Source organism: Microbacterium wangchenii, assembly GCF_004564355.1.
GTDB classification, from domain to species: Bacteria; Actinomycetota; Actinomycetes; order Actinomycetales; family Microbacteriaceae; genus Microbacterium; species Microbacterium wangchenii.
This window is the reverse complement of sequence record NZ_CP038266.1, coordinates 1,300,040-1,355,662: the sequence shown is the minus strand read 5'-3', so window position 1 is coordinate 1,355,662 and position 55,623 is coordinate 1,300,040. Positions and strand designations below refer to the sequence as shown.

Below are 55,623 nucleotides of genomic sequence, written 5' to 3'. Positions count from 1 at the left end.
GGGAGTTCTCCGCCGGACGCGCCAGCCCCAGCTCGCGCGCGACGAGCTCGGGATCCAGCCCCAGCGAGGATCCGGCGAGCGCGCCGCCGCCGTAGGGCGACACCGACGCTCGCACCGACCAGTCGCGGAGGCGCTCGAGCCCCCGCAGGAGGGTCCACCCGTACGCCTGCAGATGATGGGCCAGCAGCACCGGCTGGGCGTGCTGGAGGTGGGTGCGGCCGGGCATCACCGCATCCGCGTGCGCGTCGGCCTGTGCCACGATCGCGTCGATGAGGCGCAGGACCTCGCGCGCGATCGTGCGACCGTGATCGAGCAGGTAGAGCCGGACGAGCGTGGCGATCTGGTCGTTGCGGCTGCGGCCGGCGCGGAGCTTCCCGCCGAGGGCGGGACCGACCTCGGCGATGAGCGCGTTCTCCAGCGCACCGTGGACGTCCTCGTCCTCAGGCGCGGCACGCAGGGTCCCCTCGCTGACACGGGCGGCAAGGGCGTCCAGGCCCGCGTGCATCGCCCTGGCCTCATCGGACGTCAGGTACCCGGCCGCCTCGAGAGCGCGCGCGTGCGCGTGGGATCCGGCGATGTCGTAGAGCGCGAGGTCCCAGTCGAAGTGGGTGGAGCGGCTCAGCGCCGCCAGCTCCGGCGACGGTCCGCCCGCGAACCGTGCGCCCCACAGTGCGCCCTCGTTCGTACCCGAACCCGTCTGATCGCTCATCCCTCCAGCCTACCGACGCCGGCCGGCCGGGCCGGCTCGCGCACGGCCCACGTGCTCAGGCGCGCGATGCCCGCTTCGAGGGGTCCGCGGCCGATCAGCAGCGCCCACGCGGTGCACGCGACGACCAGCGCCAGCGTCAGAGGCCAGAAGGGCTGCAGCGCGCGGAACCCGGACAGATCGCTCGGAGTGCCCAGAACGGATGCGGCCACCACGGCCCACGCCGCCAGCTGGGCGACGTACGCCGTCAGCGGCATCGACCCCACCGCCCGCAGCGGGACCACGACCCAGCGCACGGGCGTGGCGCACACCAGCAGGCACAGTCCGATCACCGCGATGGCGAACCCGCCCGAGCCGACGACTTCGAGCACTCCGCTGGAGTGGGCGCGCGCGGTCCACACCGCCCCGAGGATCGACGAGCCCTCCGCCACGACGCCCGAGCCGCTCGCGGCGTCCAGCCCGTAGCCGACGGCGGCCACAGCCGATCCCGCCGCCAGCAGCAGGGCGGCGGTCCGCGGCGAGCGCAGGTCGGTGCGGCCGATCCCCATTCCCGCCAGCAGGAAGGCGATCCACACCGGGAACGGGTAGTGCCAGCCGACCAGCGCCGCCACGGTCAGACCGTCAGGGGTGGACCAGAACGGCGAGGCGTCCCACAGCGCCTGCAAGAAGGGCATCACGACACCCACCACCGCGGCCAGCAGGAACAGCGCGCGAGGCGGGAGGCCCAGGAACGGCAGCGACAGCAGGAACAGGATCGCGTACGCGGGCAGGATGACATAGACCGGGACGCCCGTGGCCACCAGCATCAGCCCCAGGGCCCACAGCAGCAGGGCGCGCAGCGCGATGCGCGCCGAGGCCCGGGCGCGGCGGGGGCCGCGCAGGGGGTGCTGCCCGCCCGTGACGAGGGCGATGGAGACGCCGGCCAGGGTGGCGAACAGGATGGAGGAGCGGCCGTTGGCGATGTCGATCCAGGTCGCCGGATCGCCAGGATCGAACGCGTCGATCACGAGGAGGTGGGCGGCGATCATCCCGATCACCGCGAGCCCGCGGGCAAGGTCGATGCCCGCCAGACGGGGCGGGGCGTCGAACCGACGCCACCGCGAACGGACCCAGCCGGTCAGTCCTGCCGCAGCAGCCACACCAGGAGCGCCTTCTGGGCGTGGAGCCTGTTCTCGGCCTCGTCCCACACGACGCTCTGGGGCCCGTCGATCACCTCGGCGTCGACCTCGAAGCCACGGTCGGCCGGGAGGCAGTGGATGAAGATCGCGTCGGGGCGCGCGATGGCCATCGTCTCGGTGGTCACCTTGTAGGCGCCGAGGTCCCGCAGTCGCGCGAGCTTCTCCTCCTCCTTGCCCATCGACACCCACGTGTCGGTGACGACGACGTCCGCACCCGCGGCCGCCTCGTTCGCGTCGGTGTACAGCGTCACCGAGCCGCCCGTCCGTGCGGCGATCTCGTCGGCATCGGAGAGCACGTCCTCCCGCGGCGCGTACGCGTCGGGCGACGCCACCCGCACGTGCATGCCCGCGGTCGCCCCGGCCAGCACGTACGAATGCGCCATGTTGCTGCGCCCGTCGCCGAAGAACGACAGCGTCAGTCCGGCGAGGTCGCCCTTGTGCTCCCGGATGGTCAGGAGGTCGGCGAGCAGCTGACACGGGTGGAAGTCATCGCTCAGCGCGTTGACGACCGGCACGGTCGTGCCCGCCGCCATCTCCTCCAGCCCCGCCTGGGCGTAGGTGCGCCACACGATCGCGGCGACCTGCCGCTCCAGCACCCGGGCGGTGTCGGAGGGGGTCTCCTTGCCGCCGAGCTGGCTGTTGGCGGTGGAGATGATCAGCGGCGACCCGCCGAGATCGGCGATCCCGACCGCGAACGACACGCGCGTGCGCGTGGAGGACTTGTCGAAGATGACCGCGACGGTCTGGGGCCCCGCGAGCGGCTTGTGACTCCAGCGGTCCTTCTTCAGCTCGATCGCGAGATCGAGGATCTCCGCCTGTTCGGCGGGGCTCAGATCGTCATCGCGCAGCAGGTGACGGGTCACGCGGGCACTCCCTTCGCCGCGGTGGCGGCATCCTCCAGCAGCAGCGACGAGGCGACCGTGGCCAAAGACGCGGTGAACAACTCGACGAACTCCTCGATCTCGGCATCGCCGATGGTCAGCGGCGGCACCAGCCGGATCGTGAGGTCGTTGGGTGCGTTGATGATCAGGCCGTGCTCCTGAGCGGCCGCGACGACAGCCTTGGCGACGGGATGCGCCAGCGCGACGCCGAGGAGGAGGCCCTGGCCGCGGACGCCGGCCACCAGCGGCGAGCCGATCGCGGAGATCTCCGCGCGCAGCTGCTCGCCGCGACGGCGGGCGTTCTCGAGCAGGCCCGCGTCCTCGATCTCGGCCAGCACGGCCCCCGCGACGGCAGTGCCCAGCGCATTGCCGCCGAAGGTCGAGCCGTGGGTGCCGGGGTAGAACAGCTCGCTCGCGGCGCCGAAGGTGATGAGCGCCCCGATGGGGAACCCGCCGCCGATGCCCTTGGCGACGGTGATCGCATCGGGCGTGATCCCCGTGTGCTGGAAGGCGAACCACTCCCCCGTGCGTCCCGCGCCGGTCTGGATCTCGTCGACGATGAGCAGCGCGCCGTAGCGGGCGGTGAGTTCCCGTGCGGCCTGGAGGTATCCCTCGGGCAGCTCGACGACCCCGGCCTCGCCCTGGATCGGCTCGACCACGAGCGCGGCGACCCGGTCGTCCATGGCCTCCTCCAGTGCCGCCACGGTCGCGTCGATGTGCTCGACGCCGGGCACCATCGGCAGGAAGTCGGCCTGCAGCGCCGGCTTGGCCGTCATGGCGAGAGTGCCCATCGTGCGGCCGTGGAATCCGCCGTGCAGGGTCAGGATGCGGGTGCGGTCGGCGCCGCCGTGCAGGCGGGCGAGCTTGAAGGCCGCCTCGTTGGCCTCCGCACCGGAGTTGCCGAAGTAGACCCGGCCGCTCGGGCCGGTGCCGGCGAGGCGCTTGAGCCGCGCGGCGAGCGCGAGCTGCGGGGGCGTGGCGAAGTAGTTGGACACGTGCGCGAGGGTCGCCGCCTGCCGCGAGACCGCCTCGACGAAGGCGGGGTGGGCGTGGCCGAGGGCGTCGACGGCGATCCCGGCGAGGAAGTCGAGATGGCGTCGCCCCTCACCGTCCCACACGTAGGCGCCCTCGCCGCGCACGAACAGCGCCATCCGCTCGCCGAAGCTGCGGATGAGGTCGCGTCCGGCGTCCTCCTGCCATGCCGCGCTGTCATCACCGGACAGCACTGGTGCATCGCTCATGCGACGACCTCCGTTCCGATCCCCTTGCTGGTGAACAGTTCCACGAGCACCGAATGCGGCACCCTCCCGTCGATGATGGCCGCGGTGGGGACGCCGCCGTCCACTGCATCCAGGCACGCCTGCATCTTGGGGATCATCCCCGACTCCAGCCGCGGCATCATCGCGCGCAGCTCCGTCGAGGTGAGGTGGGACACGAGCGATTCGCGGTTGGGCCAGTCGGCATAGAGCCCGGCGACATCGGTGAGGACGACGAGCTTCTGGGCGCCCAGAGCGACGGCCAGGGCCGCGGCGGCGGCATCCGCGTTGACGTTGAGGGAATGGCCGGGGTGATCCAGATCCGGCGCGATGCTGGAGACGATCGGGATCCGACCGGCGGCCAGATGATCGAGCACGGGCTGGGGATCCACCGACACGACGTCGCCCACGCGGCCGAGGTCGTGCTCGACGCCGTCGACGACGACCCCGCGGCGCCGGCCGCCGAAGAGCCCCGCGTCCTCACCGCTGAGCCCCATGGCCAGCGGGCCGTGCGCGTTGACCTTCGCCACCAGCTGCGGGTTGATCTGACCGGTCAGCACCATGCGCACGACGCTGATGGCCTCCGTGGAGGTGACGCGGTATCCGCCCTTGAACTCGCTCGGGATGGCGAGGCGATCCAGCATCGAGGAGATCTGGGGTCCGCCGCCGTGCACGACCACCGGCAGAACGCCGACGTAGCGCAGGTAGGCGATGTCGGCGGCGAAGGCGTCCTGCAGCTCGTCGCTGACCATGGCGTTGCCGCCGTACTTGATCACGATGATCTGGTCGCGGAAGCGCCGCAGCCACGGCAGCGACTCGACGAGGGTCGCTGCCCGCGCGCTCGCGGTGGTCGGGTCGGTGTCCTGCAGGTCGATTCCGGTCATGACGAATAGGCGCTGTTCTCGTGGACGTACTCGTGCGTGAGGTCGTTGGTCAAGATGACGGCGGTCGCCTCGCCGGCTTTCAGGTCGATCACGACGTGGGTGGCCCGCGGCGTCAGATCGACGTCCTCACGGGGGCGGTCGGGGCCCCCCGCGGTGCACACGCGGACGCCGTTCATCCACACGTCCACGTCGTACGGGTCGAACCGGGCCGTCGTCGTGCCGATCGCGGCGAGCACCCGGCCCCAGTTGGGGTCGTTGCCGAAGATCGCGGCTTTGAAGAGGTTGTTGCGGGCGACGGAGCGGCCGACGACGACTGCCTCGTCCTCGGAGGCGGCGCCCCTCACCTCGATGCGGATGTCGTGGCTGGCGCCCTCGGCGTCGGACTGCAGCTGCTCGGCCAGATCCAGGCACACCGCGGCGAGCGCGTCCCGGAATGCTTCCGTCTCGGGGCGGATGCCGCTGGCTCCGCTGACGAGCAGGCTCACCTGGTCGTTAGTGGACATACAGCCGTCCGAGTCGAGGCGGTCGAAGCTCACACGGGTCGCGTGCCGCAGCGCCGCGTCGGCCTCGGCGGAATCCAGCACGGCGTCGGTGGTGAGCACCACGAGCATCGTGGCCAGGCCCGGCGCCAGCATCCCCGCACCCTTGGCCATGCCGCCGATGGTCCACCCGCTCCCGCTGTGCACGACGCGTTTGGGGCGGGAGTCGGTGGTCATGATCGCCAGCGACGCAGCCTCTCCCCCGGTCTCCGACAGCGCTGCGACGCCCTCCTCGACGCCCTGGAGCACCTTGCTGCGGAAGACCTCGTCCCCCGTGCCGATGAGCCCGGTGGAGCAGACCAGGACGTCGCCCGCGCCCACGCCGAGGAGCGCGGCGGCCTTCTCTGCGGTCTGATGCGTGGTCTGGAACCCGAACGAGCCGGTGAAGCAGTTCGCCCCACCGGAATTGAGCACGATCGCCTCGACGACGCCGTCCGCGACGGCCTGCTCGGACCACAGGATGGGGTTCGCCTTGGCCCGGTTGGAGGTGAACACCGCGGCCCCCACCTTGAGCGGGCCGCGGTTCACGACCACGGCGACGTCGGGCTTGCCGCTGGATTTCAGTCCGACGGTCACGCCGGCAGCTTCGAATCCGGCCGGTGCGGTGACGCTCACGGTGCCACTCCGTTCACGCTCAGTCCGCGCGTCTCGGGGAGTCCGAGCGCGATGTTCATCGACTGCACGGCGGCTCCCGCCGTGCCCTTGACGAGGTTGTCCACGGCGGTCACCACGACGACCCGGTTGGCGTCGCGGTCCACCGCGAGCCCCATGAGCGCCGTGTTCGCGCCGATCACATCGGCCGTGCGCGGGAAGTCCCCGGCCGGGAGGACGTGCACGAACGGCTCGCCGTCATAGGCGGCCTCCCACGCGTCGCGGATCTGCGCGTCCGTGACCCCCGGCGCGATCGGCGCCGACGTCGTGGCGAGGATCCCGCGGGCCATGGGCACGAGCACGGGCGTGAACGAGACGCGCACTCCCGCGGCATCCGCCCCTGCCGCCACGAGCGCCTGGCGGATCTCGGGTATGTGCCGGTGCGTCCCGCCCACCGCGTACGGGTTGGCCGATCCGAGGATCTCGGCGGCCAGGAGGTTCGTCTTCAGGCTCTTGCCGGCGCCGCTGGGGCCTACCGCGAGGACGCTGACGATGTCGGCGGCGTCGATGACGCCGGCGGCGACACCGGGAGCGACGCTCAGCGACACCGTGGAGGCGTTGCACCCGGGAGCGGCGATCCGCTTCGCGCCGACGAGCGCCTCGCGCTGCTTGCCGCCGGCGACGGGGAGTTCGGGCACGCCGTAGGTCCACGCCTCCGAGTGGGCTCCGCCGTAGAAGCGGTCCCAGTCCGCGCTGTCGGTCAGGCGGTGATCCGCGCCGGCGTCGATAACGAGGGGCACCTCGGCGAGCGCCTCGGTGTACTGCGCCGATTGGCCGTGCGGCAGTGCCAGCACGACGATGTCGTGGCCGGCGAGGACCTCGGGAGTGGTCTCGCGCAGGGTGAGACCGGCGAGCGAGCGCAGGTGCGGCTGGTGCTCGATCAGCGGGCGGCCGGCGCTGGTGTGCGCGGTGACCGTGCGGATCTGGACGTCGGGGTGCTCGGCGAGCAGTCGCAGCACCTCACCGCCGGCGTAGCCGGATGCGCCGGAGACGGCGACCGAATAGGGCATGACTTCAACCTTAAGTCTGGGACGAGGGGGCCGGTGACGGCGACACCCGGCCGCAGACGCGTTCCGGGGTCGCCTAGAGTCGGCGGCCGTCGCGGCGCACGCGCACAGCGCCCCCGCTGAGCGGGAGCGGGGCGAAGCCGGCGGAAAGCATGGGGCGACCTTAGTCCCGCCCCCGCCCGGTCTGCAAATTCGCCCGCCGGGCCGGCCGGCGCCGAATGCGGCGGCCCGGCGGGGTCGGAGGGTTCGGCCAGGATGGAGCTGTGCTGACCTCCCTCGCCGTCGCCGGATACCGCTCGCTGCGCGAAGTGGTGATCCCCCTCCAGCGCCTCACGGTCGTGACCGGGCCCAACGGGTCGGGCAAGTCGAACCTGTACCGGGCCCTGCGGCTGCTGTCCACCGTCGCCGCCGGCGACCTCGTGGCGGCCGTGGCGCGGGAAGGCGGGCTGTCCTCGCTCATGTGGGCGGGGCCCGAGGGCGGCGAGGGGGACGAGGGCACACGACGCCGGGGCCCGGTGGCGGTGCTGCTGGGATTCGCGTCCGAGGACTTCGGGTACCTCGTGGATCTGGGACTGCCGCAGGCCGAGCGGTCCAGCATGTTCGTGCGCGACCCGGAGATCAAACGCGAGCAGGTGTTCTCCGGCGCCGTCGCCAAACCCGCCACCCTCCTCGTGGACCGGCTGCGCGCCGTCACGCGCGTGCGCGAAGACGCCTGGCGCACGCTGGACCAGCACCTCGCGTCCTACGAGAGCGTCGTGACGGATCTCGCCGACGGCGAAGCGGCGCCCGAGCTGCTCGCCCTGCGCCGTCAGCTGTCCCAATGGCGCTTCTACGACCATTTCCGCGTCGACGCGGAGGCACCGGCGCGTCGCCCTCAGGTCGGGACGCGCACGCGCCGGCTGGCCGATGACGGGGCCGATATCGCCGCGGCGTGGCAGACCGTGCGTGAATCCGGCACGGGCGCGCGCCTGGACGACGAGGTGGACCGCGCCTTCCCCGGAAGCCGCGTGGAGATCGGCGCCGAGGACGGGCGCTTCCGCCTGATGTGGCGCCAGCCCGGCCTTCTGCGTCCGCTCTCGGGCGAAGAGCTCTCGGACGGCACCCTGCGCTACCTGCTGCTCGCCGTCGCGCTCCTGGCCCCCGAGCCGCCGCCACTGATCGTGCTCAACGAGCCGGAGGCGAGCCTGCACCCCGACCTGCTGCATCCGCTGGCCGACCTGATCGCCGCCGCATCCGAGACCACCCAGGTGCTCGTGGTCACGCACGCCGAGCCGCTCGCGGACGCCCTGGAAGCCGCCGGCGCACTGCTGCACCGCCTGGAGCCGGGCCGCGGCGGCACCCGGATCTCCGGCCAGGGTGCACTGGACCGCCCGCCGTGGCACTGGCCCTCGCGCTGACGCGTCAGTCGCGGATGGCTGCCCCGAATCGCTCGGCCGCCGCGGCCACGCCGGCCAGCTTCGCCTCCGTGGCCTCCGCGGCGGTGAGCGTGCGGTCGGGGGCGCGGAACCGCAGCGCGAAGGTGAGGCTCTTCCGCCCCTCCGGCACACCCGCCCCGCGGTAGTCATCGACCAGACGCAATGACTCCAGCAGGTCGCCGGCCCCGTCCACCAGCGCGGCGCGCACGTCGGCTGCCGGCACGTCGGCGCCCACGACCAGTGACACGTCCTGCGTCGCGGCGGGATACCCCGACAAGGACGCGGCCACGACGCGGTCAGCGGCCCGCTCCAGCAGGGCGTCCAGGTTCAGCTCGGCCACCGCGACGCGGCCGGGCAGATCGGCGGCCGCGGCCACGGCCGGCAGCACCTCCCCCGCGTAGCCGACCTCGACGTCGCCGACGGTGAGGATCCCCGTGCGGCCGGGATGCAGCGCCGCGCGCTCGCCCTGGGTCACGGAGATCTCCACCCCAGCGGCCGCGGCGATCGTGCGCACGGCGTCCAGGACGTCGGCGACGTCGAACGGCTCGGCGTCCTGCCCCGGCTGCTTGGCGACGCGGTTGCCGGTGACGAGCACCGCGATGTGGCGCGGCTGCGGCGGGATGGCCGCATCCAGCGCTCCGAGCGTCGCCGCATCCGGACGGACGGCGGGAGCCGGCACCGTCTCGGTGCCGTACGTCACGCCCGCCTCGGGGACGACGACGATGCCTGCTTCGAACAGCGAGAGGTCGGTGAAGCCGCGCGAGACGTTGCGGTGGGCGACCTGGAGGAGCCCGGGGATCAGCGAGCGGCGCAGGAACGGCGCCTGGCCGTCGAGCGGGTTGGCGAGCTTGATGCTCGGCACGTGCGCGCCGGTCGCGGATCCGTGCAGGTCGTTCTGCTGCTCGGTGGTGAAGCCGAACGAGAGCGTCTCGACGTACCCCGCGGCCGCGAGCGCGTTGGCGACGCGGCGCCGCCCCTGCTGGGCGGGCGTGAACCCGCGCCCGGAGGGCGGGATCGGCAGGGTCGAGGGGATGCGGTCGTACCCGCTGATGCGGGCGACCTCCTCGGCGAGCGTCCACTTGTCGGTGAGGTCGGGGCGCCACGACGGCGGGATGACCGTCCACGCCTCACCGGCGTCCTCGGTCACCTCGCAGCCGATCTTCTCCAGGGCGCCGGTGATCTCCGCCTCGGTGTAGTCCACGCCGATGAGGCCGGGGACGAACGCCTTGGGCAGCTCGACGGCCTCGACGAAGATCTCCGTGAACAGCGCGCCGCCGATCTCGGTGTCCAGCGCCCCGCCGGCGTGCTCGACCATGAGATCGGCCACGCGTCGGGCGGCGACGAAGGGGATCAGCGGGTCGACACCGCGCTCGAAGCGCCGCGACGCCTCGGAGGGCAGCTTGTGGCGCCGCGCGGTCCGGGCGATCGTGACGGGGTCGAAGATCGCCGCCTCGATCAGCACGTTGCGGGTGGCGTCCGTCATCTCCGTCGTGCCGCCGCCCATGACCCCGGCGAGGCCGATGGGTCCGGACTCGTCGGTGATGAGGAGGTCTTCGACGCTGAGCGCGCGCTCCTTGCCGTCGAGCGTCGTGAGCTTCTCGCCCTCGTGCGCGCGGCGCACCGTGATGCCGCCGGTGAGCGTGTCGAGGTCGTACCCGTGGATGGGGTTGCCGAGCTCGAGCATGACGTAGTTCGTGATGTCGATCAGGATGCCCAGCGGCCGGATGCCGGCGAGGGTCAGGCGCGCGACCATCCACGGCGGCGTGGGCCGGGCGGGGTCGACGTCGCGCACGATGCGTGCGACGAATTCACTCGCCCCCACGCGCCCGCGGATGGGCCTTTCGTCCACGACGGCGACGGGGAAGCCGCCGGTGGGCTGCTCCAGCTCTTCGAAGGCCCGGTCGCCCGGGTCGCGGAACGCCGCGCCGGTGGCGTGGGAGTACTCCCGTGCGACGCCGCGCAGACTCAGCGCGTAACCGCGGTCGGGCGTGACGTTGATCTCGACGGCGATGTCGTCCAGCCCCAGCAGGGCGATCGCGTCGGTGCCCACCTCCGGGTCGAGGCCGAGCTCGGCCAGACGGAGGATGCCGGAGTGCTCGTCGCCGAGCCCGAGCTCCCTGGCGGACGCGATCATGCCGTCGGAGACGTGCCCGTACGTCTTGCGCGCCGCGATGGGGAAGGGCCCGGGGAGCACGGCGCCGGGGAGGGTCACGACGACCTTGTCACCGGCGAGGAAGTTGCGCGCGCCGCACACGATGCCGCGCACACCCCCGTTGCCCTCGCCGACGTCGACCCGGCACCAGCGGATCGTCTTGCCGTTGGACTGCGGCTCCTCGACGAAGTCCACGACCTGTCCCACCACGATGGGACCGGTCAGCTCGAAGCCGTGGACGTCCTCCTCCTCGAAGCCGACGGAGACGAGGGAGGCGAGGATGTCGTCGGCCGTGGCATCCGCCGGCACATCGACGTACTCGCGCAGCCAAGAGATCGGGACGCGCATCAGACCACCATTCCGAACTGCTCGCTGAAGCGGACATCGCCCTCGGCCATGTCGCGCATGTCCTGCACATCCGAGCGGAACATCAGCGTCCGCTCGAAGCCCATGCCGAAGGCGAACCCGGAGTACACCTCCGGGTCGATCCCGGCCGCGCGCAGGACGTTGGGGTTGACCATGCCGCAGCCGCCCCATTCGATCCATCGCGCGCCGCCCTTGAACGTGGGGTGCCACAGGTCGAACTCCGCCGACGGCTCGGTGAAGGGGAAGTAGTTCGCGCGCATGCGGGTGCGCGCCTCCTCGCCGAACAGCTGCTGCGCGACGTGATCGAGCGTCCCGCGCAGGTGGGCCATCGTGATGCCCTTGTCCACGACGAGGCCCTCGAACTGGCTGAAGACCGGCAGGTGGGTGGCGTCGAACTCGTCGGTGCGGAAGACCCGCCCCGGCGAGACGATGTAGATCGGGAGGTCGCGCGTGAGCATCGTGCGCATCTGCACGGGGCTCGTCTGGGTGCGCAGCAGCAGGTGACGAGCGACGGGGTCGACGTAGAAGGTGTCCTGCATCTGACGCGCGGGGTGGTCGGCGTCCAGGTTGAGCGCGTCGAAGTTGTACCACTCGTGCTCGAGCTCGGGACCCTCCGCGATCTCCCATCCCATGCCGACGAAGATGTCGCCGACGTGGTCCTGAAGCAGCGTGAGCGGATGCCGCGCCCCCACACGCGCGCGCTGGGGCAGCGCCGTGATGTCGATGCGCTCGGATTCCAGCTTCGCGGCGGTCTCCGCTTCCGCCAGCGCGGCCTCGCGCGCGGCGATGGCCTGGTTCACGCGTCCGCGCGCCTGCCCCACGAGCTTCCCGAAGGCGGCCTTGTTCTCGGGCGCCACATCCCGCAGGCGGGCGTTCAGCCGCGCGAGAGCCGAGCCCTCGCCGGAGTGGGCGGCGCGGACGGCTTTCAGCTCGGCGGTATCGGCGGCGGCGTCGATCGCGGCCAGCGCCGCGTCGACGGCGGCCGCGACGGCCTCGGGGGTGATCTCGGGTGCATCGGACACGAGAGTCGAGTCTACCGACGGGCGGATGCGGCTCCCGCCGTGCGGCTGCTTAGATCCCGGTGCCGGTGTTCGTTCCGTCGTATTTGCCGAGTCCGCGCTGAGCGACGATGAGCTCGGTGTCGGTCACTTCCTGCGTGGGCTGGTTCGCCCCCGCCACGTTCACCGCGCGCGGCGAATGGCGCAGGCGCTTCTCGGCGAGGGTCGCCACGCCCGACAACGCGAGACACAGCGCGATGTAGATGGCACCGACCACCATGGTCGCGGGGATGATCGGGGAGCCGATGCTGGCCTGCGAGCCGAGGAACTTGGCGTAGAACAGCAGCTCCGGGTAGGTGATGATGAACCCGAGCGCGGTGTCCTTGAGCGTCACGACCAGCTGCGCGATGATCACCGGCAGCATCGCGCGGATCGCCTGCGGAAGCAGGATGAGCCGCATGACGCCGGACTTGCGGAGGCCGATCGCGTAGCCGGCCTCCTTCTGTCCGCGCGGCAGCGACTCCACACCGGCGCGGAAGACCTCCGCGAGCACGGATCCGTTGTAGGCGATCAACGCGATCACGACGGCCCAGTAGGGCTCCATCCGGACGCCGATCACGGGGAAGCCGTAGTACAGCAGGAACATGAAGATGAGCACCGGCACGGCACGCAGCAGCTCGATCACGACCGTGAACGGCACGCGCACCCAGGCGTGGTCGGACAGACGTCCGATCGCGAGCACGAAGCCCAGGACGAGGGCGCCGACCGCCGCCGTGGCGAAGGCCGCCAGCGTGCGCAGCGTGGCCTGTCCGATGTTGATCCACACGTTGGTGTAGGTGAACGCGGACCACTTCTGCGCCGTGAACTGCCCGGTCGCCGCAAGCCGCCACACGAAGAAGCCGAGGACGGCGAGGACCACCAGGACCGTCAGAACCCCCAGGACGCGGTTGCGCGCCATCGCGCGGGGTCCGGGGACGTCGTACAGGACACTGCTCATCGCGCGATCCTCCAGCGGTTCTCCAGGGTGCGCTGCAGCCAGGACAGCACGAGCACCAGCACGACGAAGATGACCATGACCCACAGGATCACGACGAACTGGTTCTCGCCGCGCTCACTGAGGTAGTTGCGGATGGATCCCAGGTTGATGACGGAGAAGCCGGCGGCCACGGTGGTGTTCTTCAGCAGGGCGATGAACACGCTCATCATGGGCGGGATGACGGAGCGGAACGCCTGCGGCATGACGACGCTGCCCATCACCTGACCGAACGTCAGCCCCAGCGCACGTGCCGCCTCGGCCTGGCCGACCGGCACGGTGTTGATCCCGGAGCGGATGGTCTCGGCCACGTACGTCGCGGTGTAGACGCCCAGGGCGCACACCGCCAGCGTGACGGAGACCGACTGCGTCAGGCGCAGACCGAGCAGCGGCGGCAGCGCGAAGGAGAAGGCGAAGAACACCAGCGTCAGGGGTGTGTTCCGGATGGTGTTGACGTAGACGGTGCCCACGGCGCGGGCGACCGGGATCGGAGACACGCGCATCGCGCCCACGATGGTGCCCAGGACCAGGGCGAGGGCGCCTCCTGCCACGAAGAGGAAGAGGGTGCCCAGCAGGAACGTCCACCACAGGTCGAGATTGTCGGTGATGACACCCATGCGCGATCCTTTCCTTCCACAACGGCTGAGGCGGGGGCGGCGCAGGTGCGCCGCCCCCGGGAACTCACTGCTCTACGTCGGGCTGTTCTGCTTCGATGCCCGCGGGGGCGAGGTGCTGCTCGAACAGCGCGGTCCACACGTCGCCGCCGTCGGTGAACAGGGCGTTGATGTAGTCCTTCATCGCCCTGTCGCCCTTTTCCAGGCCCACGCCGTAGCGCTCCTCGCTGAAGGGCTCGCCGGCGATCTTCAGGACGTCGGGCTCGAGCGCGACGTAGCCGGCGAGGATCGCCTCATCCGTCGTGATCGCGTCCACCGAACCGGCCTTCAGCTGCTCGACGCACTGCGAGTACGTGTCGTACTCCACGGCGTCGCCCGGGTTGTACTCGTCACGGATGCGCTGCAGCGGGGTCGACCCCGTCACGGAGCACACGATCTTGCCCTCGAGGTCGTCGGGGCCGTTGATCGAGTCGTCGTCGGCGGCGACCAGGAGGCCCTGACCCGTGATGAAGTACGGGCCGGCGAAGTCGATCTGCTGCTTGCGCGCGTCGGTGATCGAATACGTGCCGACGTAGTAGTCGATGTCGCCGTTCACGATCGCCTGCTCGCGGTTGGCGGAGGGGATCGTGACGTAGTCGATCTGGTCCTCGTCGAAGCCGAGCGAGGCGGCGATCCAGCGCGCGATGTCGACGTCGAAGCCGGTGCGCTCACCGCTGGCGGCGTCTTCGTAGCCGAGCCCGGGCTGGTCGTTCTTGACGCCGACGATGACGCCGTCGCGCTCGACCATGCGGTCGTACGTGGGGCTGCCCTCGAGGTCGACCTCGGTGGCGACTTCCCACAGGGCTTCGTCCCCGCCGGTCTGTTCGCCGCCTCCGCCGGATCCGGCGCTGGGCGAGCCGCTGTTGCAACCGGCGAGGGTGATCATGGCGACGGCGGCCAGGCCGAGGCCGGTGAGGATCCGGGACTTTCGCATGTGAGAACTCCTTGTGGGATCTGCTGTGGATGGACGGGGTCAGTGCGTGATGAGCTTGGAGAGGAAGTCCTTGGCCCGCGCCGAGCGCGGGGAGGTGAAGAAGCCCTCCGGCTGCTGCTCCTCGACGATCAGGCCGTCGGCCATGAAGACCACGCGGTCGGCGGCCTTGCGGGCGAAGCCCATCTCGTGGGTCACGACGATCATGGTCATGCCGTCGCGGGCGAGTCCGACCATGACGTCGAGGACCTCGTTGATCATCTCGGGGTCCAGCGCGCTGGTGGGCTCGTCGAAGAGCATGAGCTTCGGACGCATCGCGAGCGCCCGCGCGATCGCGACGCGCTGCTGCTGCCCGCCGGACAGCTGTGCGGGCAGCTTGTTGGCCTGCGCATCCACGCCCACGCGCTCGAGGAGCTCGTGCGCCTCCCGCTCGGCGTCGGCCTTCTTCTTCCCGCGCACCTTGATCGGGCCGAGCGTCACGTTCTCCAGGATCGTGAGGTGGGCGAACAGGTTGAACGACTGGAAGACCATCCCGACGTCGGCCCGGAGTTCGGCCAGGGGCTTGCCCTCCTTGGGCAGCTCCCGCCCGTCGACCGTGATCGAGCCGGACGAGATGGTCTCCAGCCGGTTGATCGTGCGGCACAGGGTCGATTTCCCGGATCCGGACGGACCGATCACGACGACGACCTCGCCGCGGTGCACGGTCAGGTTGATGTCCTTGAGTGCCTGGAAGTCGCCGTAGTGCTTCTGGACGTCCGTGAGCACGACAAGGGGGTCGCCGCTGGCGCGGGAGTCGGAGGTCTCCATGGTTACACCCTAGGAGTGCGCGGCACCGGCAACCAGCCGACGCTGCGGGGCTTTACCGACTTGTAACAGCACCGCGGTCTTCGGAGGCCTCCCCCGCACGCTGCGCGAAGGCCGTCTCGTACAGGCACACGCTCGCCGCGGTGGCCAGGTTCAGCGATTCCGCGCGACCGTAGATGGGCAGGCGCAGCGCCAGGTCGGCCTGGGCCAGCGCATCCTCCTCGAGCCCGCGGGCCTCGTTGCCGAACAGCCACGCGGTCGGCTCGGCGAGCACCGCGCGGGATTCGAGGAAGTCGGCGCCGCCGACGTCGGCGGCGATGACGCGCATGCCGGCCGCGTGGGCGCGCTCGACGGCGCTGGAGAGCTCGGCCCCCACCGCCACCGGGAGGTGGAACAGCGATCCGGTGCTCGCGCGCACGACCTTGGGGTTGTAGGGGTCGACCGTGCGACCGGTCAGCACCACGGCGTCGGCGCCCGCGGCATCGGCGGCGCGGATGATCGTGCCGAGGTTCCCGGGGTCGCGCACCTCTTCGCAGATCGCGATGAGGCGCGGGCCGGCGGCGAAGATGTCCTTCATCGCGGTGGGAGCCTGCTGGGCGACGGCGACGATCCCCTGAGGCGTCACGGTGTCCGCCATCGCGTCCAGGACGTCCTCGCTGGTGAACTGGATCTCGATGCCGGCGGCGTGCGCGGCATCCCGAACATCGGCATGCCGTTCGACGGCGGTGGGCGTCGCGAACAGCTCCACAACGCTCCCGGGGACCCACGCGAGGGCCTCCCGCGCGGCCTGGGGACCTTCCAGCAGGAACAGTCCCGTCTCCTGGCGCGCGCTGCGCTTGCTCAGTTTCGCGACGGCTCGCACGCGCGGTGACCGCGGATTCTCCAGCACCCCTTCAGTGTATGGGCCGCCCCGGCTCTCCCCGACACGTCCCGGCACGCGGAAGGGGCGCCCTCCGTGGAGGACGCCCCTGTCTCGTGCGCGGTGCTACGCGGTCTTGGCGGCGTTGACGTCGCCGGGCAGCGCGTTCTTCGCGGTCTCCACGAGCGACGCGAACACGGCCGGCTCGTGCACGGCCAGCTCGGCGAGCATGCGGCGGTCCACCTGCACGCCGGCCAGGCCCAGGCCCTGGATGAACCGGTTGTACGTCATGCCGTTCTGACGCGCGGCGGCGTTGATGCGCTGGATCCACAGGCGGCGGAAGTCGCCCTTGCGCTTGCGGCGGTCGCGGTACGCGTAGACGAGCGAGTGGGTGACCTGCTCCTTCGCCTTGCGGTACAGGCGCGAACGCTGTCCGCGGTAGCCGGACGCGCGCTCGAGGATGACGCGACGCTTCTTGTGGGCGTTGACGGCCCGCTTGACTCTAGCCATTTCTTCTACTTCCTAACGTGCGTCGGCGCTCAGATGCCGAGGAGCTTCTTGGCGACCTTCGCGTCGCCCTTGGCGAGGACCTGGTCCTGCGACAGGCGACGGGTGCGCTTGGTCGGCTTGCCTTCGAAGTTGTGGCGGAGGTTCGCCTGCTGCTTCATGATCTTCCCGCTGCCGGTGACCTTGAAACGCTTCTTGGCACCCGAGTGGGTCTTCTGCTTCGGCATTTCTCTTCCTTCGTTGTGGTTCCCGCTCGGGCGGGAGTTCGGGGGGCCTTACTCGGCCGGTGCTTCGGCGGGCGCGTCGGTGTCGCCCTCGGCCGGCGCGTCGCCGCGAGCGGCCGAACGGGCGGCTTCCTTGTTGGCAGCGCGCTGGGCGTTCTGCTCGGCCTTCGCCTCGGACTTGTTCTTGTGCGGTGCGACCACCATCACCATGTTGCGACCGTCGATGGTCGGGTTCGACTCGACCGTGCCGAACTCGGCGACGTCCTCGGCGAACTTGCGCAGGAGACGCACACCCTGCTCGGGGCGCGACTGCTCGCGACCGCGGAACAGGATCATCGCCTTGACCTTGTCGCCGGCCTGCAGGAAGCCTTCGGCGCGCTTGAGCTTGGTGATGTAGTCGTGCGCTTCGATCTTCAGACGGAACCGGACCTCCTTGAGGACGGTGTTCGCCTGGTTGCGACGCGCTTCCTTGGCCTTCTGCGCAGCCTCGTACTTGAACTTGCCGTAGTCCATGATCTTGACCACGGGCGGCTTCGAGTTGGGGGCCACCTCTACGAGATCGAGGTCGGCCTCCTGGGCCAGGCGCAGCGCCACCTCGATGCGGACGACGCCGACCTGCTCACCCGCGGGTCCGACGAGGCGGACCTCGGGGACGCGGATGCGGTCGTTGGTGCGGGGATCGCTGATGCGGAACTCCTCTTCTGCGACTGTCGGCTCCCACGCCGCGGGTGCGACGTGAGCGAAGAGGAAACGCACGCCACCCGGCACGACGCGATCAGCGCCGGCTTCTCGCACCCGAACAGCCCCGGGGACGGGGCGGAGTGCGTGGACCCGGTAGCCTGGAGCGGCGAACGGGTGGGATGGAATCCTCTTTCGTCCGAAGCAGAACGCTCCGGAGCCCGCCATAGTCTAACAGAGAGAACGCTGTGCACACGATCCCCGGTAGTGAGCCCACCCCCGACCCCGAGACCGAGCGCCTGGCCCGCTGGGAGGAGCAGGAGCGCGCCGCCGCATCCGCCACCCGCGACATCGCCGACGTCCCCGCCGTGGAGGTCATCACGACCACCGCCGTGCACCTGCTCAGCGCCGCCGCGGTGAAGGTCGGGCTGGCCGACGACCCCGAGAACCAGACCGACCTGGACGAGGCCCGCAAGATCATCAACGCCCTCGCGGGCCTCATCACCGCCGGCGCCCCCGAGATCAGCGACATGCACGCCCGCTCGCTGCGCGACGGCCTGCGCTCCGTGCAGCTGGCCTTCCGCGAGGCCTCCCCGCTCCCCGACCCCATCGGCAAGGGGCCGGGCGAGAAGTGGACGGGGCCCGTCACGTAAGCCCTTCCCCCGAGACTCCCGAGAGGATTACGGGGAGCGGTGCAGCTTGACGGTCAGGGAGTCGACGAGCACCGCGATGCGGTCATCGGCCGCCCACCGGCGGGCGACGCGGGCGAGCACGGCATCCAGCTCCTCCTGCGCGAGCCCGTGCATGAGCTGAAGGTGCACGACGAGCTCGGGACCCCGCAGCCGTGCCGTCGGGTCACCCGGCTCGACGGCGAGGTCGAGCACGGCCAGCTCGCCGGAGATGGACGCCTGCAGGCCCGTGAACACCTCCGCCGACACATGGCTGGGCTCCCACGCGATGCCCTGCCCGATGGCCCACACCGCGGGGCGCCGCAGGACGAACTCGGTCTCCGAGCCGGGATCGATCACGATGAGGTCGGTGTCATCGGATGCGGCGGCCAGCGCCGTGCGCACGCCCTCGGCGGGCACCGGGCGGGCCGCGGCATCCCACCGGCCCATCGCGGCCACCGAGGTGAAGACGGGGAGCACCTTGCGCCCGTCCGGGGCGGCCACCGTCACGATGGACAGTTCCTGCGTCTTGTCGACCTCGAGCCCGTGCGCGCCCACGCCGGAGTCGCCCTTCTCCGCGATCAGCGGGATGAGCAGCCGCGCGCTCCGGTACGCCTCGACGACCGCGACGGCGTCGCCCTCCCCCGCACGGAAGGCGGTGAGCGCCGCCAGGAGCGCCGGATCGGCCGATCCGTCATCCCCCGCGTGCGGGTTCGACTCGAACCGGCGGCCCTCCCACGGAACCCCCGCCGAATCGGCGCCCGGATCAGCCTCCGGCGACATCCAGTGCCTCAGCCAGCGTGAAGGCGCCCGCGTACAGCGCCTTCCCCACGATCGCGCCCTCGACGCCCAGGTGCACCAGATCGCGCAGCGCGAGAATGTCGTCGAGGCTCGACACGCCACCGGAGGCGACGATGGGCTTCGGCGTGCGCGAGGTCATCTCGCGCAGGAGCTCCAGGTTGGGGCCGCGCAGCGTGCCGTCCTTGGTGACGTCGGTCACGACGTACCGCGAGCACCCCGCCTCTTCCAGCCGGTCCAGCACCGTCCACAGGTCCCCGCCGTCACGGGTCCAGCCCCGGGCGGCGAGGGTCGTGCCGCGCACGTCCAGACCGACGGCGATCGCATCGCCGTAGCGGCTGATCACGTCGGCGGCCCATTCCGGGTTCTCCAGCGCAGCCGTGCCGAGATTGATCCGGGCGGCGCCGCTGTCCAGCGCCGCCTCCAGGGACCGGTCGTCGCGGATGCCGCCGGAGAGCTCGACCTGGACGCCCCGGACCGCCTTGATGACCTTGCGCAGGACGGCGGCGTTGCTTCCGCGCCCGAAGGCGGCGTCCAGATCCACGAGGTGGATCCACTTCGCGCCCTGTCGCGCCCACTCCACGGCGGCATCGACGGGGTCGCCGTAGCTCGTCTCGGTGCCGGCCTCCCCCTGGGTCAGGCGCACGGCCTTCCCGGAGGCGATGTCGACGGCGGGCAGCAGGATCAGCTCGGGGCTGGAGGCGAAATCGTTCATGGCTCCTCGGGCGAACGGAAGGCGGGCACCCGCGCGGGGCACAAGCTCAGAGGCTATCCCTGCGCAGGCCGCCGATCCAATTGGACAACAGCTTGATGCCGGCCTCGCCGGACTTCTCCGGGTGGAACTGGGTCGCCGAGAGCGGACCGTTCTCCACCGCGGCAAGGAAGGGCGTGCCGTAGGAGCACCACGTCAGAGTGGGCGCGGGGAAGGGCGGCATGACCTCCAGCTGCCACTGCTGCGCGGCGAACGAGTGCACGAAGTAGAACCGCTCGGACTCGATGCCGGCGAATAGGCGTGATCCCTCGCCGGCCTCGACGGTGTTCCAGCCCATGTGCGGCAGCACCGGCGCGTCGAGCTCGGTCACGGCACCGGGCCACTCCCCGAGCCCCTCCGTGTCGATACCGCGCTCCACTCCGCGCCCGAACAGCACCTGCATGCCGACGCAGATGCCCAGGACGGGCCGGCCACCGGCGAGGCGGCGATCGATGACCTCGTCGCCGCGGCTCTCCCGCAACGCCTCCATGACGGCGCGGAACGCACCGACACCGGGCACGACGAGGCCGTCGGCATCGCGGATGACGCCACGGTCGCTGGTCAGTCGCGCGTCGGCGCCCGCGGCGGCCAGCGCCTTCACCGCGGAGTGGACGTTGCCCGAGCCGTAATCCAGGACAGCGACGACCGGCCGGTCGGTCACAGCGCACCCTTCGTGCTGGGGATGCCTTCCACGAGCGGGTCCAGCGACTTGGCCTGACGGAACGCGCGCGCGAACGCCTTGTACTCCGCTTCGGCGATGTGGTGGGCGTCGCGGCCCTCGAGCACGCGCACGTGCACCGTGAGGCCGGCGTGGAAGGCGAGCGCCTCGAACGTGTGCCGCACGAGGGAGCCGGTGAAGTGGCCGCCGATGAGGTGGTACTCGAACCCGGCCGGCTCGCCGGTGTGCACGAGGTAGGGACGGCCGCTGATGTCCACGACGGCCTGCACGAGCGCCTCGTCCAGCGGCACGAGCGCGTCGCCGAACCGCGTGATGCCGGCCTTGTCGCCCAGGGCCTGACGGATGGCGTCGCCCAGCACGATCGCGACGTCCTCCACGGTGTGGTGCGCGTCGATGTGCGTGTCGCCGGTGGCCCGCACGGTGAGGTCGGTCAGGGAGTGCTTCGCGAACGCCGTGAGCAGGTGGTCGTAGAACGGCACGCTCGTGGAGATCTCGCTCACGCCGGTGCCGTCGAGGTTCACTTCCAGCTCGACGGTGGACTCACTCGTCGCGCGTCGCAGAGTCGCTGTGCGCGGCGCGCCTGATGCGGTCATACCTTCGATCCTACCGAGGCCAGGGCGTCCAGGAACGCGGTGGTCTCCTCCTCGGTGCCGGCGGTGACACGCAGGTGGTGTGGGATGCCGACGTCGCGGACGAGGATGCCGCGGTCGTACAGTTCCCGCCAGGTCCGGGCCGGGTCGTCCACGCCGCCGAACAGGACGAAGTTCGTCCCGGAGTCGTAGGGGGTGTACCCCAGGGCGGCGAGGGTCGCCGACATGCGGTCGCGCTGCGCGACGATCTCGTCCACCATTCCGAGCATGACCGGCGCGTGGGCCAGCGCCGCGAGCGCGGCCGCCTGGGTCAGTCCGCTGAGGTGGTAGGGCAGGCGGACCAGACGCAGCGCGTCGACGAGGGCGGGGTCGGCAGCGAGGTAACCCACGCGCGCGCCGGCGAACGCGAACGCCTTGCTCATGGTGCGCGACACCACGAGGCGCTCACGCCCCGGGAGGAGGGTCAGTGCCGAGCGCTCGTCGCGCGGAGCGAACTCCTGGTACGCCTCATCGACGATGACGATCCCGTCGGTGGCGTCGTAGACGGCCTCGATGACATCGAGCCCCATGGGCGTTCCGGTCGGGTTGTTCGGCGCGCACAGGAAGACCACATCCGGCCGCACCTGCGCCACCTGCGTCGCCGCCGACTCGGGCGAGACGGTGAAGTCGTGGGCGCGCTCGCCGGCGATCCACTGCGCTCCGGTGCCGCGGGTGAGGAGCGGGTACATGGAGTAGGTCGGCGCGAAGCTGAAGGCCGTCCGCCCGGGACCGGCGAAGGCCTGCAGAAGGTGCTGCAGCACTTCGTTGGAGCCGTTGCCCGCCCAGATCTGCTCGGCCGTGAGACCGTGCCCGAGGTAGCCGGCGAAAGCCTCCCGCAGCGCGGTGAACTCGCGGTCGGGGTACCGGTTGATGTCCCGCAGCGCCCGGGCCACCGAGTCCAGGATGTCGTCGGCGACCTCCTGGGGCACCGGGTGGGTGTTCTCGTTGACGTTCAGGGCGATGGGCAGCGGCGCCTGCGGTGCGCCGTACGGCACGAGGCCGCGCAGATCGTCGCGGAGCGGGAGATCGTCCAACCGGGTCGTCATTCCTCCCATGCTACGGCGAGGCGGCCGGCTATGACTGCGGCGCGTACTCCACCGGGATGGCCAGGCGCTGACCGGCCGAGACCGTCGAGGATTCCAGCACGTTCAGACGCGCGATGTCCTCGACGACGTCCCGCGGGTCGGCGTGGGGGGCGAGATCCTGTGCGATCGACCACAGCGACTCCCCCGACATGACCGTGATCTCGGTGAAGGTGCCGGCCGGCGCGCCGCCCTCGGCCGAGGCGAGAGCTGCGCCACCGCCGAGCACGGCGAGGGCGATGGCGATGGCGGCGGGCAGCGCGGCCAGGCCGGCCAGCAGCCGACGGCCGCGGGCCGTCAGACGCAGACGGGTGGTGGGGGCGACGCTCGCGATGGTGGCCATGGCTCCTCCTCTGGCGGAAGGTTCGCACCCGACCCTCGGCCGGGAGGGCCGGATGCGAACCTGTATTCCGAATCTATCTTCGATACTGTGGGGATGTCAATCGTTCCGATGTCGGACACGGATCGAACGCGACACGCGTGGTGCAGCGTGATCCGCAGCCCGATACCGGATACGGTTTCGACAACGGAAGACCATCACGGACCTCCGACATTCGAAGACCGGTGCCAAGGCGGGCACGGGAGGGAGCACGAGAATGACCGACGCGACCGCTCGCGACAAGCCGCAGACACGCCGGCGGAAGAGCCTCAGTGACAAGCAGCTGGCGATCCTCGAGGTGATCCAGCGTTCGATCGCACGGCACGGCTACCCGCCGAGCATGCGGGAGATCGGCGACGCCGTCGGCTTGAAGTCGCTCTCCAGCGTCACCCACCAGCTCAACCAGCTCGAACTCAGCGGCTACCTCCGCCGCGACCCGGGCAAGACGCGCGCGATGGAAGTGCTGATCGACCTCCCCGGCACCGCCGCCGAGAATCCCGCCGACACCGCGCCGGCCCTCGGCGACGCGGCTCTCGTGCCGCTCGTCGGACGCATCGCGGCGGGAGTCCCCATCACCGCCGATCAGCACGTGGAGGAGATCTTCCCCCTCCCCCGCCAGCTCGTCGGCAAGGGCGACCTGTTCATGCTGAAGGTCTCCGGCGATTCCATGATCGATGCGGCGATCTGCGACGGCGACTGGGTCGTCGTGCGTTCGCAGGCCACGGCGGAGAACGGCGAGATCGTCGCGGCCATGCTCGACGGCGAGGCGACCGTGAAGACCTTCCGCCGTCGCGACGGTCACACGTGGTTGCTCCCCCGCAACTCCGCCTTCGAGCCGATCCTCGGCGACGACGCCGTCGTCCTCGGTCGCGTCGTGGCGGTGCTGCGCGCCGTCTGATCGCCGTGCGCGAGCGCGCCCGCACACGCATCCCGAGGACCGTGGGCGGCGCCTAGGCTGACGGGATGCCGACTCCCCTGCCCTTCGGATCCTGGCCGTCCCCGCTGTCCGCCGACGCCGTCGCGACGGCATCGCCCCGCATCGACGGGGCGCGTCTCGTGGGCGACGAGATCTGGTGGGGGCAGACCGTGCCGGAGGAGGGCGGCCGGACGACCGTCCGACGACGCCGGACCGACGGCACCGTCTCGGACGTCCTGCCCGCCCCCGGCAACGCGCGCTCGCGCGTGCACGAGTACGGCGGCGGCGCGTGGGCGGTCACTGACGCCGGTGAACTGACGTACGTCGAGAAGAGCGACGGCCGCGTGTGGTCGCTGCGCCCCGGCGCAGCGCCCCGGCCGCTCACGCCACCGCGCGACGGCGTGCGCTACGGCGGGCTGCGCATCCAGGCCGGCATCCTGCTGGCGGTGCGCGAGAGCGACGGCGACGCGCGCACGCCGCTGCGCGACATCGTGACGATCCCCCTCGACGGCTCCGCCGCCGCCGATGACGCAGCGGTGCGCAGTCTCGTCGCGGGCAGCGACTTCGTCGCGCAGCCGACCCTGTCGCCCGACGGGACGCAGCTGGCGTGGATCGCGTGGAACCATCCGGACATGCCGTGGGACCGCGCCGAGCTTCGGACGGGGACGCTCGAGGACGACGCCGTGCGCACGTGGACCGTCGTCGCCGGCGGCGAGGGCTCCGCTCCCCTCCAGCCGGAGTGGACGGGGGACGACGAACTCACCTTCCTCGACGACCGCACGGGACGCTGGAACGTGTGGCGCACGCACCTGGGCGGTACGCCGCATCCGCTCGCCCCCGCCGATGCCGACACCGGCGGCGGCCTGTGGGTGCTGGGGTCGCGGTGGTTCGCGCCGGTGGACGGCGGGTTCGTCGCGGTGCGCACGAACGGTGCCGACGAGATCGTCGCCGTTGTCGGAGATCGCACACGGATCCTCCCGGTTCCGGTGACCTCCGGCGCCCTCATCGAGGACGCCCGCGGCCGGCGCGTGCTCGTGTCCGGCTCCGGAACGACGTCCCAGGGCGGGCTGTGGCTGGTCGACCTCGACACGGATGCGCCCGCCGCGCTCATCACCGGCGGGGCCGCTGTCCTGCCGGAGGAGTGGATGCCGCGGCCGCAGGCCGTGACGGCCGACGGCCCGCGCGGCCCCGTGCACGCCTTCGCCTACCCGCCGACGAACCCCGAGCACACGGGGACGCCGGGCGAACGCCCGCCCTACCTCGTGCTCGTGCACGGCGGCCCGACCGCTCACGTGGGTCCGGCCGCGTCGGCGAAGACGGCGTACTTCACCAGCCGGGGCATCGGGGTCCTCGACGTGAACTACGGCGGCTCCACCGGCTACGGCCGGGCCTACCGCGAGCGCCTGCGCGGCCAATGGGGCATCGTCGACGTCGAGGACGTCGCCGCTGCCGCCGGCGCGCTCGTCGCGCGCGGTGACGCCGACGGCGCGCGCCTCGCGATCGACGGCGGCTCGGCCGGCGGCTGGACGGTCCTGGCCGCGCTCGTCGGAACGGATGTCTTCTCGGCCGGCGTCGCCCGCTACGCCGTCGGCGACGCCCGCGCCCTCGCCGAGGATTCGCACGACTTCGAAGCACGGTACCTCGACGGGCTCATCGGGCCGCTCCCCGAGGCCGAGGATGTGTACCGCGAGCGGTCGCCGCTCAGCCATCCGGAGGGGTTCACCGTGCCGCTGCTGATCCTGCAGGGCGCGGAGGATGCGGTGGTCCCACCGGCTCAGGCGGAGGCCATCCGCGACGCGCTCGTGGCTCGGGGCATCCCGCACGCGTACGTGCTGTACGAGGGCGAGGGGCACGGCTTCCGCCGTGCCGAGACGATCGTGCACGCGCTCGAGAGCGAGCTGGCCTTCCTCGGCCAGGTCTTCGGGTTCGACACCCCCGGCGTCCCGCCGCTCCTCCTGTCCTGACACCCGCTCGCGTCAACGTTTGGTTGACGCCGCTGTCAACTTCTGGTTGACGGACGCGCATGGACGAGATCCGGGAAGCACAGGACGCGGTCCGTGTCGCCCGCGAGCGCCTGGAAGCCGCCGTGGATGCGGCGCGGGCGGCGGGCCGGACATGGGCGGACATCGGGAAGGAATTGGGAATGACCAGGCAGGCAGCATTCAAGAGATTCGGCAAGCCGGTGGATCCGGTGGGCGGGGAGCCGCTGGTGCGGCGAGGAGTGGCGGATGTCCGCACCCTCACCGAGCACGTGTTCACCCTCATCGCCACGGGCGATCACGCGGGCCTGTCCCAGGCGATGCATCCGGTCACGGCGCGGGAGCTCCCCGCCGAGACCATCGCGGAGACGTGGCGGACCGTGCTCGGCGAGGTCGGGGCCCTCCAGGGGTTCCAGAACACACGCGTGGAGGTGCCCGGCGGCGGAGAAGTGCTCACCGACGATGATGCCGTCGTGGGCACCGTCGTGGGCGCGACGACGCTCGTGTGCGAGGCGGGCGAGATCAGCGGACGCGTCGCGGTGGATGACCAGGGCCTGGTGGTCGGGATCCTCCTCGTCCCCACCGACCACGCACCACTGCCCTTCTGACCTCCGAGAGTGCATCGTCCCGGCGAACCGGCACCATATTCGGTGCACTCTCGCCGAGGCGATGCACTCTCGTCGCGTGGGACAGGGTCAGGACGCGAAGGGGGCGAGCTCGGCGGCGAGGCGCTCCCCGACGTGCGCGTGCAGGAACGTGCCCTCGGCGCGGTGCTCCTGCGCCAGGATCAGGCCGGACTCGTGCGCGGCGGAGATGAGCTCCCCGCGGTCGTACGGGACGACGGCGCGCACCTCCACCGCCGGCAGCGGCAGGGCGTCCTCGATCTCGGCGCGGAGCTCCTCGATGCCCTCGCCCGTGCGCGAGGAGACGAACAGCGCGTCCGGCTGCAGCCCGCGCAGCACCATCCGCGTGTCCGGCTCGAGCAGGTCGGCCTTGTTGAACACGACGATCTCACGCGTGGATCGCGCGCCCACGTCGCCCATGACATCCCGTACCGTCGCCAGCTGGGCCGCGGGATCGGGGTGCGACCCGTCCACGACGTGCACGATGACGTCGGCGTCGCCGACCTCTTCCAGCGTCGAGCGGAACGCCTCGACCAGCTGGTGGGGCAGGTTGCGGACGAACCCGACCGTGTCGGTCAGCGTGTACACGCGCCCGTCTGAGGTCTGCGACCGGCGCACCGTGGCATCCAGCGTCGCGAACAGCGCGTTCTCCACCAGCACTCCCGCGCGGGTGAGGCGGTTGAGCAGACTCGACTTGCCGGCGTTGGTGTAGCCGGCGATCGCGACGGCGGGGATGACGTTGCGCTTGCGCTCGGCGCGCTTGGCGTCGCGCGCGGGTGCGAAGTCGCGGATCTGCCGGCGCAACTGCGCCATGCGCGTACGGATGCGGCGGCGGTCCAGCTCGATCTTCGTCTCACCGGGTCCGCGCGAGCCCATGCCCGCACCGCCGGCGCCGACCTGGCCACCGGCCTGGCGGCTCATCGAGTCACCCCACCCGCGCAGACGCGGCAGGAGGTACTCCAGCTGCGCCAGCTCGACCTGCGCCTTGCCCTCACGGCTCTTGGCGTGCTGGCTGAAGATGTCGAGGATCACCGTCGTGCGGTCGATGACCTTGACCTTCACCACGTCTTCGAGGGCACGCCGCTGGCTGGGGGCGAGCTCGGTGTCGGCGATGACGGTGTCGGCGCCGACCGCCGCGACGATGTCGCGCAGCTCCTGCGCCTTCCCGCGCCCGACGTAGGTGGCGGGGTCCGGATGCGGCCGCCGCTGCAGCACGCCGTCCATCACGACCGCGCCGGCCGTCTCGGCGAGGGCGGCGAGCTCGCGCAGCGAGTTCTCGGCATCCTCCTGCGACCCCTGGGGGTGCACGCCGACGAGCACGACGTTCTCCAGCCGGAGCTGGCGGTACTCGACCTCGGTGACGTCTTCGAGTTCCGTGGAGAGCCCGACCACGCGACGCAGCGCAGCGCGCTCCTCACGGTCCCACTGATCGCCGTCGGTGTCGTCGTAGGCGACCGTGGTCTCGTCCTGCAGAGCCTGAGCGGCTCCGAACACGCGGACCCCCGAACGCGCGTCGGCGCGTGCGAGAACCCGCTCGACGGGATCCGTGTCCGCCCCGTGCGTGCCGTCGACGAGCGAGTCCTGCCCGTTCCGGGGTGTGGTGGTGTCCGTCATCTCATCCTTTTCCGCGGAATCATGCCGCCCGGGCGGTGTCACCCGGCGCATCCCTGCACTCTAACTCTCCCCCTGCGCCAAGACTCTTCCGCTACGCTCTCGGCATGGGGAGCGACCACTACTTCAGCGCGTCGCCTTCGAGTCCCACGCAGTTGCGCCGCATCCGCGTCCCGCTGGCGGGACAGGATCGGGAAGTGACGACGGCGTCTGGAATCTTCAGCCCCGACCGGCTCGACGCCGGCACCGCGGTGCTGCTGTCCCACACGCCCCCGCCGCCCTCCGGCGGCCACTTCCTCGATCTCGGCTGCGGCTGGGGCCCGATCGCGTTGACACTTGCCTTGGAATCGCCGCGCGCCACGGTGTGGGCGGTCGACGTCAACGAACGGGCCCTGGACCTCGTGCGGCGCAATGCCGAGGAACTGGGACTCCCCAACATCAACGCGGCGCGTCCCGAGGATGTTCCCGACGACGTGAAGTTCCGCACCATCCGCTCCAACCCGCCGATCCGCGTGGGCAAGAACGAGCTGCACAGCATGCTCGAGCGCTGGATACCGCGCCTGGACGAACGATCGGACGCGTGGCTCGTGGTGCAGCGGAACCTCGGCTCGGATTCGCTCCAGCGGTGGCTGGCCGCGACGTTCCCGCGCGGCTACGGCGTGCACAGGGCGGCGACGGGGCGCGGATACCGTGTGCTCAAGGTCCGCAAGCACGGCACCCCCGAGACCGGCACGATCGCGCTCCCCTGATCAGGCGAGCGTGACCTCGCCCGAGAAGACGAGGGATGCCGGGCCCGACAGCAGCACGTCGCCCTCGCGCACACGGACGCCCAGGCGCCCGCCCGGCACGTCGACGATCCACCGGTCCGGCGCCGCCGGTCCCGCCCAATGCCGCGCGGCCAGTGCCGCGGCGGCCACCCCGGTGCCGCAGCTGAGGGTCTCCCCCACTCCGCGCTCGAAGACGCGCATCCGCAGGCTCCCCACTCCGTCGCGCACGAGCGGGTCGGCCGGCACCACGAACTCCACGTTGGCGCCGTGGCGGGGCGCGGGTTCCAGCAGCGGCTGATAGGCGAGGTCGAGGCCCTCGAGTTCGGCGAGCGAGGACAGCGCCACCACGACGTGCGGGTTGCCCACGTCCACGCCCACGCCGGGGCGCGCGACGTCCAGTCCTCGGGCCCGCACGAGGGTCTCCCCCGGTTCGATGGCGAACGCACCGAGGTCGACCTCGAAGCCGTCGTCGCTACGGGTGAGGGTCTTCACGCCCGCGCGCGTGCCGATCCGCAGCCCGCCGTCGATGTCGGCGAGACCCGCGTCGACCAGATACTTCGCGAACACCCGCGTGCCGTTGCCGCACATCTCCGCCTTCGAGCCGTCGGCGTTGCGGTAGTCCATGAACCACTCCGCGCCCACGGCGTCCGCGCCCTCCTCGATCGCGGTGGAGCGCACCACCCGCAGCACCCCGTCGGCCCCGATGCCGAAGTGGCGGTCGCACAGCGTCGCGATCTGCGCGTCCGACAGGTCGAGGTCGCCGTCGGGATCGGCGATCACGACGAAGTCGTTCCCGGTGCCGTGGCCCTTGGTGAACGGGAGCGTGAGCGGCATCCGTCCAGTCTATGGGGCGGGCCGGCGGGCCAGCGCGGCCGAGTCGGCCGTGCGCGCGTCGACCCACGTCACGTCGGCGTAGCGGCGGAACCACGACACCTGACGTCGCGCGTAGCGGCGGGTCAGTGCCTGCGTCTGTGCGATCGCCTCGTCGGCGGTGACCTCGCCGCGCAGCTGGGCGAGCGCCTGCGCGTAGCCGATCGCACGTCGAGCTGTCACGCCCTCCTCGAGCCCCCGCGCGCGCAGCGCTTCCGCCTCATCGACGAGCCCCGCCCGCCACATCCCCTCCACGCGGGCATCCAGCATCGGCACGAGCTCGGCGCGTTCGATGTGCGCGCCGATCACGTGCGTGCCGGGATGCCATGGGGTGGGCTTGTCCGGAAGCGCGGCGCCGTGGGTGGCCTCCCCCTGCGCGAGCACCTCCAGGGCCCGCACGATCCGGCGGCCGTTGGCCGGATCGACGCGCGCTGCGGTGGCGGGGTCGGCCTCGCGCAGGCGTGCGAACAGGGCGCCGGCACCGTGCTCGGCCAGCTCCGCCTCCAGTCGCGCGCGCACCTGCGGGTCGCGCGGGGGGAAGCGGAAGTCGTGGATCACGGCAGAGACGTACAGCCCCGAGCCCCCCACGAGGATCGCATCGGCGCCCCGCTCGTGGATCCCGCGGATCGCCGCGCGCGCCGCATCCTGGTACCACGCCACCGCGGCCTCCTCGGTGACGTCGAGGACGTCCAGGAGGTGGTGCGGGATGCCCCGGCGCTCAGTGACGGGGAGCTTCGCCGTGCCGATGTCCATGCCGCGATACAGCTGCATGGCATCGGCGTTGACGATCTCCGCGGCACGCCCCGACGCGATTAGGGCCTCGGCGAGGGCGAGCGAGAGGGCGGACTTGCCGGTGCCGGTGGCGCCGACGACGGCCCACAGGCGCGGCGTGCTCACTCTCCGACGCGGAGGACCGGGAGCCCGAGCGAGACCGGGCGCGGACCGGATGCTGCGGCCGGTGCCGCCGGCACGCCGCAGGAGTCCGCCTGCGCGCGGTCCCACGCGTCGCCGGCGCGCGTGCGGCGCACGCGCAGGGGTGCTCCGTCGGGGCTGTCGGCGAGCAGGTGGAACGGCGCGGCGTGGGTGACGACGGCGGTCACGACATCCCCGGGACGCGGAACGGCGGAGCCGGCGGGCACCTCGACGTGGACCAGCCGGTTGTCCTCCGCCCGGCCGGTGAGGCGATGCGTCGCGGCATCCTTCTTGCCCTCCCCCGTGGAGACGAGGACCTGAACTTCGCGGCCGAGCTGGCGCTGGTTCTCCTCCAGCGAGATCCGCTCCTGCAGCGCGAGAAGCCGCTCGTAGCGCTCCTGCACGACGTGCTTGGGCACCTGATCGGGCATCGTCGCGGCCGGCGTGCCGGCGCGGATGGAGTACTGGAAGGTGAAGGCGCTGGAGAACCGGGAGGCGGCCACCACCCGCAGGGTGTCTTCGAAGTCCTCATCGGTCTCGCCGGGGAAGCCGACGATGATGTCGGTGGTGATGGCGGCGTGGGGCATGCGTTCGCGGACGCGATCGAGGATCCCCAGGAACCGCTCACTGCGGTAGGACCGGCGCATCGCCTTGAGGACGCGGTCGCTGCCGGACTGCAGCGGCATGTGCAGCGACGGCATGACGGCGGGCGTCTCGGCCATCGCCGCGATGACGTCATCGGTGAAGGCCGCCGGATGGGGGCTGGTGAACCGGATCCGCTCGAGCCCGTCGATCTCCCCGGCCGCGCGCAGGAGCTTGCCGAAGGCGAGCCGGTCGCCGAACTCCACGCCGTAGGAGTTCACGTTCTGCCCGAGCAGCGTGACCTCGATCGCCCCGTCGTCCACCAGCATCCGGATCTCGCTGAGGATGTCGCCGGGACGGCGGTCCTTCTCCTTGCCGCGCAGGCTCGGGACGATGCAGAAGGTGCACGTGTTGTTGCAGCCGACGGAGATCGAGACCCACCCGCTGGCTGCGGAGTCGCGCTTGGTGGGCAGCGTCGAGGGGAACACCTCGAGGGACTCGAGGATCTCCAGTTCCGCCTCGCCGTTGTGGCGGGCGCGTTCGAGCAGGCTCGGGAGCGAGCCCATGTTGTGGGTGCCGAACACCACGTCGACCCACGGCGCCTTGTCCAGGACCGCCTGCTTGTCCATCTGCGCCATGCACCCGCCCACGGCGATCTGCATGCCCTGATGCACGTCCTTGCGCGACTTCAGGTGCCCGAGGGTGCCGTACAGCTTGCCGGCGGCGTTGTCGCGCACGGCGCACGTGTTGATGACGACGACGTCGGCCTCCTCGCCGGCGGCGGCACGCACGTAGCCCGCGCTCTCGAGGGAGCCGGACAGCCGCTCGGAGTCGTGCACGTTCATCTGACAGCCGAAGGTGCGCACCTCGTACGTGCGGGGGCGGCCGTCGAGGTCGCTGGCCGCGGCGGACGGCGCGATGAGCGTGGGGGCGCTGGAGGGCGGTGTCATGATGCGTGCCATTCTACGTTCGACCGCCGCCGGCCCCGCCCTAGCGGATGCGGCGGCGGATGCGTGCCGCGGACAGCGTCGTGCACACCAGCGTGAGCGCGACGAGCACCGCCGCGACGAACCACACCGGCACCGCCCAGTCCCCCACCTTCAGGTCCAGGCCGTACAGGGCGCGGAGCACCTCCTCGGCCTCCGGGGATACGCCCGTGATGATCGCGAGCGACCCTTCCGAGAATTCCCGGCGCAGCAGCATCCCCGCCTGTGCGAACGGGAGGGCGGCGACGACGGAGGCGACCACGTCCGGGAACACGCCGATGGGGATGTAGGCGGCAGCGACGAAGCCGAGCACGGTGCCGACGATCGTCGCCAGCGCCGAGAACGCCCCGTTGGTGCGGACGAAGCTGACGATGAGCGCGGACAGGGCCGTGAAGGCGAGGCACGAGAGCACCACGATGCCGGCGCTCGCGGCGACGGCGGAGACCGGCAGCCAGAGCCCGCGCACGACGCCGAGGTACACGACCGACACGACCAGCACGAACAGCGACAGCAGCAGCGCCACGGCGGTGGCCGAAAGGAGGTAGCCGAGCACGAGCTGGCTGCGGCGCACGGGAGACACCAGGAAGTCCCGGAACCGCCCGGAGGCGCCGTCGTCGGTGAGGATGGCCGTGCCGCCCAGCCCCGTGGTCACGGTGGTGATCAGAACGATGCCGGCGAACATCCAGCTGTCCACGAACGCCTGCACGTCGGCGTCGGAGGCCCCCGGCAGTGAGTCCGCCAGATCCTGCGTCTGCAGGTTGCCGAGGAACAGCGTGTAGAGGAGGAACAGGATGAGCGCGCCCAGCAGCGAGAAGAACACGTTCAGCCGGTCGCGGAAGAACGGCCTCCGCGCTGCGGCCGGTGAGCGCCAGGAACACGTCGTCCATGCGGCCGTGCCGGAACTCGAAGTCGCGGACGTGGTCGCCGTGCGCGGCGAGCAGACGGCGGGCGACGGCGGCGTCGGCGACCGGGATGAGGATCTGCTCGCCGTCGCGCACCGGCACGGAGCCGCCCGCGCGCGCGTCCCGCTCGAGCGCGTCGGGGTCGTCGGTGCGCACCGTGAGCATACTGCGGCTGTGCTGTGCGCGCAGGCGTGCGGGGGTGTCGTCGGCGATGATGCGGCCGGCGTCGACGATGCACACGCGGTCGGCCTCCTCGGTCTCCTCGAGGTAGTGCGTCGTGAGGAAGATCGTGAGGTCTCCGCGTGCGCGCAGTGCATGCAGAGTGCGCCACACGAGCGCACGGCTGCCCGGATCCAGCCCCGCGGTCGGCTCGTCCAGGAACAGGACGCTCGGCTCGTGCAGGAGCGCGCGGGCGACATCCACGCGGCGGCGCTGCCCGCCCGAGAGCGCCCCGTACGGACGGTCCAGCACGTCCTCGAGCCCGATGAGGGCCGTGACGTCATCGATGCGCGCGGCGATGCGGGCGCGGTCCAGGTGCGACAGACGGGCGCGGAAGCGCAGATTCTCCCGCGCCGTGAGCATCGGGTCGAGCACGGAGTCCTGGAAGACGACGCCGATGCGCTCGCGTACCCGGTTCCCCTCGCGTGCGACGTCGTACCCGAGGACGCGGACCTCGCCGGCGTTGAAGGGCAGGACGGTGGTCAGGCACCCGATGGTCGTGGACTTGCCGGCCCCGTTCGTGCCGACGAACGCGAACACCGCACCGTCGGGGACGTCGAAGGAGATCCCGTCCACGGCGAGGCGGTCCCGGTAGCGCTTCGTCAGCCCCGCGACGTGGATCGACATGCCCTCATCCTCGCGCAGGCTCCGCCCTACGGCGAGAGGTCCGGGGCGAACGGCCGGATGAACTCGGACAGATGTGCCGAGTAGCCCTCCGGATCGACGTTCCAGCTCTGGATGTGGCCGGCGCCGGGCACCGGCACGTACCGTGCCTTCGGCAGCGACGCGGCGAAGGCGGCGCTGTCGGCGTGCGGCACCAGGGGGTCGGCGAGCCCTTGGAACAGGAGCACGGGCAGGCGCTCGAACGCCGCCGTCTGGTCCAGCTCGTCCAGCGGCGTCAGCGACAGGTCGCCGCGCCACTGCACCACCAGCCGCACGAGCGGTGCGAGGGCGCTGAGATGCAGGCGCTCCGCCTGTCCGTCGATCACCGCGGACCAGTCCAGCACGGGAGCATCGAGCACCATGCCGACCACCTGGTCGGCGTGCGCGGACTCGTGCAGGAACCGCGTGACGATGCTCCCGCCCATGGAGTCCCCGTACAGGATGAGATTCTCCGCGCCGTGCGCGAGGGCGTAGTCGGCGGCCGCCTCGAGGTCGCGCCATTCGCGCTCGCCCAGGCTGATCAGGCCATTGGGGCTCGCCGGGGCGCCCGCGTCGTTGCGGTAGGAGATCAACAGGGTGGGCAGCCGCGCTTCGGCGAGTGTGGCCAACGGGCGCAGGCCGCTCTGGCGGAGACCGTCGATCCCGTGCACGAACAGCACCCACGTGTCGCCGTCGCCCTCCACGAGCCATGCCGGCATCGCGCCGAGCTCGCCCTCGATGTCCACGTCCCGGTACTCCAGCCCGAGCGCGGTGCGCGGGTCACCGGTCCACATGTTGGGGTTCAGATCGACCTTGGTGCCGACGGCGGGCACGGCATCGGTGGGCACGAAGCTCCGGGTGATGGTGGCGCCGTCGGTCCACAGCATGGGCCCGACCACCGCCTCCCCCGCGATTCGGCCCTGCTCGTCCGACCACGTGAGGCCGTATGTTCCCTCCCGCGTTCCGGCATCCGTGTGGGTGAGGGTGATCTCGTCCGCACCGACGGCCACGACCGTGCCGGCCGCCGTGGTGAGGCTGTGGTGGGGAGTGAGCAGGATCTGGGCACTCCACAACGGAATGCCCACCACCACCGCCGCAGCGACGATCGCCCCCACGACGCCGACGACGATGGGCCACCGCCGACGGTGCGAGCGGTGCGAGCGGGCCACACCGCCGAGCATAGAGGCCACGGTGCGGCGCCGCCGAACGCGTCAGCGGAATCGCACTCCGCCGCCGGAGCGATTCTCCGCCAGGGCAGCCCGCGCCGCCGTGGCGGCGACAGACCCGGAGTAGCCGCGGCGGGCGAGCTGGCCCATGAGCCGGCGCAGGGCGGTGTCGTCGTCGTAGCGGCCGAGCTGGCGGGCCTTCGTGCGGGCGAACTCGAGCGCGCGCTCGGCGTCGTCATCCGGCAGCTCCTCGAACGCGGCGTCGGAGACCTCGCGGGAGATCCCGCGCGCCGACAGCGCCTGCGCGATCGCCCGCCGGCCCTGCCCCTTGCGCTGCGTCGCGGCGTGGATCAGCTGCTCCGCGAGCGCCGTGTCGTCCAGATAGCCGCGGCGAAGGAAGTCCTCGAGGAGAGCGTCTGCCTCCGGGCGCTCCAGGGCGGCACCGGTGAGCAGGAAGGTCCGTGCCTCGGAGACCGACAGCTGCCGGGTGCGGAGGCGGCGCAGGAGTGCCCGCTCGGCATCGGCGAAGCGATCCGCGCCGGGCTCCGCATCCTCCGGTGTCGCGGACTCCACGTGCGCGTCGCTCCGCCACGCCGGATGCCACGCCGCCGCGTCGGGCTGCGCACCGAACAGGGGGGTCACGGGGGCGAGGCGGTCGTCCTCGCCCCCGTCGAACGCCGGCATGTCAGGCCGGGCGGCGCGCGGCCAGCTCGTCTTCGACCGCGCCTCCGCGCGGCGCGCCGATCCCCAGCTTGTCCTTGATCTTGGACTCGATGTCGGCGGCCATGTCGGGGTTCTTCAGCAGGAAGTTGCGGGCGTTCTCCTTGCCCTGCCCGAGCTGCTCGCCGTCGTACGTGTACCACGCGCCGGACTTCTTCACGATCGCGTGCTCGACCCCGAAGTCGATGAGGCTGCCCTCGCGCGAGATGCCCGTGCCGTAGAGGATGTCGAACTCGGCCTGCTTGAACGGCGGGGCCATCTTGTTCTTCACGACCTTGACGCGCGTACGGTTTCCGACCGCGTCGGTGCCGTCCTTGAGCGTCTCGATGCGGCGGATGTCCAGGCGCACGGACGCGTAGAACTTCAGCGCCTTACCGCCGGCGGTGGTCTCGGGCGAGCCGAAGAACACACCGATCTTCTCGCGCAGCTGGTTGATGAAGATCATCGTCGTGTTCGTGGTGTTCAGCCCACCGGTGAGCTTGCGCAGCGCCTGCGACATGAGGCGTGCCTGCAGGCCGACGTGGGAGTCGCCCATCTCACCCTCGATCTCGGCCCGCGGCACGAGAGCGGCGACGGAGTCGATGACGACCAGGTCGATGGCTCCCGAGCGCACCAGCATGTCGGCGATCTCGAGGGCCTGCTCACCCGTGTCGGGCTGGGACACCAGGAGGGAGTCGATGTCGACGCCCAGCTTCTTGGCGTAATCGGGATCGAGCGCGTGTTCGGCGTCGATGAACGCCGCGATGCCGCCGGCGCGCTGGACGTTGGCGATCGCGTGCAGCGTCAGCGTCGTCTTACCGGAGGACTCCGGGCCGTAGATCTCGATGATGCGGCCACGCGGGAGCCCGCCCACGCCGAGGGCGACGTCGAGGGCGATGGAACCGGTCGGGATGACCGCGACGGGCGCACGCTCGTCGCTGCCCAGTCGCATGACCGAGCCCTTCCCGAACTGCCGGTCGATCTGGGCGAGGGCCGATTCGAGGGCCTTCTCGCGGTCTGCGGGTGAGGGCATGGGGTGCTCCTTCTGGTGCGTGGTCCGTCGCCTGTAGGCTGACGCGCTCCCCTCCGGCGGACGGGATGCTGCGACAAGGCGTGGGTGTCATTCGACGTCGTCCACGCTAGGAGGGGCCTCCGACATTGCGGCGGATTCCTCTCCCGGCGGGGATGGACGCTTTCGCGACACCTGCTGTGCAGGAGCCTACGCGCGAATCGAACACATCTTCGATGACACGCCGATGATTCCCCGTGCGGCGAGACGCGCCACGGGCGCCGGCTCAGCGGCGCTTGGGTTCGAGCCGACCCGCGCCGTAACGCCGCGACGGCGGCACGTCGGTCTCCTCGCACAGCGCGAGCCACACATCACGCGGCGGCACGCCGTCCGCGAGCGCGTCGTGCGGCGTCCGCCCGCCGAGCGCGGAGAGGACGAGATCGCTCACCAGTGACGACCCCCGGGCGCCGAACTCATCGGAGACGGCGCGGTCGAACTCGGATCTGCGCACGGAAGGGATTCTCGATGGAGGATCAGTGCAGCGACAGCTCGGGCTCGACCGAGGCCACCAGATCGTCGGGGACGACGTCGGGGAAGGCCTGCAGGCCCTCGAGCACGGACAGCCGGTCGCCGACCTCGCGCATGATGGTCGAGATGGGCACATCGAGCGCTTCCGCCACGGCGGCCAGGATCTCGCTCGAGGCTTCTTTCTGGCCTCGCTCAACCTCGCTCAAGTAACCCAAGGCCACGCTCGCGCGGCTGGCCACCTGCCGGAGGGTGCGACCCTTCTGCTGACGGAGGTCGCGCAGGACTTCGCCGATCTCTTGACGTACCAGGATCATTTCTTGCCCCTCCTCACGCTTGACTCCGCCGTTGCCGGGTGGACAACGGTACAACATCCAGTGCTGCCAATCTAAACCCGTGCGCTGGGGAAAGGTTGGGAATCGCCGGATGTAACCGCCCCGAAACAGGTCTTATTCCCCTGCTGCCGTCGCCGCTCACAGCGCCACCAGGGCGCGGCGCACGGCGATCCGGGCGGCTTCGGCACGGATCGCGTCGCGATCACCGCTGAGGACGATCGAGTCCACGCGCGTACCCAGAGGGGTCGACACCGCGATGTGCACCGTTCCCACGGGCTGCCCGTCCGGAGATTCCGGGCCGGCGATTCCGGTCGTCGCGATGCCGACTTCGGCCGCAGCGCCGTCCTGGCCGAGGACCTCCCGCACGCCTTTGGCCATCTGTCGTGCGACGCGCGGATGCACCGCCCCGTGCGCCTCGAGAAGGGCGGCATCCACCCCCAGCACCGTGCGCTTGATGTCGGTCGCGTACGCGACGACACCGCCGCGCACGACGCGCGAGGCCCCGGGCACCGCCACGAGCGAAGAGACCACGAGGCCGCCGGTGAGCGACTCGGCCACCGCGACCGACCAGCCGAGTTCCGCGAGGCGTTCCACGAGGGTGGCCGCGCTCTCGCGAGGATTGCTCGCCAGGGTCTCCTCGAGCTCTTCGGGGAGCTCCATCACGACGCGGTCCTGCGGGAGCGGGCCGCGCGCACCTCTGTGACGATGTAGTCGATGCCGCTGGCGATCGTCAGGAGCACGGCGATGCTCATCGTCACGACGTTCACCCACCACACCGCCCCCGCCCACACCGGGTTGTCGATCAGGGTCGCCAGCGGCGTGAGCGCGAGGGAGAGGGCGACGGCCTGCGCGACGGTCTTGAGCTTGCCCATCCACGCCGCCGCCAGCACGTGGTCGCTGACGACGATGAAGCGATACACCGTGATGCCCACTTCCCGCACCAGGACGACGATCGTCACCCACCACGGCAGCTCGCCGAGGATCGACAGCCCCACGAAGGCGACGCCGGTGAGCGCCTTGTCGGCGATCGGGTCGAGGAGCTTGCCGAGGTCGGTGACGATGTCGTGGCGACGGGCGAGGTAGCCGTCGATGCCGTCGGTGCCGATCGCGACGATGAACAGCACCGCGGCCCACCACCGCAGCGGCCCGTCGGCGCCGCCGTCGGCCAGCAGCATCCACAGGAAGACCGGCGCGCACAGGATGCGGACGATCGTGATCGCGTTGGGCAGCTGCCGCGGGACGGCCATCAGTCGCGCCCCGTCAGCTGCCACGCGTCTTCGCCGTCGTCGTCCTCGTCGACCACCGGCATGCCCGCGAACTGCGCCTCGACCGGGTCGCCCCCGTACGGGTCGGACCCGGCCGGCTCAGGGACGTCGTCGCCGCGCAGCTTCGCCAGCACCGAGGGGAGCTGCTCGGCCGTGACGAGGACATCGCGGGCTTTCGAGCCCTCCGACGGACCGACGATCTCGCGCGACTCCAGGAGGTCCATGAGGCGACCGGCCTTGGCGAACCCCACTCGGAGCTTGCGCTGGAGCATGGAGGTCGAGCCGAACTGCGTCGAGACGACCAGTTCGGCCGCCGCCAGCAGGAGCTCGAGGTCGTCGCCGATGTCGGCGTCGATCTCCTTCTTCTCCTGTGTGGCGGCGACGTCGGAGCGGTACTCCGGGCGCGCCTGCTGAGTGACGTGGGCGACGACCTTCTCGATCTCGGACTCGCTGACCCACGCGCCCTGGACGCGCAGCGACTTCGAGGCGCCCATCGGCAGGAACAGCCCGTCGCCCTGACCGATGAGGCGCTCGGCGCCGGGCTGGTCGAGGATGACGCGGGAGTCGGTCACGCTCGTCACCGCGAACGCCAGACGCGAGGGGACGTTCGCCTTGATGAGGCCCGTGACGACGTCGACCGACGGCCTCTGGGTGGCCAGGACGAGGTGGATGCCGCTGGCGCGTGCCAGCTGCGTGATGCGGACGATCGAGTCCTCGACGTCTCGCGGGGCGACCATCATGAGGTCGGCGAGCTCGTCGACGACCACGAGCAGGTACGGGTAGGGCTTGAGCACACGCTCGCTGCCCGCCGGCAGCTGCAGCTCGCCGGCGACGACGGCCTTGTTGAAGTCGTCGATGTGGCGGAATCCGAACGACGCGAGGTCGTCGTACCGCATGTCCATCTCCTTCACGACCCACTGCAGCGCCTCGGCCGCCTTCTTCGGGTTCGTGATGATGGGCGTGATCAGGTGCGGCACGCCGGCGTACGCGGTCAGCTCGACGCGTTTGGGGTCCACGAGCACCATGCGCACCTCCGACGGCTTCGCGCGCATCAGCAGGCTCGTGATCATGGAGTTGACGAAGCTCGACTTTCCCGAGCCGGTCGAGCCGGCCACCAGGAGGTGGGGCATCTTGGCGAGGTTGGCCACGACGTAGCCGCCGCCGACGTCCTTGCCCACGCCGATGGTCATGGGATGCGTCGAGGCGGCCGCGTTCTGCGACCGCAGCACGTCGCCGAGGGTGACGATCTCGCGGTCGGTGTTGGGGATCTCCACGCCGATCGCGCTCTTGCCGGGGATGGGGGCGAGGATGCGCACCTCGTTGGAGGCGACGGCGTAGGCGATGTTGTTCGTCAGCGCGGTGATGCGCTCGACCTTGACACCCGGTCCGAGCGAGATCTCGTACTGCGTCACTGTCGGCCCGCGGGAGAAACCCGTCACGCGCGCGTCGACGTTGAACTGCGACAGCACGCTCTCGATCGCCGCGACGACGGCGTCGTTGGCGGCCGAGCGCTCCTTGTGCGGCGTACCGGCCGCGAGGGCCGCCACGGAGGGCAGGCGGTAGTTGGCCGCGGGGGGAAGACCCTGGCTGTCGCCGCCGAGGCCGGAGATCCCCGGCAGCTCCTCCGTGGCGGGATCGGGCGCGTCATCGCGCAGCGCCGTCTTACCCGCTGCGGCGCCGGCGAGGGCGGCCGGATCGAACACTTCGGTGAGTGCGTCGGGCGCGGGCACGGGGGGTGCCGGCGGGGTGGGCGGTGGCGCGGGGAAGACCTGCTCGAAGCCGCCCTCCACGGTGCCCGGCGACAGCAGCTGGGTGAGGTCCTGCGAGCCCAGCGACCCGTCGGCGTCCTGCTCGCGCCCGGACTTGTTCCGCCGCCACCACGGCAGCGCCGGCTCGTCGTCGTCGCCGTCGGCAGCGGCTGCGGGGGCCGCGGCCTCCGCCCTGCGCTGTTCGGCGCGGGCCGCACGCTCGGCCGGGTCGGCGCCGAAGAGCCAGTCGTACAGGTCGCCCAGGCGCTGACCGATGCGGTTGGGCGGGGTCTTGGTGAGGATCAGGATGCTGAGCACCGCCACGAGTGCGAGCACGATGTACGCACCCACCGGGGTGAGAAGCAGAGCCAGCGGCTCCCCCACCATCCAGCCGAACAGACCGCCCGCCGTGCTCAGCGCCGGCAGGCCGGCGCTCGGCTGCGGGCGGTCGCCGATGACGTGGCAGAACCCGGCGACAGTCACGACGAACAGGGCGAAGCCGATGCCGATCCGGCCGTTGTCGTGCACGGAGGACGGATGACGGAACAGCCATCCGGCCAGCAGGAGCAGTAGCACGGGGAAGACGAACGCTTCGCGACCGATCAGTCCCCCGACGCTGTAGGCGCTGATCACCGGCGCGACGTCGGTGCCGATGAGGAACCACTCCACCACCGCGCCGGCGGCGGCGAGGAGGACGAGCAGGAGCGGGAACCCGTCGCGACGCTGATCCTTCTCGAGGGTCTCGGGACCGAAAGCGCGGAACATGCCGCCGACGGCGTGCGCCAGCCCCAGCCAGGCGCGAGCGATGACCGGGGGTTTCTCGGGCTCTCCGACGTAGCGTTTGGGGGCGGGGGCCGGCTTGCGCGCGCCACTTTTTGCGGACGCGCGGGCGCCGGTCGTCGGAGTACTGCGGGGCATACTCCCACGGTAGGCGCGGGAGCCGACGTTTGCCCGGATTGACGCGGGACTCAGGCGAGGCGGCTCACGGGAGGCGCTTGACCATCGTGTCGCGCCCGATCCCGGCCTGCGTGACGGCGAACCCCTCCGAGCGGTACAGCGTGGCGGCGAAGTTGCCGCGCTCCACGCTGAGGCTGATGCGGCCGTATCCCTGCGCGCGGGCTTGCTCGCACAGCGCGTGGATCAGGATGCGGCCCACCCCGTGCGACCGCCATAGGGGGCGCACGCCGATGATGAGCTCGGGCACCCCCGTTCCGACGTACCCGAAACCGGGTTCGGTACGCGGGAACATGCGGTACCACGCCGCGCCCACCGGCTCACCCCCGGGCGCCTCGGCGATGACGCCGGCGTCGACCGGCCGCATCCAGCCGGCGAGGTAGCGGAGGTAGTCCTCGCCGGCGAGCACCTCGTGGCGTGGCCGGTGCGCGCCCGGGCGCCAGTTCGCCGCCTCCACGACCATGTCCGCGAGGAATGCCCCGTCTGCTTGACGGGCCTCGCGGACAGCCGTGGCGGGCATGTTACGCCTCGATCACCAGCGGCACGATCATGGGGCGGCGACGCAGCGTCTGGTTGACCCAGCGTCCGATCGTGCGGCGCACGACCTGCGACATCGCGTGACTGTCGCGCGTGCCCGAGCGGGCGGCCTCGGCGAGGGCGGCGGCGATCTTGGGCTTGACGCTCTCGAAGACCCCCGCATCCTCCGCGAAGCCGCGGGCATGGATCTCCGGCCCCGTGATGATCGCGCCGGTGGCGGCGTCGATGACGACGATGACGGAGATGAACCCCTCCTCACCCAGGATGCGGCGGTCCTTCAGGTCGGCCTCGGTGATCTCGCCCACCGACGAGCCGTCGACGTAGACGAAGCCCAGATCCAGCTGGCCGACCACTTCGGCCCGCCCGTCGCGCAGGTCCACGACGGTGCCGTTCTCGCCGAGGATCGTGCGCTCTGCGGGGATGCCGGTCTCCTGCGCGAGGCGCGCGTTGGCCATGAGGTGCCGGTACTCGCCGTGGACGGGGAGCACGTTGGCGGGCTTGAGGATGTTGTAGCAGTACAGCAGTTCGCCCGCCGCGGCGTGACCGGAGACGTGCACCTTCGCGTTGCCCTTGTGCACGACGGTCGCCCCGAGCTTGGTGAGCCCGTCGATGACGCGGTAGACGGCGTTCTCGTTGCCCGGGATGAGACTGGAGGCGAGGATCACGGTGTCGCCGGGACCGGGCTCGATCTCGTGGTCGAGGTTCGCCATGCGCGAGAGCACGGCCATGGGCTCGCCCTGCGATCCGGTCGACATGTAGACGATCTGGTTCTCGGGGAGGTCGCGGGCCTTCTTGTAGTCGATCAGGACGCCGTCGGGCACGTTGAGGTAGCCGAGCTCCTCCGCGATGGTCATGTTGCGCACCATGCTGCGGCCGAGCAGCGCCACGCGCCGCCCATGCGCGGCCGCCGCATCCAGCACCTGCTGCACGCGGTGCACGTGGCTGGCGAAGCTCGCGACGATGACGCGCCGGGGCGCCTGCCCGATGACCTGCTCCAGGACAGGGCCGATGCTGCGCTCGGTGGGGGTGAAGCCGGGCACGTCGGCGTTGGTGGAGTCGACCAGGAACAGGTCGACCCCCTCTTCGCCCAGGCGCGCGAAGGCGCGCAGGTCGGTGATGCGCCCGTCCAGCGGCAGCTGGTCCATCTTGAAGTCGCCCGTGGCGAGGACCATGCCCGCGGGCGTGCGGATGGCGACGGCCAGCGCGTCGGGGATGGAGTGGTTCACGGCGACGAACTCGAGGTCGAAGGGCCCGACCTTCTCGCGCTGCCCCTCGGCCACGGTGAGGGTGTAGGGCTTGACCCTGTGCTCTTTGAGCTTGGCCTCGGTGAGGGCGAGGGTCAGGCCGGAGCCGAGGATCGGGATGTCGCGCTTGAGCTTGAGCAGGTACGGCACGGCGCCGATGTGGTCTTCGTGGCCGTGCGTGAGGACGACCCCGACGATGTCGTCGAGGCGGTGCTTGATGGGCTCGAAGTCGGGCAGGATCAGGTCGACGCCGGGCTGGTGCTCCTCGGGGAACAGCACTCCGCAGTCGACGACGAGGAGCTTGCCCTCGTACTCGAAGACGGTCATGTTGCGACCGACCTCGCCGAGCCCGCCCAGGGGGGTGACCCGCAGGGTCCCCGGGGCCAGCGCAGGCGGATCGTAGACGTTCGTGGGCATTTCAAGCCTCCTCGGATGCCGCGGCATCCTCATTGCGGCCCGCACGCAGCGGGCCCGGTGTCATCGTGTGGTGCCGTGCACCTTGGGCAGGGCACCGCCGGCGGCCGCGTTGCGGTCGGGGCGGAAGTTGGAGAAGTCGGCGCCGGCGACGTCGCGGACGAGTGCGAGCTCGTCCTCGATGATCGCGGCCTCCCACTCCTCCGGCCCCACCAGCGGCAGGCGGACGCGCGGGCTGGTGATGCGGCCCAGCCCGTGCAGGATGTACTTGGCGGCGACCGTGCCGGGCACGTGCGTCATGACGGCGCGGACGAGCGGTTCCAGCGCCTGATGCGCCGCGGTGGCCGCCGCGAGGTCGCCGCGGTTGACCGCATCCACCATCGTCCGGTACGGCGCGGCGGCGATGTTCGCGGTGACGCCGATCAGCCCCGATGCCCCGATCGACAGGTGCGGCAGGACGTTCGCGTCGTCGCCGGAGAAATACATCAGGTCGGTCTGGTTGAGCACCCGGCTGACCTCGCTGAAGTCGCCCTTGGCGTCCTTGATCGCGAGCACGTTCGGGTGCTTCGCGATGCGCAGGATCGTCTCGTACTTGATCGGCACACCCGTGCGGCCGGGGATGTCGTAGAGGATCACCGGCAGGTCGGTGGCGTCGGCGACGAGGCGGAAGTGCGTGAGGATGCCGGCCTGCGTGGGCTTGTTGTAGTACGGCGTGACGATCATGATGCCGTCGGCGCCGGCCTTCTCACTGGCTTTGTACAGCTCGATGGCGTGCGCGGTCTCGTTCGAGCCGCCGCCGGTGATGATCTTCGCGCGCCCCGCGGCGACGTCCTTGCCCACCTCGACCAGGCGGAGCTTCTCCGGGTCGGTCAGCGTGCTGGTCTCGCCCGTGGTGCCGGTCACGACGATGCCGTCGGCCCCCGCGACGATCACGTCGTCGATGTGCTTCTCCACGGCGGGCCAGTCGACCTCGCCGTCGGCCGTCATCGGAGTGACGAGCGCGACGAGCACCTGCCCGAAGGGATTGCCCGATTGCGTCATGTTCTCAGGGTATCGGTCGTCGCGCCTCCGCCGCTGCGCCCGGCCTGAGCGGTCGCGGCGGCGCGTCAGCGGCCGCGCTCGGCGGCTTTGACCACGACGGCATCGGGCAGGACGCGGGAGAGCGCGACGAGCGCCTTGTACCTCGCCGACGGGATCGAGACCGACCGCCCACGGGCGACGTCGCGCAGCGACTGGGCGACGACCTCGGGGGCGTTCAGCCACATCCACTCCGGGACGCCCTCGTCGCCGGGAGGCAGGCCCAGGCGCTCGTGGAAGTTCGTGTGGACGAAACCGGGGCACACCGCCGTGACGCTGATCCCGCGGTCGCGGTAGTGCACGTTCGCCCACCTGCTGAAGCTCACCAGCCACGCCTTGGCCGCCCCGTAGGTGCCGCGCGGAACGAGCGCGGCGACGGAGGCGACGTTGACGATCCGTCCGCTCTCGCGTCGCAGCATCCCCGGCAGCACCGCACGGATCAGCCGCATCGGCACCGTCACGTGCATGTCGAGGTGGCGCACCTCGTCCTCGACGTCGTTGGACTCGAAGCCCAGCCGCAGGCCGTAGCCGGCGTTGTTGACGAGCATGTCGATCGGATGCTCCGCATCCGACAGCCGCGCCACCACGCGGTCGCGCTGGCGCGGGTGCAGCAGATCGGCGGCGAGCACTTCCACGCGCACCTCGTGCCGGTCCCGCAGGGACGCCGCGAGCACGGCGAGCGCCTCGCGGTCGCGCGCGACGAGCACAAGGTCCATGCCGCGCCGGGCCAGGTGACGGGCGTACTCGGCGCCCAGGCCCGAGCTCGCGCCGGTGATCAGTGCCGTGCGTGCCATGGCCGCCAGCCTAGGTGTGCGCGCGGCGCGATGCCACGACGGCTACGGGGAGACGCGGCCGTTGGCGTTGAAGGCGGCGTGGGTGAGCGGCATGAGCTCGGTCCACAGCGCTTCCATCTTCTCCGCGCACATCTCGATCTCCCGCTGCGGGAAGGAGGGGAAGTGCGTGCCCTCCACCTTCGTGCGCAGCGACAGGAAGTTCATCAGCGACCGGGCGTTCATCGTCACGTACATCGACGAGTAGATGTTCAGCGGCAGCACGATGCGGGCCACCTCGCGTGCGACGCCGGCTGCCAGCATCCGCTGGTACGCGGAGAAGGCGAACTCGGCCGCATCGCGCGTGGCGGTGTCGACGATCGCGTGCTGCTCGGCGGTGCCGGGGAGGAACTCGTACGCGCCGGGCTTGCCCACCTGCAGGAGGTTGCGCTCGGGCGCGGGGACGTAGAAGACGGGGCGCAGCTCGCGGTAGCGACCTGATTCCTCGTTGTACGAGGCGATGCGGTGGCGCATGAACTCGCGGAACACGAAGATCGGCGCCTGCACGTAGAACGTCATCGAGTTGTGCTCGAACGGCGAGCCGTGCCGGTCGCGCATGAGGTAGTTGATGAGGCCGCGATCGCGCGCGGATGCCTCATTGCCCGACTGCGCCTCCTCGAGGGTCTGCTCCCCCTGCGTGGACACGCGGGCGGCGAAGAGGACATCGGCATCCGACGCGCTGGCTCGCACCAGCTCGACGGTGACGTCACTTCGGAATTCGATCTCGGGGCGGATGTCGGCGTCGCTCACGATGCAACCCTACTGCCGCCGCGAACCCCGCCCCTGCGTGTGAGGTTCGTGTCATCTTGCCGTGCGTTCCCCGCGCACGGGCCCCGACCGCTACCCTGGACTGCTGATGACGATTCTCGAAGCCTGCCTCGCGCTCGCGGTTCTTCTCGCCGCGGCCTTCGTCGGCGGCCTCGTCTTCCGCCGCAACTCCACGCGTGCGCGCCGCCACATCCCGCATGAAGTGATCCAGCCCGAGCGGCTGGGTGCCGACGGGCTGGGTGAGAACGCGACGCTGCTGCAGTTCAGCACCGAGATGTGCAACCGCTGCCCGGGGGTGCACCGCATGCTGTCAGCCGTCGCCGCCGACCATGAGGGCGTGCGCCACCTCGATGTGGACCTCACCTATCGCCCCGACATCGCCCAGCACTTCCGCGTCCTGCAGACACCGACGACGCTCATCCTGGACCGTGACGGCGCCGTGCAGTCGCGTATCGGCGGAGTGCCCGGTCGCGATGTGCTGGAGCTGGAACTGACCCGGCTGACGGCCGAGACGGCGGATGCCTGAGGAGGGTCCGCGCGGCATCGATCCGCGCGGGCCGCGGTTCACCGCCGCGGTCACCTCACTCCTTCTCGCCGTCGATGTCGTGCTGGCCCTGGCGGGGATCGCGACGGCCCGCATCGCCGCCGACACCGCGTCGTTCGGGTGGTTCGCCTACCAGCCGCTCGCGGACGCCACGTTCTATCCGGGCAGCGTATGGGCCATCCGCGCGGCGTCGCCGCTGGAGCGCATGGCCGACCCGGGGTTCCTGCTCCTCGCCGGAGTCGCCCTGCTCTTCCTGTGGGGCGCGCTCTCCCCGCGCACCGCGCCGTGGGGCGTGCTGTACCGCCGCGTGGTGCAGCCGCGCCTGGCCGCTTCCCGCCACCTCGCGGATCCTCGCCCTCCGCGATTCGCGCAGGGCGTGGGACTGTCCGTCAGCGCCGTCGGGCTGCTGCTGCACGCAGTCGGGGTGCCCTGGGCCCTTCCCCTCGCGGCCGCGCTGGTCTTCGTCGCGTCCTTCCTCAACGCCGCCTTCGGGCTGTGCGTGGGCTGCCGGCTCTACCTGCTGCTGCAGCGGGCGGGCCTCATCGGCCGCGCCCGGCCCGCTTCGGTGTGAGGCACGCGGGCTACCACGCACCCGCTCCGCTGTCGAGTTCTCCCCTCCCCCTCGGCGGACGGTTAGGCTCGCACAAACGCCGCCTCCGCGGCGCGATCGTCCACCCGGGAGGTAACCCATGACCGTCACGAGCGAAGCCACCACCGCCTGGAAGGGCAGCCTGCAGGATGGCTCCGGCCAGGTCTCGCTCGCCACGTCCCACGTCGGCACGTTCGACGTCAACTGGAAGGCCCGCGCGGAGGGCTCCGGTTCCGTCACGACGCCGGAGGAACTGCTGGCCGCGGCCCACTCCGCGTGCTTCAGCATGGCGCTCTCGCACGCACTGAGCGAGAACGGCACTCCCCCGCAGTCCGTCGACGCCACCGCATCCGTCACGTTCAAGCCGGGCACCGGCATCACCGGCAGCCACCTGAACGTCAACGCCGTCGTCCCGGGCATCGACGCCGAGACCTTCGAGCGCATCGCCTCGGACGCCAAGACCAACTGCCCCGTCTCGCAGGCTCTCGCCGGGATCGAGATCACCCTCGAGGCGACGCTTGCCTGAGAGCCCCCGCATCGTCGTCGGGGGCGCTTCCGGACTCATCGGAAGCGCCCTCGTCGACGCGCTGCGCGCCGACGGCGTGCAGGTGACGACGCTCGTGCGCCGGCCGGCGGCCGCGCCGGACGAGGTGGAGTGGCTGACCGGGCCCGAGCCGCTGCACCCGGACGTGCTCGCGGGAGCTGCGGCCGTCGTCGGGCTCAACGGGGCCAGCATCGGCCGCTTCCCCTGGACGTCGGGGTATCAGAGCACCCTGCTGTGGTCACGGGTGACGCCGACCCGCACGCTCGCGACGGCGCTGCGGAAGCTGGGGCCGGATGCTCCGGCCTTCGTGAGCGCGTCGGCGGTGGGCTACTACGGCTCCGCGCCGGGCCGTCGCCTGACCGAGGCGGCGCCGCGGGGCACCGGCTTCCTAGCCGACCTGTGCGGCGAATGGGAGAACGCGGCGCAGGCGGCGGGGCCGCACGCACGTGTCGCGCTGCTGCGCACCGCTCCCCTCGTGCACCCGCAGGGGGTCCTCAAGCCCCTCCTGCTGCTGACCCGCCTCGGGCTGGCCGGCCCGATCGGCCGCGGCACACAGGTGTGGCCGTGGATCTCGCTCGAGGACGAGGTGCGCGCCATCCGGCACGTGATCGACGGATCCCTCGAGGGGCCCGTCAACCTCGCCGGCCCTACGCGTGCCACCGCCAACGACCTCGGGTTCGCCCTGGCGCGGCGGATGAACCGCCCCTACGCGCTGCGCGCCCCTGCGTGGGCTATGCGCGTGGTCCTCGGGCCGGACGCGACCGACGCGATCCTCACCTCCGACGCCCATGTCGTGCCCGAGGTGCTCGAACGCACCGGCTTCGCCTTCACACACCCCACCGTCGAATCCGTGATCGACGCCGTGGTGCCGCGCGCGGCCTGAGACCGCCGCCGCTCAGGCGCCCCCGCGCTCCGAGCGCTCGAGCCGGATGGCGTGGCGGATCGCCTCGCGCGCGCGCCTGCGGTCGGAGGCGGCATCGTAGGCGAGACCCAGGCGGTACCACGCGCGCCAGTCCTGCGGCTTGTCCTCCACCTCGGCGCGGTACTGCGGGAACACCGCGTCGCCGTCCTCGCGCACGACCCGGCCGCTCGGGCGCACCGCGACCTCGTCGTCGGGGAGGGCGCCGTCCTGCTCCAGCCGGCGGCCGAGTCGATCGGCGCACCAGCCGAACCACAGTTCGCGCCCCAGTGCCCACACCGCCAGCAGCGGCAGGACGATCAGGGCGATCCCCAGCGCGATGCCGACGGGTTCGCCGCTGGCCAGGAGCAGCCACGCGCGCTGGCCCACCAGCACGATGTACAGCAGCAGCAGCGCCGCCATCACGGCGACGCCGATCCGCGCGCTCATACCGGCGTCGCGCGTGCCGCTTGGCCGGACAGGCCGTCCACGGGCGGTACGGCGGGCGGGCGGTGGGCGCGCGTGCGCACGCCGATGTCGACGAAGCTGTCCAGCCCCACGGCCACGCCCTCCGCGTCGCGCGCGGCGGCCAGGGCGATGCGGATGCCCGGTGCGTAGGCGAGGGCGGGGTCGATCGTGTCGTGGACGATCGTGACGGATTCGCCCGGCCCCGACAGCACGACCTCCTGGCGGGCGATCACGCCGGGCCGGCGCAGCGAGTGCACGGGCACGCTGGCGACCTGCTGGCCGCGGGCGCGCTGGTCCACGTGCGGGGATTCGACAGGTCCGACCTCCGCCCGTGCCGCCGCGATCATCTCCGCCGTCCGCACGGCCGTGCCGCTGGGCGAGTCGACCTTGGTCTCGCGGTGCGCCTCGACGATCTCGACGGACGGGAACAGGGGCGCGGCGGCGGCGGAGAGGGCGCTGGCGACCACGGAGCCGAGCGAGAAGTTGGGGACGAACACCGCTCCCGTCCCGGCGGCATCCACGAGCGGGCGTACCAGCGCGATCCGCTCGCTGGACCACCCGGACGTGCCCACGAGGATGTTGACGCCGCGCTCGATCGCGGCGCGCACGACGTCGATGGAGACGGCAGGTGTGGAGGCGTCCACGACCAAGTCGGCGCCATCCAGTTCGTCCAGGCTCGAGGACGAGGACAGCACGGCGGACACCTCGAAACCCGGCTCGTCCTCGACCACCGCGCGGATGACGCCGCCCAGCTTGCCGGTACCGCCCACGATGGCCACGCGCGTCGTCATGACTCCAGCCTAAGTGGCTACCCTCGGAGCATGGTCACCATCCGCCCCGTCGCCGTGGACTCCCGCGACGCGCACGCGCTCCTGGAGGAGTACTTCGCGCTGCGCGCCTCGATCTTCCCCGGCGGCGGCTACCGCATCACCTTTCCCGCCCCCGACAGCTTCCGCGAACCCGAGGGGGTGTTCCTCGTCCTCTACGACGGCGAAGAGCCCGCCGGCTGCGCCGGTATCCGACGCCTCGAGGACGGGGCGCTGGGGCCGCGGTTCGAGGTCAAGCACCTGTACGTGTGCGACGCGGGGCGAGGCCGCGGGTGGGGCCGCATGCTGCTGCAGGATCTCGAGCGACGTGCCGTGGAGGCCGGGGGCGCGGAGATGGTGCTCGACACGCACCACACGCTGGATGCCGCCGGCTCGCTCTACGAGCGGTCGGGCTATGTCCCCACGGAGCCGTACAACGACAACGCCAACGCGACCCGCTGGTATGCCAAGCCGCTGGCGTGACCCGGGTGGGCCGCATCCGCCCGCCGAGAGTGCATCGAACCGGCGAATGCGCACGGAATCCGGTGCACTCTCGCCGAGATGATGCACGTTCGGCGAGGGGAGACAGCGGCTAGACCGGGCTGGGCTCGGGGAGGCCGGTACGCAGCTCGAAGGGCAGGTGGGCCAGGTCGTTGTGGGCCAGGAGCGTCCACGGACGGCCCGGCTTCTGCGCGATGACGGTGAGTCCGCAGTGGGCCTGATTCAGGGTCATCCACCGCCAGTCGGGCGCTCCCAGCACCTCGCGCACGAACCAGGCGATCACGAAGTTGTGTGTGATGAGCAGTTCGTGCACCTCGCCGGGGCGGCGCGCGAGGAACTCCGTCGTCGCATCCGCCATCTGTGCCCGACCCGCGTCGATCTCGGCCTCGGTGATCGAGCCGAAGAACGGCTCGTACGCCGACGGGGTCTCCCCCGTCATGCCCGTGGGGATGCAGTCGAACAGCAGCGCCGAAGGTGACGGCGACACCGCGGGAAGCCGCTCGGCCACGGCCACGGCCGTCTGCTCCGCGCGCTGCAGGGGTGAATGCCGCACGGCATCCAGCGGGACCCCCGACAGCCGGTCGGCGATCGCCGCGGCCTGCCGCAGCCCGCGCGGGGACAGGGGGCCGTCGACGAGTCCGTGCTCGGCGTCCAGATGCTCGCCGTGCCGCACGAGGTAGATGTAGTGCGTCACGTCAGCTCACTTCGTCGTCGGTCCGCGCTCGAAAGCACGCCACCAGCCTATGACAGGGAGTGCGCGATCAGGCGGAGGCGCGGGCGATGTCGGACAACTGAGCGCGGCTCAGGCGCGCCCCCACGCCCTGCACGAGTTCTTCCACATGCTCGGGCGCGAAGGCGTTGACGATGGGGGCGACGACGATCCGCTGGGCCAGCAGCCACGCGATCGCCACGGCGGCCACCGGGACGCACAGCTCTTCCGCGACGCCGTCCAGCGCGCGCAGCGTGCGGCTTCCCCGGCGGGTCAGGCTCGCCGCCAGCTGCGCACCGCGTACCGAGCGCACCTCGCGCGAGCGGCGACGCTGGGCACCGGCGAGGAAGCCGTGCTCGAGGGCGTGCGACGGTGTCACGGCCATGCTCTGGGCACCGGCGACCAGGCGCAGGTCGCCCTCGAACTCCTCACGGCGCAGCAGGTTGTACGGCACGTCGAGCACCGTGATGCGGGGATAACCGGCAGAGGCCAGGATGCGGGCTTCCACGAGCTGCGACGCCGTGTATCCGTACGCGGCCACGGCGCGCACCTTGCCCGACTCCACCAGCCATTCGGCCGTCGCGAGGGTGTCTTCCAGCGCCATCGCGTCGCCGGCCTTGGCGTCGAGGTACAGCACATCGATCCGGTCGGTGCCGAGCCGCTGCAACGACGCCTCGACGGCGCGCACGAGGTTGACCGAGCCGAGCCCCGGGTTGTCGGGGTGGCGGCCGATGCGCACCGCCACGACCATCGCGTCACGCGTGCCGCGCGATCGCATCCACTGACCGATGATGTATTCGCTGCGCCCCGCGGAGAAGTTGTCGGCGGTGTGGACCATGTTCCCGCCCAGCTCGACGTACCTGTCGAGGATGCCGTGGCTGGCTTCCACGTCGACGTTCCACCCGAACTCGGCGCCGCCCAGGGCCAGGGGGAACACGTTCAGGCCGGTCTCCCCCAGCGGCACGCGCACGCCCTCGCCGATGGCGGGGCCTTGCACGGGGATCGGCGCGGACGGATGCGACGGCGCGAAGCGGCGCAGACTGGCGGAGGCCGGTCGACCGACGCTCGAGCCCGACATGGTGCGCTCCCAGGTGAAGGCCGGTGAGCGGATCCCGATGAGCCGCACGCCCGGCGTATTACGAGGCTAGGGCGTGCCTGGGACACTCCCGCCCATTGCGGCGGCTCGTCGGTAAACATTGCATAACGCTTTCGTGTACGACGATGCCCGCCCCGCCGGAGCGGGACGGGCATCGATCGTGCGAGAGCGGATCAGACCTCGGCGGGCGCCTCGGTCGCGGCCTCGGCGGGCGCGTCGGAGGCGGCCTCCTCGGTCACCGGCTCCAGCGACAGCTTGCCGCGGTCGTCGATCTTCGTGATGCGCACGAGGATCTTCTGGCCGACGGAGAGCACGTCTTCGACGTTCTCCACGCGCTTGCCGCCGGCGAGCTTGCGGACCTCGCTGACGTGCAGCAGGCCGTCCTTGCCGGGCAGGAGCGAGATGAACGCGCCGAACGTCGCGATCTTGACGACGGTTCCGAGGAACTGCTCGCCGATCTCCGGGTTCGTCGGGTTCGCGATCGCGTTGACCTGCGCGCGGGCGGCCTCGGCCGAGGGGCCGTCGGTGGCGCCGATGTAGACGGTGCCGTCCTCCTCGATGGAGATGTCGGCGCCGGTGGCGTCCTGGATCGCGTTGATCGTCTTGCCCTTGGGGCCGATCAGCTCGCCGATCTTGTCGACGGGGATCTGGACGCTGATCACGCGAGGCGCGGTCGGGGCCATCTCATCCGGCGCGTCGATCGCGGAGTTCAGCACGTTCAGGATCGTGATCCGGGCTTCGTGGGCCTGCTGCAGCGCGGCGGTCAGCACCGACGACGGGATGCCGTCGAGCTTCGTGTCGAGCTGGATCGCGGTGACGAAGTCGCTGGTACCGGCCACCTTGAAGTCCATGTCGCCCAGGGCGTCTTCGGCGCCGAGGATGTCGGTCAGCGCGGCGTAGCGCGTCTGGCCGTCGACCTCGTCCGACACGAGCCCCATCGCGATGCCGGCGACGGGCGCGCGCAGCGGCACACCCGCGTTCAGCAGCGAGAGGGTCGAGGCGCACACCGAGCCCATGGAGGTGGAGCCGTTGGAACCGAGGGCCTCGGAGACCTGACGGATCGCGTACGGGAACTCCTCGCGGCTGGGCAGCACCGGCACGAGGGCGCGCTCGGCGAGGAAGCCGTGCCCGATCTCGCGACGCTTGGGGCTGCCCACGCGACCGGTCTCACCGGTCGAGTACGGCGGGAAGTTGTAGTGGTGCATGTAACGCTTGTGCGTCACCGGCGACAGCGAGTCGATCTGCTGCTCCATCTTGAGCATGTTCAGCGTGGTGACACCCAGGATCTGGGTCTCCCCGCGCTGGAAGATCGCCGAGCCGTGCACGCGCGGGATGACCTGCACCTCCGCATCCAGCGGACGGATGTCGGCCAGGCCGCGGCCGTCCATGCGGACGCCCTCGGTGAGGATGCGGCTGCGCACGATGAGCTTGGTGACCGCCTTGTAGGCGGCCGAGAACTCCAGCGTCGCAACGGCGGGCAGGTCGCCCGCCTCGACGGCGGCGAGAAGCTCCGCCTTGACGGCATCCTTCAGCGCGTCATCGGCGTCCTGGCGCTGGATCTTGTCGGCGATCTGGTAGATCGGCACGAGCTTGTCGTAGGCGAGGCCCGCCACGAAGTCGTACGTCTCCTTGCTGTAGGGCAGGAAGACCGGGAACTCCTTGATCGGCTTGGCCGCGGTGTTGGCCACGACGTTCTGCGCGGCGACGAGCTCCTTGAGGAACGGCTTGGCCGCCTCCAGGCCCTCTGCCACGACCTGCTCGTTGGGCTTGGTCGCGCCGGCCTTGATGAGGTTCCAGCTGCTCTCGGTGGCCTCGGCCTCGACCATCATGATCGCGACATCTTCCTTGCCGTCGGCATCCGTGACGACGCGGCCGGCGACGATGAGGTCGAAGACGGCCTCCTCCAGCTGCGCGGCGGTGGGGAATGCGATCCACTGGTCGGCCTGCTCGCCGGAGCCGGGCATGAGCGCGAGGCGCACACCGGCGATCGGACCGGAGAACGGCAGACCCGAGATCTGGGTCGACAGCGACGCGGCGTTGATGGCCAGGGCGTCGTAGAACTCGCCCGGCGCGATGGAGAGCACCGTGACGACGATCTGGACCTCGTTGCGCAGGCCCTCGACGAACGACGGACGCAGCGGACGGTCGATCAGGCGGCACACCAGGATCGCCTCGGTCGAGGGGCGGCCCTCGCGGCGGAAGAACGAGCCGGGGATCTTGCCGGCGGCGTACGAACGCTCTTCGACGTCGACGGTCAGCGGGAAGAAGTCGAAGCCTTCACGCGGGTGCTTGCCGGCGCTGGTGGCCGACAGGAGCATCGTCTCCTCGTCGAGGTACGCGGCCACGGCGCCCTGCGCCTGCTGCGCGAGACGGCCGGTTTCGAATCGGACGGTGCGGGTGCCGAATCGGCCGTTGTCGAGAACAGCTTCGGCGGCGGTGATTTCTGGACCTTCCAAGAGGTCCCTCCTTCTTTGTTTAGACTCGCACGCCCGTATGACGGCGAGGCATTCGAAGGAGCAGGAACAGGCAGAAGGGTGCGCGACGACGACGGTCGCTGCGCTGCCGGGCGACTGGCCACCAGTAGACGACCACCATCCGGCACGGATGGGGATCCACCACAGGGGACCAGCGTCTGCCGGCCTGCTCCACAGCTCGTATGAAATTGAGCGGCTGCCGGAATCGGCAACACCGCACAGCCTAACAGGAGGCCGCCTGCAGACGCCTGAACGCCGCTCGTTTCCCGCAGGTGCGCCGCCGGCGCCCGTCCCCTAACGTGACCTCATGGGTCACTTCCGTCACATCGGCATCACGTGTGCCGTCGTGGTGGCGCTCATCCTGCCCGCCACCGCCGCCTCCGCAACGGGGCCACGCCCCGTTCGGGCCGCGACGGTCGCCGAACTGCAGGCCGAGATCGGCGCGGCGGAGTCGTCCTCCGCATCCGCAGCGCTCCGTGCCCTGACCGCGGCGGAGGCCGCCGCGAGGGCGAGGGCGGAGGCGGATGCGGCTTCCGCGCGCTCAGCCGCGCTGGCCGTGCAGGCGGCGGAGGCCGAAGAGGAGGCAGGTGTTCGCCGTGCGCGCCTGGGTGCGATCGCGTCGGGCCTGTACCGCTCCGCCGGTGACGGGCCGATCCTCGCGCAGCTGCTGACCACCGCCGATCCCGACTCCCTCCTCGGGCGGCTC

At 71.2% G+C, this 55,623-nt stretch carries 58 protein-coding genes and 1 pseudogene (2 of these 59 only partly in view); 12 read left to right on the top strand and 47 right to left on the bottom strand.

Translation table 11 applies throughout. The features are described from left to right. The 7 genes in view from argH to argC are tightly spaced (each overlapping or abutting the next) and all read right to left on the bottom strand, a layout consistent with a single transcriptional unit that may run on beyond the window. On the bottom strand, window positions 1-709 hold the 5' portion of the coding sequence (gene argH, locus E4K62_RS06360; RefSeq protein ID WP_135065051.1) for an argininosuccinate lyase. The gene continues 722 nt to the left of window position 1, outside the view; only the first 709 of its 1,431 coding nucleotides appear in the window; it begins with the start codon at window positions 707-709; its stop codon lies beyond the left edge, outside the window. After that, entirely contained in the window at window positions 706-1,845 is a 1,140-nt protein-coding gene (locus E4K62_RS06355) for a heparan-alpha-glucosaminide N-acetyltransferase domain-containing protein (RefSeq protein WP_240742836.1), read from the bottom strand. Before E4K62_RS06355 ends, argH begins: the two co-directional genes overlap by 4 nt. After that, a complete protein-coding gene (gene argF, locus E4K62_RS06350) occupies window positions 1,824-2,747 on the bottom strand; it encodes an ornithine carbamoyltransferase (RefSeq protein WP_135065048.1) in 924 nt (307 codons plus the stop codon). Before argF ends, E4K62_RS06355 begins: the two co-directional genes overlap by 22 nt. After that, a complete protein-coding gene (locus tag E4K62_RS06345) occupies window positions 2,744-4,006 on the bottom strand; it encodes an acetylornithine transaminase (RefSeq protein ID WP_135065045.1) in 1,263 nt (420 codons plus the stop codon). Before E4K62_RS06345 ends, argF begins: the two co-directional genes overlap by 4 nt. Further along, the gene (gene argB / locus E4K62_RS06340; protein WP_135065042.1) at window positions 4,003-4,905 is read right to left on the bottom strand and encodes an acetylglutamate kinase; all 903 of its coding nucleotides are present in this window, start codon (window positions 4,903-4,905) and stop codon (window positions 4,003-4,005) included. Before argB ends, E4K62_RS06345 begins: the two co-directional genes overlap by 4 nt. Continuing rightward, a complete protein-coding gene (argJ, locus tag E4K62_RS06335) occupies window positions 4,902-6,059 on the bottom strand; it encodes a bifunctional glutamate N-acetyltransferase/amino-acid acetyltransferase ArgJ (protein ID WP_135065039.1) in 1,158 nt (385 codons plus the stop codon). Before argJ ends, argB begins: the two co-directional genes overlap by 4 nt. After that, the gene (gene argC / locus E4K62_RS06330; RefSeq protein WP_135065035.1) at window positions 6,056-7,105 is read right to left on the bottom strand and encodes an N-acetyl-gamma-glutamyl-phosphate reductase; all 1,050 of its coding nucleotides are present in this window, start codon (window positions 7,103-7,105) and stop codon (window positions 6,056-6,058) included. Before argC ends, argJ begins: the two co-directional genes overlap by 4 nt. Window positions 7,106-7,365: 260 nt before the next feature. Here argC and E4K62_RS06325 point away from each other — a divergent pair, with 260 nt between their 5' ends. Continuing rightward, a complete protein-coding gene (locus E4K62_RS06325; RefSeq protein ID WP_135065031.1) occupies window positions 7,366-8,499 on the top strand; it encodes an AAA family ATPase in 1,134 nt (377 codons plus the stop codon). A gap of 4 nt (window positions 8,500-8,503) precedes the next feature. Here E4K62_RS06325 and pheT read toward each other — a convergent pair whose 3' ends face one another. The 10 genes from pheT to infC form a co-directional block, all read right to left on the bottom strand. Next, complete coding sequence (gene pheT, locus E4K62_RS06320) at window positions 8,504-11,017, bottom strand: phenylalanine--tRNA ligase subunit beta (RefSeq protein WP_135065028.1); 2,514 nt, start codon at window positions 11,015-11,017, stop codon at window positions 8,504-8,506. Then, entirely contained in the window at window positions 11,017-12,057 is a 1,041-nt protein-coding gene (pheS, locus tag E4K62_RS06315) for a phenylalanine--tRNA ligase subunit alpha (RefSeq protein ID WP_135065025.1), read from the bottom strand. The genes pheT and pheS overlap by 1 nt, the downstream gene beginning before the upstream one ends. Before the next feature lie 49 nt (window positions 12,058-12,106). Next, window positions 12,107-13,030 (bottom strand): amino acid ABC transporter permease, encoded by a 924-nt coding sequence (locus tag E4K62_RS06310; RefSeq protein ID WP_135065022.1) that lies wholly within the window; start codon window positions 13,028-13,030, stop codon window positions 12,107-12,109. After that, entirely contained in the window at window positions 13,027-13,683 is a 657-nt protein-coding gene (locus E4K62_RS06305; protein WP_135065019.1) for an amino acid ABC transporter permease, read from the bottom strand. Before E4K62_RS06305 ends, E4K62_RS06310 begins: the two co-directional genes overlap by 4 nt. A gap of 64 nt (window positions 13,684-13,747) precedes the next feature. Next, the gene (locus tag E4K62_RS06300; protein WP_135065017.1) at window positions 13,748-14,653 is read right to left on the bottom strand and encodes a glutamate ABC transporter substrate-binding protein; all 906 of its coding nucleotides are present in this window, start codon (window positions 14,651-14,653) and stop codon (window positions 13,748-13,750) included. Between the two features lie 39 nt (window positions 14,654-14,692). Next, complete coding sequence (locus tag E4K62_RS06295; protein WP_135065014.1) at window positions 14,693-15,457, bottom strand: amino acid ABC transporter ATP-binding protein; 765 nt, start codon at window positions 15,455-15,457, stop codon at window positions 14,693-14,695. A 52-nt stretch (window positions 15,458-15,509) separates the two neighbouring features. After that, window positions 15,510-16,343: a TrmH family RNA methyltransferase gene (locus tag E4K62_RS06290; RefSeq protein ID WP_135065011.1), complete on the bottom strand. Its 834-nt coding sequence runs from the start codon at window positions 16,341-16,343 to the stop codon at window positions 15,510-15,512. A 96-nt stretch (window positions 16,344-16,439) separates the two neighbouring features. Then, on the bottom strand, window positions 16,440-16,823 hold the full coding sequence (rplT, locus tag E4K62_RS06285) for a 50S ribosomal protein L20 (protein WP_135065008.1): 384 nt from the start codon (window positions 16,821-16,823) through the stop codon (window positions 16,440-16,442). A gap of 29 nt (window positions 16,824-16,852) precedes the next feature. Then, on the bottom strand, window positions 16,853-17,047 hold the full coding sequence (gene rpmI, locus E4K62_RS06280) for a 50S ribosomal protein L35 (protein WP_135065005.1): 195 nt from the start codon (window positions 17,045-17,047) through the stop codon (window positions 16,853-16,855). Between the two features lie 48 nt (window positions 17,048-17,095). Continuing rightward, on the bottom strand, window positions 17,096-17,731 hold the full coding sequence (gene infC / locus E4K62_RS06275; protein WP_135071010.1) for a translation initiation factor IF-3: 636 nt from the start codon (window positions 17,729-17,731) through the stop codon (window positions 17,096-17,098). Window positions 17,732-17,970: 239 nt separating this feature from the next. Between infC and E4K62_RS06270 the strand changes: the two genes are divergently transcribed. Beyond that, window positions 17,971-18,375 (top strand): DUF1844 domain-containing protein, encoded by a 405-nt coding sequence (locus E4K62_RS06270; RefSeq protein ID WP_135065002.1) that lies wholly within the window; start codon window positions 17,971-17,973, stop codon window positions 18,373-18,375. Between the two features lie 27 nt (window positions 18,376-18,402). On the opposite strand, the gene E4K62_RS06265 is transcribed toward E4K62_RS06270, so the two are convergent. Genes E4K62_RS06265 through E4K62_RS06240 form a run of 6 tightly spaced genes read right to left on the bottom strand, consistent with a single transcriptional unit; the run spans window position 18,403 to window position 22,672 of the window. After that, complete coding sequence (locus tag E4K62_RS06265) at window positions 18,403-19,173, bottom strand: SseB family protein (protein ID WP_135064999.1); 771 nt, start codon at window positions 19,171-19,173, stop codon at window positions 18,403-18,405. Continuing rightward, on the bottom strand, window positions 19,157-19,903 hold the full coding sequence (gene priA, locus E4K62_RS06260) for a bifunctional 1-(5-phosphoribosyl)-5-((5-phosphoribosylamino)methylideneamino)imidazole-4-carboxamide isomerase/phosphoribosylanthranilate isomerase PriA (protein WP_135064996.1): 747 nt from the start codon (window positions 19,901-19,903) through the stop codon (window positions 19,157-19,159). Before priA ends, E4K62_RS06265 begins: the two co-directional genes overlap by 17 nt. A gap of 46 nt (window positions 19,904-19,949) precedes the next feature. Further along, window positions 19,950-20,600, bottom strand: a complete 651-nt coding sequence (gene hisH / locus E4K62_RS06255) for an imidazole glycerol phosphate synthase subunit HisH (RefSeq protein WP_135064993.1) — start codon at window positions 20,598-20,600, stop codon at window positions 19,950-19,952. Next, entirely contained in the window at window positions 20,597-21,211 is a 615-nt protein-coding gene (gene hisB, locus E4K62_RS06250) for an imidazoleglycerol-phosphate dehydratase HisB (RefSeq protein ID WP_135064990.1), read from the bottom strand. Before hisB ends, hisH begins: the two co-directional genes overlap by 4 nt. After that, a complete protein-coding gene (locus E4K62_RS06245; protein ID WP_135064987.1) occupies window positions 21,208-22,293 on the bottom strand; it encodes a histidinol-phosphate transaminase in 1,086 nt (361 codons plus the stop codon). The genes hisB and E4K62_RS06245 overlap by 4 nt, the downstream gene beginning before the upstream one ends. Before the next feature lie 28 nt (window positions 22,294-22,321). After that, window positions 22,322-22,672 carry a LysM peptidoglycan-binding domain-containing protein gene (locus E4K62_RS06240; protein ID WP_135064984.1) on the bottom strand — a complete coding sequence of 117 codons (351 nt, stop codon included), beginning with the start codon at window positions 22,670-22,672 and terminating at the stop codon, window positions 22,322-22,324. 253 nt (window positions 22,673-22,925) lie between these two features. On the opposite strand from E4K62_RS06240, the gene lexA reads away from it, so the two are divergent. The 3 genes from lexA (at window position 22,926) to E4K62_RS06225 (ending at window position 26,211) form a co-directional block, all read left to right on the top strand. Then, the gene (gene lexA, locus E4K62_RS06235) at window positions 22,926-23,606 is read left to right on the top strand and encodes a transcriptional repressor LexA (protein WP_135064981.1); all 681 of its coding nucleotides are present in this window, start codon (window positions 22,926-22,928) and stop codon (window positions 23,604-23,606) included. Window positions 23,607-23,671: 65 nt separating this feature from the next. Then, window positions 23,672-25,588 (top strand): prolyl oligopeptidase family serine peptidase, encoded by a 1,917-nt coding sequence (locus tag E4K62_RS06230; RefSeq protein WP_135064978.1) that lies wholly within the window; start codon window positions 23,672-23,674, stop codon window positions 25,586-25,588. A 59-nt stretch (window positions 25,589-25,647) separates the two neighbouring features. Beyond that, window positions 25,648-26,211, top strand: a complete 564-nt coding sequence (locus tag E4K62_RS06225) for a hypothetical protein (protein ID WP_135064975.1) — start codon at window positions 25,648-25,650, stop codon at window positions 26,209-26,211. An 87-nt stretch (window positions 26,212-26,298) separates the two neighbouring features. Here the strand turns inward: E4K62_RS06225 and hflX are convergent, their stop codons facing one another. Then, on the bottom strand, window positions 26,299-27,840 hold the full coding sequence (gene hflX / locus E4K62_RS06220) for a GTPase HflX (RefSeq protein WP_135064972.1): 1,542 nt from the start codon (window positions 27,838-27,840) through the stop codon (window positions 26,299-26,301). 104 nt (window positions 27,841-27,944) lie between these two features. Between hflX and E4K62_RS06215 the strand changes: the two genes are divergently transcribed. Continuing rightward, window positions 27,945-28,586 (top strand): class I SAM-dependent methyltransferase, encoded by a 642-nt coding sequence (locus tag E4K62_RS06215; protein WP_135064969.1) that lies wholly within the window; start codon window positions 27,945-27,947, stop codon window positions 28,584-28,586. On the opposite strand, the gene dapF is transcribed toward E4K62_RS06215, so the two are convergent. The 18 genes and pseudogenes from dapF to thyX all read right to left on the bottom strand — a co-directional run bounded on the left by dapF (window position 28,587) and on the right by thyX (window position 46,270). Then, window positions 28,587-29,438: a diaminopimelate epimerase gene (gene dapF, locus E4K62_RS06210; RefSeq protein WP_135064966.1), complete on the bottom strand. Its 852-nt coding sequence runs from the start codon at window positions 29,436-29,438 to the stop codon at window positions 28,587-28,589. A gap of 9 nt (window positions 29,439-29,447) precedes the next feature. Further along, the gene (gene miaA / locus E4K62_RS06205; protein WP_135064963.1) at window positions 29,448-30,371 is read right to left on the bottom strand and encodes a tRNA (adenosine(37)-N6)-dimethylallyltransferase MiaA; all 924 of its coding nucleotides are present in this window, start codon (window positions 30,369-30,371) and stop codon (window positions 29,448-29,450) included. Further along, on the bottom strand, window positions 30,368-31,918 hold the full coding sequence (gene miaB, locus E4K62_RS06200; RefSeq protein ID WP_135064960.1) for a tRNA (N6-isopentenyl adenosine(37)-C2)-methylthiotransferase MiaB: 1,551 nt from the start codon (window positions 31,916-31,918) through the stop codon (window positions 30,368-30,370). Before miaB ends, miaA begins: the two co-directional genes overlap by 4 nt. 40 nt (window positions 31,919-31,958) lie before the next feature. Further along, complete coding sequence (locus E4K62_RS06195; protein ID WP_240742835.1) at window positions 31,959-32,774, bottom strand: ABC transporter permease; 816 nt, start codon at window positions 32,772-32,774, stop codon at window positions 31,959-31,961. Window positions 32,775-33,276: 502 nt separating this feature from the next. After that, a pseudogene (locus E4K62_RS18860) lies at window positions 33,277-33,702 on the bottom strand (ABC transporter ATP-binding protein); the annotation flags it as partial. Between the two features lie 26 nt (window positions 33,703-33,728). Continuing rightward, entirely contained in the window at window positions 33,729-34,886 is a 1,158-nt protein-coding gene (locus tag E4K62_RS06185; protein WP_167747745.1) for an alpha/beta hydrolase family protein, read from the bottom strand. Between the two features lie 42 nt (window positions 34,887-34,928). Next, window positions 34,929-35,567, bottom strand: coding sequence for a regulatory protein RecX (locus tag E4K62_RS06180; protein ID WP_135064954.1), 639 nt, complete (start codon window positions 35,565-35,567; stop codon window positions 34,929-34,931). 1 nt (window position 35,568) lies between these two features. Further along, window positions 35,569-36,615, bottom strand: a complete 1,047-nt coding sequence (gene recA / locus E4K62_RS06175; RefSeq protein ID WP_135064952.1) for a recombinase RecA — start codon at window positions 36,613-36,615, stop codon at window positions 35,569-35,571. A gap of 262 nt (window positions 36,616-36,877) precedes the next feature. Continuing rightward, on the bottom strand, window positions 36,878-37,102 hold the full coding sequence (locus E4K62_RS06170) for a DUF3046 domain-containing protein (RefSeq protein WP_135064949.1): 225 nt from the start codon (window positions 37,100-37,102) through the stop codon (window positions 36,878-36,880). Between the two features lie 22 nt (window positions 37,103-37,124). Further along, window positions 37,125-37,433, bottom strand: coding sequence for a helix-turn-helix domain-containing protein (locus tag E4K62_RS06165; protein ID WP_135064946.1), 309 nt, complete (start codon window positions 37,431-37,433; stop codon window positions 37,125-37,127). Between the two features lie 156 nt (window positions 37,434-37,589). Then, the gene (locus tag E4K62_RS06160) at window positions 37,590-38,111 is read right to left on the bottom strand and encodes a CinA family protein (protein WP_135071004.1); all 522 of its coding nucleotides are present in this window, start codon (window positions 38,109-38,111) and stop codon (window positions 37,590-37,592) included. Next, the gene (gene pgsA / locus E4K62_RS06155; protein ID WP_135064943.1) at window positions 38,111-38,698 is read right to left on the bottom strand and encodes a CDP-diacylglycerol--glycerol-3-phosphate 3-phosphatidyltransferase; all 588 of its coding nucleotides are present in this window, start codon (window positions 38,696-38,698) and stop codon (window positions 38,111-38,113) included. Before pgsA ends, E4K62_RS06160 begins: the two co-directional genes overlap by 1 nt. Then, window positions 38,698-41,382: an FtsK/SpoIIIE family DNA translocase gene (locus E4K62_RS06150; protein ID WP_135064940.1), complete on the bottom strand. Its 2,685-nt coding sequence runs from the start codon at window positions 41,380-41,382 to the stop codon at window positions 38,698-38,700. Before E4K62_RS06150 ends, pgsA begins: the two co-directional genes overlap by 1 nt. Window positions 41,383-41,446: 64 nt before the next feature. Next, window positions 41,447-41,938, bottom strand: a complete 492-nt coding sequence (locus tag E4K62_RS06145; protein WP_135064937.1) for a GNAT family N-acetyltransferase — start codon at window positions 41,936-41,938, stop codon at window positions 41,447-41,449. 1 nt (window position 41,939) lies between these two features. After that, window positions 41,940-43,616 carry a ribonuclease J gene (locus E4K62_RS06140; RefSeq protein WP_135064934.1) on the bottom strand — a complete coding sequence of 559 codons (1,677 nt, stop codon included), beginning with the start codon at window positions 43,614-43,616 and terminating at the stop codon, window positions 41,940-41,942. Window positions 43,617-43,676: 60 nt separating this feature from the next. Then, on the bottom strand, window positions 43,677-44,654 hold the full coding sequence (dapA, locus tag E4K62_RS06135) for a 4-hydroxy-tetrahydrodipicolinate synthase (protein ID WP_135064931.1): 978 nt from the start codon (window positions 44,652-44,654) through the stop codon (window positions 43,677-43,679). Window positions 44,655-44,719: 65 nt separating this feature from the next. Further along, entirely contained in the window at window positions 44,720-45,484 is a 765-nt protein-coding gene (locus E4K62_RS06130) for an SDR family NAD(P)-dependent oxidoreductase (RefSeq protein WP_135064928.1), read from the bottom strand. 42 nt (window positions 45,485-45,526) lie between these two features. Beyond that, the gene (thyX, locus tag E4K62_RS06125) at window positions 45,527-46,270 is read right to left on the bottom strand and encodes an FAD-dependent thymidylate synthase (RefSeq protein ID WP_240742834.1); all 744 of its coding nucleotides are present in this window, start codon (window positions 46,268-46,270) and stop codon (window positions 45,527-45,529) included. A gap of 106 nt (window positions 46,271-46,376) precedes the next feature. Here thyX and E4K62_RS06120 point away from each other — a divergent pair, with 106 nt between their 5' ends. The 4 genes from E4K62_RS06120 (at window position 46,377) to E4K62_RS06105 (ending at window position 48,848) form a co-directional block, all read left to right on the top strand. Further along, a complete protein-coding gene (locus E4K62_RS06120) occupies window positions 46,377-46,814 on the top strand; it encodes a TlpA family protein disulfide reductase (RefSeq protein ID WP_135064925.1) in 438 nt (145 codons plus the stop codon). Beyond that, on the top strand, window positions 46,807-47,403 hold the full coding sequence (locus E4K62_RS06115) for a DUF4395 domain-containing protein (protein ID WP_135064922.1): 597 nt from the start codon (window positions 46,807-46,809) through the stop codon (window positions 47,401-47,403). The genes E4K62_RS06120 and E4K62_RS06115 overlap by 8 nt, the downstream gene beginning before the upstream one ends. Window positions 47,404-47,521: 118 nt before the next feature. Continuing rightward, window positions 47,522-47,947: an OsmC family peroxiredoxin gene (locus tag E4K62_RS06110; RefSeq protein ID WP_135064919.1), complete on the top strand. Its 426-nt coding sequence runs from the start codon at window positions 47,522-47,524 to the stop codon at window positions 47,945-47,947. Beyond that, window positions 47,940-48,848 carry a TIGR01777 family oxidoreductase gene (locus E4K62_RS06105; protein ID WP_135064916.1) on the top strand — a complete coding sequence of 303 codons (909 nt, stop codon included), beginning with the start codon at window positions 47,940-47,942 and terminating at the stop codon, window positions 48,846-48,848. Before E4K62_RS06110 ends, E4K62_RS06105 begins: the two co-directional genes overlap by 8 nt. 12 nt (window positions 48,849-48,860) lie before the next feature. Here E4K62_RS06105 and E4K62_RS06100 read toward each other — a convergent pair whose 3' ends face one another. Continuing rightward, window positions 48,861-49,313, bottom strand: a complete 453-nt coding sequence (locus tag E4K62_RS06100; protein WP_135064913.1) for a hypothetical protein — start codon at window positions 49,311-49,313, stop codon at window positions 48,861-48,863. Then, window positions 49,310-50,122: a 4-hydroxy-tetrahydrodipicolinate reductase gene (gene dapB / locus E4K62_RS06095; RefSeq protein ID WP_135064910.1), complete on the bottom strand. Its 813-nt coding sequence runs from the start codon at window positions 50,120-50,122 to the stop codon at window positions 49,310-49,312. The genes E4K62_RS06100 and dapB overlap by 4 nt, the downstream gene beginning before the upstream one ends. 30 nt (window positions 50,123-50,152) lie before the next feature. Between dapB and E4K62_RS06090 the strand changes: the two genes are divergently transcribed. Next, window positions 50,153-50,620, top strand: a complete 468-nt coding sequence (locus E4K62_RS06090; RefSeq protein ID WP_135064907.1) for a GNAT family N-acetyltransferase — start codon at window positions 50,153-50,155, stop codon at window positions 50,618-50,620. A gap of 109 nt (window positions 50,621-50,729) precedes the next feature. Here the strand turns inward: E4K62_RS06090 and E4K62_RS06085 are convergent, their stop codons facing one another. From E4K62_RS06085 to E4K62_RS06075, 3 genes are all read right to left on the bottom strand, one after another. Next, a complete protein-coding gene (locus E4K62_RS06085) occupies window positions 50,730-51,332 on the bottom strand; it encodes a histidine phosphatase family protein (RefSeq protein WP_135064904.1) in 603 nt (200 codons plus the stop codon). Between the two features lie 67 nt (window positions 51,333-51,399). After that, window positions 51,400-52,425, bottom strand: coding sequence for an aldo/keto reductase (locus E4K62_RS06080; protein WP_135070999.1), 1,026 nt, complete (start codon window positions 52,423-52,425; stop codon window positions 51,400-51,402). Between the two features lie 191 nt (window positions 52,426-52,616). Continuing rightward, the gene (locus E4K62_RS06075; protein WP_135064901.1) at window positions 52,617-54,899 is read right to left on the bottom strand and encodes a polyribonucleotide nucleotidyltransferase; all 2,283 of its coding nucleotides are present in this window, start codon (window positions 54,897-54,899) and stop codon (window positions 52,617-52,619) included. A 325-nt stretch (window positions 54,900-55,224) separates the two neighbouring features. On the opposite strand from E4K62_RS06075, the gene E4K62_RS06065 reads away from it, so the two are divergent. Continuing rightward, window positions 55,225-55,623: the beginning of an aggregation-promoting factor C-terminal-like domain-containing protein gene (locus E4K62_RS06065; RefSeq protein ID WP_167747744.1), read on the top strand. The gene runs 729 nt beyond the window's last position; 399 of the gene's 1,128 nt are visible here — the first part of the coding sequence; it begins with the start codon at window positions 55,225-55,227; its stop codon lies off the right edge, out of view.

Excerpts from the sequence above, each read along its gene's own strand:
- E4K62_RS06345 (WP_135065045.1), bottom strand. The coding sequence starts at position 4,006 with ATGAGCGATGCACCAGTGCTGTCCGGTGATGACAGCGCGGCATGGCAG.
- argB (WP_135065042.1), bottom strand. The coding sequence starts at position 4,905 with ATGACCGGAATCGACCTGCAGGACACCGACCCGACCACCGCGAGCGCG.
- argC (WP_135065035.1), bottom strand. The coding sequence starts at position 7,105 with ATGCCCTATTCGGTCGCCGTCTCCGGCGCATCCGGCTACGCCGGCGGT.
- pheT (WP_135065028.1), bottom strand. The coding sequence starts at position 11,017 with ATGCGCGTCCCGATCTCTTGGCTGCGCGAGTACGTCGATGTGCCGGCG.
- E4K62_RS06310 (WP_135065022.1), bottom strand. The coding sequence starts at position 13,030 with ATGAGCAGTGTCCTGTACGACGTCCCCGGACCCCGCGCGATGGCGCGC.
- E4K62_RS06305 (WP_135065019.1), bottom strand. The coding sequence starts at position 13,683 with ATGGGTGTCATCACCGACAATCTCGACCTGTGGTGGACGTTCCTGCTG.
- E4K62_RS06300 (WP_135065017.1), bottom strand. The coding sequence starts at position 14,653 with ATGCGAAAGTCCCGGATCCTCACCGGCCTCGGCCTGGCCGCCGTCGCC.
- E4K62_RS06295 (WP_135065014.1), bottom strand. The coding sequence starts at position 15,457 with ATGGAGACCTCCGACTCCCGCGCCAGCGGCGACCCCCTTGTCGTGCTC.
- rplT (WP_135065008.1), bottom strand. The coding sequence starts at position 16,823 with ATGGCTAGAGTCAAGCGGGCCGTCAACGCCCACAAGAAGCGTCGCGTC.
- rpmI (WP_135065005.1), bottom strand. The coding sequence starts at position 17,047 with ATGCCGAAGCAGAAGACCCACTCGGGTGCCAAGAAGCGTTTCAAGGTC.
- E4K62_RS06265 (WP_135064999.1), bottom strand. The coding sequence starts at position 19,173 with ATGTCGCCGGAGGCTGATCCGGGCGCCGATTCGGCGGGGGTTCCGTGG.
- priA (WP_135064996.1), bottom strand. The coding sequence starts at position 19,903 with ATGAACGATTTCGCCTCCAGCCCCGAGCTGATCCTGCTGCCCGCCGTC.
- hisB (WP_135064990.1), bottom strand. The coding sequence starts at position 21,211 with ATGACCGCATCAGGCGCGCCGCGCACAGCGACTCTGCGACGCGCGACG.
- E4K62_RS06245 (WP_135064987.1), bottom strand. The coding sequence starts at position 22,293 with ATGACGACCCGGTTGGACGATCTCCCGCTCCGCGACGATCTGCGCGGC.
- E4K62_RS06240 (WP_135064984.1), bottom strand. The coding sequence starts at position 22,672 with ATGGCCACCATCGCGAGCGTCGCCCCCACCACCCGTCTGCGTCTGACG.
- lexA (WP_135064981.1), top strand. The coding sequence starts at position 22,926 with ATGACCGACGCGACCGCTCGCGACAAGCCGCAGACACGCCGGCGGAAG.
- E4K62_RS06230 (WP_135064978.1), top strand. The coding sequence starts at position 23,672 with ATGCCGACTCCCCTGCCCTTCGGATCCTGGCCGTCCCCGCTGTCCGCC.
- E4K62_RS06225 (WP_135064975.1), top strand. The coding sequence starts at position 25,648 with ATGGACGAGATCCGGGAAGCACAGGACGCGGTCCGTGTCGCCCGCGAG.
- hflX (WP_135064972.1), bottom strand. The coding sequence starts at position 27,840 with ATGACGGACACCACCACACCCCGGAACGGGCAGGACTCGCTCGTCGAC.
- E4K62_RS06215 (WP_135064969.1), top strand. The coding sequence starts at position 27,945 with ATGGGGAGCGACCACTACTTCAGCGCGTCGCCTTCGAGTCCCACGCAG.
- dapF (WP_135064966.1), bottom strand. The coding sequence starts at position 29,438 with ATGCCGCTCACGCTCCCGTTCACCAAGGGCCACGGCACCGGGAACGAC.
- miaB (WP_135064960.1), bottom strand. The coding sequence starts at position 31,918 with ATGACACCGCCCTCCAGCGCCCCCACGCTCATCGCGCCGTCCGCCGCG.
- E4K62_RS06180 (WP_135064954.1), bottom strand. The coding sequence starts at position 35,567 with ATGCCGGCGTTCGACGGGGGCGAGGACGACCGCCTCGCCCCCGTGACC.
- recA (WP_135064952.1), bottom strand. The coding sequence starts at position 36,615 with ATGCCCTCACCCGCAGACCGCGAGAAGGCCCTCGAATCGGCCCTCGCC.
- E4K62_RS06165 (WP_135064946.1), bottom strand. The coding sequence starts at position 37,433 with ATGATCCTGGTACGTCAAGAGATCGGCGAAGTCCTGCGCGACCTCCGT.
- E4K62_RS06160 (WP_135071004.1), bottom strand. The coding sequence starts at position 38,111 with ATGGAGCTCCCCGAAGAGCTCGAGGAGACCCTGGCGAGCAATCCTCGC.
- pgsA (WP_135064943.1), bottom strand. The coding sequence starts at position 38,698 with ATGGCCGTCCCGCGGCAGCTGCCCAACGCGATCACGATCGTCCGCATC.
- E4K62_RS06150 (WP_135064940.1), bottom strand. The coding sequence starts at position 41,382 with ATGCCCCGCAGTACTCCGACGACCGGCGCCCGCGCGTCCGCAAAAAGT.
- E4K62_RS06145 (WP_135064937.1), bottom strand. The coding sequence starts at position 41,938 with ATGCCCGCCACGGCTGTCCGCGAGGCCCGTCAAGCAGACGGGGCATTC.
- E4K62_RS06140 (WP_135064934.1), bottom strand. The coding sequence starts at position 43,616 with ATGCCCACGAACGTCTACGATCCGCCTGCGCTGGCCCCGGGGACCCTG.
- dapA (WP_135064931.1), bottom strand. The coding sequence starts at position 44,654 with ATGACGCAATCGGGCAATCCCTTCGGGCAGGTGCTCGTCGCGCTCGTC.
- E4K62_RS06130 (WP_135064928.1), bottom strand. The coding sequence starts at position 45,484 with ATGGCACGCACGGCACTGATCACCGGCGCGAGCTCGGGCCTGGGCGCC.
- E4K62_RS06120 (WP_135064925.1), top strand. The coding sequence starts at position 46,377 with ATGACGATTCTCGAAGCCTGCCTCGCGCTCGCGGTTCTTCTCGCCGCG.
- E4K62_RS06115 (WP_135064922.1), top strand. The coding sequence starts at position 46,807 with ATGCCTGAGGAGGGTCCGCGCGGCATCGATCCGCGCGGGCCGCGGTTC.
- E4K62_RS06110 (WP_135064919.1), top strand. The coding sequence starts at position 47,522 with ATGACCGTCACGAGCGAAGCCACCACCGCCTGGAAGGGCAGCCTGCAG.
- E4K62_RS06100 (WP_135064913.1), bottom strand. The coding sequence starts at position 49,313 with ATGAGCGCGCGGATCGGCGTCGCCGTGATGGCGGCGCTGCTGCTGCTG.
- dapB (WP_135064910.1), bottom strand. The coding sequence starts at position 50,122 with ATGACGACGCGCGTGGCCATCGTGGGCGGTACCGGCAAGCTGGGCGGC.
- E4K62_RS06090 (WP_135064907.1), top strand. The coding sequence starts at position 50,153 with ATGGTCACCATCCGCCCCGTCGCCGTGGACTCCCGCGACGCGCACGCG.
- E4K62_RS06080 (WP_135070999.1), bottom strand. The coding sequence starts at position 52,425 with ATGTCGGGCTCGAGCGTCGGTCGACCGGCCTCCGCCAGTCTGCGCCGC.